The 57,671-nt window shown below is 45.0% G+C and carries 61 protein-coding genes and 3 riboswitches (2 of these 64 running past the window's edge); of the genes, 51 read left to right on the top strand and 10 right to left on the bottom strand.

Going from position 1 to position 57,671, the window contains the following annotated elements:
* The 6 genes from VQ00_RS08840 to VQ00_RS08815 form a co-directional block, all read left to right on the top strand.
* A protein-coding gene (locus VQ00_RS08840) for a malate synthase G (protein WP_046179781.1) crosses the window boundary here: on the top strand, nt 1-391 show its 3' portion. 1,766 nt of this gene lie to the left of the window's left edge; the window shows 391 of its 2,157 coding nt (coding positions 1,767-2,157); its start codon lies off the left edge, out of view; its stop codon occupies nt 389-391.
* A gap of 50 nt (nt 392-441) precedes the next feature.
* Nucleotides 442-1,209 (top strand): IclR family transcriptional regulator, encoded by a 768-nt coding sequence (locus VQ00_RS08835; RefSeq protein WP_046179780.1) that lies wholly within the window; start codon nt 442-444, stop codon nt 1,207-1,209.
* A gap of 354 nt (nt 1,210-1,563) precedes the next feature.
* Nucleotides 1,564-2,052, top strand: a complete 489-nt coding sequence (locus tag VQ00_RS08830; RefSeq protein ID WP_245618091.1) for an amidase domain-containing protein — start codon at nt 1,564-1,566, stop codon at nt 2,050-2,052.
* Nucleotides 2,053-2,285: 233 nt separating this feature from the next.
* A complete protein-coding gene (locus VQ00_RS08825) occupies nt 2,286-2,957 on the top strand; it encodes a CAP domain-containing protein (protein WP_046179778.1) in 672 nt (223 codons plus the stop codon).
* A 136-nt stretch (nt 2,958-3,093) separates the two neighbouring features.
* Nucleotides 3,094-3,510: an AAA-type ATPase lid domain-containing protein gene (locus VQ00_RS08820; RefSeq protein WP_052728429.1), complete on the top strand. Its 417-nt coding sequence runs from the start codon at nt 3,094-3,096 to the stop codon at nt 3,508-3,510.
* 38 nt (nt 3,511-3,548) lie between these two features.
* Nucleotides 3,549-4,007, top strand: a complete 459-nt coding sequence (locus tag VQ00_RS08815) for a DinB family protein (protein WP_046179777.1) — start codon at nt 3,549-3,551, stop codon at nt 4,005-4,007.
* Nucleotides 4,008-4,070: 63 nt separating this feature from the next.
* Here the strand turns inward: VQ00_RS08815 and VQ00_RS08810 are convergent, their stop codons facing one another.
* Nucleotides 4,071-5,522: a DHA2 family efflux MFS transporter permease subunit gene (locus tag VQ00_RS08810; RefSeq protein WP_046179938.1), complete on the bottom strand. Its 1,452-nt coding sequence runs from the start codon at nt 5,520-5,522 to the stop codon at nt 4,071-4,073.
* Between the two features lie 206 nt (nt 5,523-5,728).
* Here VQ00_RS08810 and VQ00_RS08805 point away from each other — a divergent pair, with 206 nt between their 5' ends.
* The 27 genes from VQ00_RS08805 to VQ00_RS17695 all read left to right on the top strand — a co-directional run bounded on the left by VQ00_RS08805 (nt 5,729) and on the right by VQ00_RS17695 (nt 30,731).
* A complete protein-coding gene (locus VQ00_RS08805) occupies nt 5,729-6,565 on the top strand; it encodes a TetR/AcrR family transcriptional regulator (RefSeq protein WP_046179776.1) in 837 nt (278 codons plus the stop codon).
* A gap of 84 nt (nt 6,566-6,649) precedes the next feature.
* Complete coding sequence (locus tag VQ00_RS08800; RefSeq protein ID WP_046179775.1) at nt 6,650-7,459, top strand: pirin family protein; 810 nt, start codon at nt 6,650-6,652, stop codon at nt 7,457-7,459.
* On the top strand, nt 7,460-8,131 hold the full coding sequence (locus VQ00_RS08795) for a response regulator transcription factor (protein ID WP_046179774.1): 672 nt from the start codon (nt 7,460-7,462) through the stop codon (nt 8,129-8,131).
* Complete coding sequence (locus VQ00_RS08790; protein ID WP_046179773.1) at nt 8,128-9,510, top strand: sensor histidine kinase; 1,383 nt, start codon at nt 8,128-8,130, stop codon at nt 9,508-9,510. Before VQ00_RS08795 ends, VQ00_RS08790 begins: the two co-directional genes overlap by 4 nt.
* Complete coding sequence (locus tag VQ00_RS17705; protein WP_052728427.1) at nt 9,507-10,007, top strand: PepSY domain-containing protein; 501 nt, start codon at nt 9,507-9,509, stop codon at nt 10,005-10,007. The genes VQ00_RS08790 and VQ00_RS17705 overlap by 4 nt, the downstream gene beginning before the upstream one ends.
* A gap of 89 nt (nt 10,008-10,096) precedes the next feature.
* Nucleotides 10,097-10,609 (top strand): PepSY domain-containing protein, encoded by a 513-nt coding sequence (locus VQ00_RS08780; RefSeq protein ID WP_082091514.1) that lies wholly within the window; start codon nt 10,097-10,099, stop codon nt 10,607-10,609.
* 635 nt (nt 10,610-11,244) lie between these two features.
* A riboswitch (cobalamin riboswitch) is annotated at nt 11,245-11,435 on the top strand.
* Between the two features lie 133 nt (nt 11,436-11,568).
* Nucleotides 11,569-11,940, top strand: a complete 372-nt coding sequence (locus tag VQ00_RS08770) for a (2Fe-2S) ferredoxin domain-containing protein (RefSeq protein ID WP_046179771.1) — start codon at nt 11,569-11,571, stop codon at nt 11,938-11,940.
* Nucleotides 11,937-13,502: a precorrin-3B C(17)-methyltransferase gene (gene cobJ, locus VQ00_RS08765; RefSeq protein ID WP_046179770.1), complete on the top strand. Its 1,566-nt coding sequence runs from the start codon at nt 11,937-11,939 to the stop codon at nt 13,500-13,502. The genes VQ00_RS08770 and cobJ overlap by 4 nt, the downstream gene beginning before the upstream one ends.
* Before the next feature lie 12 nt (nt 13,503-13,514).
* Nucleotides 13,515-14,375, top strand: a complete 861-nt coding sequence (locus VQ00_RS08760; protein ID WP_046179769.1) for a sirohydrochlorin chelatase — start codon at nt 13,515-13,517, stop codon at nt 14,373-14,375.
* Nucleotides 14,372-15,151 (top strand): precorrin-6A reductase, encoded by a 780-nt coding sequence (cobK, locus tag VQ00_RS08755; RefSeq protein WP_046179768.1) that lies wholly within the window; start codon nt 14,372-14,374, stop codon nt 15,149-15,151. The genes VQ00_RS08760 and cobK overlap by 4 nt, the downstream gene beginning before the upstream one ends.
* Nucleotides 15,141-15,785, top strand: a complete 645-nt coding sequence (locus VQ00_RS08750; RefSeq protein WP_046179767.1) for a precorrin-8X methylmutase — start codon at nt 15,141-15,143, stop codon at nt 15,783-15,785. The genes cobK and VQ00_RS08750 overlap by 11 nt, the downstream gene beginning before the upstream one ends.
* Nucleotides 15,782-16,870, top strand: coding sequence for a cobalt-precorrin-5B (C(1))-methyltransferase (locus VQ00_RS08745; protein ID WP_046179766.1), 1,089 nt, complete (start codon nt 15,782-15,784; stop codon nt 16,868-16,870). Before VQ00_RS08750 ends, VQ00_RS08745 begins: the two co-directional genes overlap by 4 nt.
* Complete coding sequence (locus VQ00_RS08740; RefSeq protein ID WP_046179765.1) at nt 16,863-18,071, top strand: bifunctional cobalt-precorrin-7 (C(5))-methyltransferase/cobalt-precorrin-6B (C(15))-methyltransferase; 1,209 nt, start codon at nt 16,863-16,865, stop codon at nt 18,069-18,071. The genes VQ00_RS08745 and VQ00_RS08740 overlap by 8 nt, the downstream gene beginning before the upstream one ends.
* Nucleotides 18,068-18,772 (top strand): precorrin-2 C(20)-methyltransferase, encoded by a 705-nt coding sequence (gene cobI / locus VQ00_RS08735; protein ID WP_046179764.1) that lies wholly within the window; start codon nt 18,068-18,070, stop codon nt 18,770-18,772. Before VQ00_RS08740 ends, cobI begins: the two co-directional genes overlap by 4 nt.
* Nucleotides 18,769-19,542 (top strand): precorrin-4 C(11)-methyltransferase, encoded by a 774-nt coding sequence (gene cobM / locus VQ00_RS08730; protein WP_046179763.1) that lies wholly within the window; start codon nt 18,769-18,771, stop codon nt 19,540-19,542. Before cobI ends, cobM begins: the two co-directional genes overlap by 4 nt.
* On the top strand, nt 19,539-20,639 hold the full coding sequence (locus VQ00_RS08725; protein ID WP_046179762.1) for a cobalt-precorrin 5A hydrolase: 1,101 nt from the start codon (nt 19,539-19,541) through the stop codon (nt 20,637-20,639). The genes cobM and VQ00_RS08725 overlap by 4 nt, the downstream gene beginning before the upstream one ends.
* 16 nt (nt 20,640-20,655) lie before the next feature.
* Nucleotides 20,656-22,029, top strand: coding sequence for a cobyrinic acid a,c-diamide synthase CobB (locus VQ00_RS08720; protein ID WP_046179761.1), 1,374 nt, complete (start codon nt 20,656-20,658; stop codon nt 22,027-22,029).
* Entirely contained in the window at nt 22,026-22,751 is a 726-nt protein-coding gene (locus VQ00_RS08715; protein ID WP_052728424.1) for an energy-coupling factor ABC transporter permease, read from the top strand. The genes VQ00_RS08720 and VQ00_RS08715 overlap by 4 nt, the downstream gene beginning before the upstream one ends.
* Nucleotides 22,748-23,023 carry an energy-coupling factor ABC transporter substrate-binding protein gene (locus tag VQ00_RS08710; RefSeq protein ID WP_046179760.1) on the top strand — a complete coding sequence of 92 codons (276 nt, stop codon included), beginning with the start codon at nt 22,748-22,750 and terminating at the stop codon, nt 23,021-23,023. Before VQ00_RS08715 ends, VQ00_RS08710 begins: the two co-directional genes overlap by 4 nt.
* Nucleotides 23,020-23,682, top strand: a complete 663-nt coding sequence (locus tag VQ00_RS08705) for an energy-coupling factor transporter transmembrane component T family protein (RefSeq protein ID WP_046179759.1) — start codon at nt 23,020-23,022, stop codon at nt 23,680-23,682. Before VQ00_RS08710 ends, VQ00_RS08705 begins: the two co-directional genes overlap by 4 nt.
* Nucleotides 23,679-24,482, top strand: coding sequence for an energy-coupling factor ABC transporter ATP-binding protein (locus VQ00_RS08700; RefSeq protein ID WP_052728422.1), 804 nt, complete (start codon nt 23,679-23,681; stop codon nt 24,480-24,482). Before VQ00_RS08705 ends, VQ00_RS08700 begins: the two co-directional genes overlap by 4 nt.
* A 97-nt stretch (nt 24,483-24,579) precedes the next feature.
* Nucleotides 24,580-25,824 (top strand): polysaccharide deacetylase family protein, encoded by a 1,245-nt coding sequence (locus VQ00_RS17700; protein ID WP_052728419.1) that lies wholly within the window; start codon nt 24,580-24,582, stop codon nt 25,822-25,824.
* A gap of 129 nt (nt 25,825-25,953) precedes the next feature.
* Nucleotides 25,954-27,252 carry a hemolysin family protein gene (locus VQ00_RS08690; protein ID WP_046179758.1) on the top strand — a complete coding sequence of 433 codons (1,299 nt, stop codon included), beginning with the start codon at nt 25,954-25,956 and terminating at the stop codon, nt 27,250-27,252.
* A 119-nt stretch (nt 27,253-27,371) separates the two neighbouring features.
* Entirely contained in the window at nt 27,372-28,829 is a 1,458-nt protein-coding gene (locus VQ00_RS08685; protein WP_046179757.1) for a nicotinate phosphoribosyltransferase, read from the top strand.
* A gap of 104 nt (nt 28,830-28,933) precedes the next feature.
* Nucleotides 28,934-29,503: an IMEF encapsulin system ferritin-like cargo protein gene (locus VQ00_RS08680; RefSeq protein WP_046179756.1), complete on the top strand. Its 570-nt coding sequence runs from the start codon at nt 28,934-28,936 to the stop codon at nt 29,501-29,503.
* A gap of 12 nt (nt 29,504-29,515) precedes the next feature.
* Entirely contained in the window at nt 29,516-30,370 is an 855-nt protein-coding gene (locus VQ00_RS08675) for a family 1 encapsulin nanocompartment shell protein (protein ID WP_046179755.1), read from the top strand.
* Nucleotides 30,363-30,731: a 2Fe-2S iron-sulfur cluster-binding protein gene (locus tag VQ00_RS17695; RefSeq protein ID WP_052728417.1), complete on the top strand. Its 369-nt coding sequence runs from the start codon at nt 30,363-30,365 to the stop codon at nt 30,729-30,731. The genes VQ00_RS08675 and VQ00_RS17695 overlap by 8 nt, the downstream gene beginning before the upstream one ends.
* 76 nt (nt 30,732-30,807) lie before the next feature.
* Here VQ00_RS17695 and VQ00_RS08665 read toward each other — a convergent pair whose 3' ends face one another.
* Nucleotides 30,808-31,287 carry a hypothetical protein gene (locus VQ00_RS08665; RefSeq protein ID WP_046179754.1) on the bottom strand — a complete coding sequence of 160 codons (480 nt, stop codon included), beginning with the start codon at nt 31,285-31,287 and terminating at the stop codon, nt 30,808-30,810.
* Between the two features lie 93 nt (nt 31,288-31,380).
* On the bottom strand, nt 31,381-31,653 hold the full coding sequence (locus tag VQ00_RS08660; RefSeq protein WP_245618090.1) for a carboxymuconolactone decarboxylase family protein: 273 nt from the start codon (nt 31,651-31,653) through the stop codon (nt 31,381-31,383).
* A gap of 312 nt (nt 31,654-31,965) precedes the next feature.
* Between VQ00_RS08660 and VQ00_RS08655 the strand changes: the two genes are divergently transcribed.
* From VQ00_RS08655 to VQ00_RS08645, 3 genes are all read left to right on the top strand, one after another.
* On the top strand, nt 31,966-32,784 hold the full coding sequence (locus VQ00_RS08655) for a basic amino acid ABC transporter substrate-binding protein (RefSeq protein ID WP_046179753.1): 819 nt from the start codon (nt 31,966-31,968) through the stop codon (nt 32,782-32,784).
* Nucleotides 32,785-32,848: 64 nt separating this feature from the next.
* A complete protein-coding gene (locus VQ00_RS08650; protein ID WP_046179752.1) occupies nt 32,849-33,514 on the top strand; it encodes an amino acid ABC transporter permease in 666 nt (221 codons plus the stop codon).
* The gene (locus VQ00_RS08645; protein WP_046179751.1) at nt 33,501-34,223 is read left to right on the top strand and encodes an amino acid ABC transporter ATP-binding protein; all 723 of its coding nucleotides are present in this window, start codon (nt 33,501-33,503) and stop codon (nt 34,221-34,223) included. The genes VQ00_RS08650 and VQ00_RS08645 overlap by 14 nt, the downstream gene beginning before the upstream one ends.
* A gap of 34 nt (nt 34,224-34,257) precedes the next feature.
* Here the strand turns inward: VQ00_RS08645 and VQ00_RS08640 are convergent, their stop codons facing one another.
* Entirely contained in the window at nt 34,258-35,955 is a 1,698-nt protein-coding gene (locus VQ00_RS08640; protein WP_046179750.1) for an AAA family ATPase, read from the bottom strand.
* A gap of 150 nt (nt 35,956-36,105) precedes the next feature.
* Here VQ00_RS08640 and VQ00_RS08635 point away from each other — a divergent pair, with 150 nt between their 5' ends.
* The 7 genes from VQ00_RS08635 (at nt 36,106) to VQ00_RS08610 (ending at nt 40,927) form a co-directional block, all read left to right on the top strand.
* Nucleotides 36,106-36,543, top strand: coding sequence for a peptidylprolyl isomerase (locus VQ00_RS08635; protein ID WP_046179749.1), 438 nt, complete (start codon nt 36,106-36,108; stop codon nt 36,541-36,543).
* Between the two features lie 118 nt (nt 36,544-36,661).
* Nucleotides 36,662-36,763: riboswitch (TPP riboswitch) on the top strand.
* A 133-nt stretch (nt 36,764-36,896) separates the two neighbouring features.
* Entirely contained in the window at nt 36,897-37,070 is a 174-nt protein-coding gene (locus tag VQ00_RS18080; protein WP_245618089.1) for an energy coupling factor transporter S component ThiW, read from the top strand.
* Complete coding sequence (thiM, locus tag VQ00_RS08630; RefSeq protein WP_046179748.1) at nt 37,063-37,863, top strand: hydroxyethylthiazole kinase; 801 nt, start codon at nt 37,063-37,065, stop codon at nt 37,861-37,863. Before VQ00_RS18080 ends, thiM begins: the two co-directional genes overlap by 8 nt.
* 1 nt (nt 37,864) lies before the next feature.
* Nucleotides 37,865-38,668, top strand: coding sequence for a bifunctional hydroxymethylpyrimidine kinase/phosphomethylpyrimidine kinase (gene thiD, locus VQ00_RS08625; protein ID WP_046179747.1), 804 nt, complete (start codon nt 37,865-37,867; stop codon nt 38,666-38,668).
* The gene (gene thiE, locus VQ00_RS08620; protein ID WP_046179746.1) at nt 38,668-39,297 is read left to right on the top strand and encodes a thiamine phosphate synthase; all 630 of its coding nucleotides are present in this window, start codon (nt 38,668-38,670) and stop codon (nt 39,295-39,297) included. Before thiD ends, thiE begins: the two co-directional genes overlap by 1 nt.
* A gap of 112 nt (nt 39,298-39,409) precedes the next feature.
* A complete protein-coding gene (locus tag VQ00_RS08615) occupies nt 39,410-40,312 on the top strand; it encodes a diacylglycerol/lipid kinase family protein (RefSeq protein WP_046179745.1) in 903 nt (300 codons plus the stop codon).
* 102 nt (nt 40,313-40,414) lie between these two features.
* Entirely contained in the window at nt 40,415-40,927 is a 513-nt protein-coding gene (locus VQ00_RS08610) for a divergent PAP2 family protein (RefSeq protein WP_046179744.1), read from the top strand.
* A 32-nt stretch (nt 40,928-40,959) separates the two neighbouring features.
* Here the strand turns inward: VQ00_RS08610 and VQ00_RS08605 are convergent, their stop codons facing one another.
* Together VQ00_RS08605 and VQ00_RS08600 are read right to left on the bottom strand one after the other, a co-directional pair.
* Nucleotides 40,960-41,235 carry a hypothetical protein gene (locus VQ00_RS08605; protein WP_046179743.1) on the bottom strand — a complete coding sequence of 92 codons (276 nt, stop codon included), beginning with the start codon at nt 41,233-41,235 and terminating at the stop codon, nt 40,960-40,962.
* 174 nt (nt 41,236-41,409) lie between these two features.
* Nucleotides 41,410-42,669: an NAD(P)-dependent malic enzyme gene (locus VQ00_RS08600; protein ID WP_046179742.1), complete on the bottom strand. Its 1,260-nt coding sequence runs from the start codon at nt 42,667-42,669 to the stop codon at nt 41,410-41,412.
* 232 nt (nt 42,670-42,901) lie between these two features.
* Nucleotides 42,902-43,007, top strand: a riboswitch (SAM riboswitch).
* Between the two features lie 202 nt (nt 43,008-43,209).
* Between VQ00_RS08600 and VQ00_RS08590 the strand changes: the two genes are divergently transcribed.
* Nucleotides 43,210-44,310 carry a methionine biosynthesis PLP-dependent protein gene (locus tag VQ00_RS08590; RefSeq protein ID WP_046179740.1) on the top strand — a complete coding sequence of 367 codons (1,101 nt, stop codon included), beginning with the start codon at nt 43,210-43,212 and terminating at the stop codon, nt 44,308-44,310.
* Between the two features lie 5 nt (nt 44,311-44,315).
* Nucleotides 44,316-45,461, top strand: a complete 1,146-nt coding sequence (metC, locus tag VQ00_RS08585; RefSeq protein WP_046179739.1) for a cystathionine beta-lyase — start codon at nt 44,316-44,318, stop codon at nt 45,459-45,461.
* A gap of 45 nt (nt 45,462-45,506) precedes the next feature.
* Here metC and VQ00_RS08580 read toward each other — a convergent pair whose 3' ends face one another.
* Together VQ00_RS08580 and VQ00_RS08575 are read right to left on the bottom strand one after the other, a co-directional pair.
* Nucleotides 45,507-45,758, bottom strand: coding sequence for a GlsB/YeaQ/YmgE family stress response membrane protein (locus VQ00_RS08580; protein ID WP_046179738.1), 252 nt, complete (start codon nt 45,756-45,758; stop codon nt 45,507-45,509).
* Between the two features lie 151 nt (nt 45,759-45,909).
* Entirely contained in the window at nt 45,910-46,338 is a 429-nt protein-coding gene (locus VQ00_RS08575; protein ID WP_046179737.1) for an OsmC family protein, read from the bottom strand.
* Between the two features lie 282 nt (nt 46,339-46,620).
* Between VQ00_RS08575 and VQ00_RS08570 the strand changes: the two genes are divergently transcribed.
* The 4 genes from VQ00_RS08570 (at nt 46,621) to VQ00_RS08555 (ending at nt 53,758) form a co-directional block, all read left to right on the top strand.
* On the top strand, nt 46,621-48,192 hold the full coding sequence (locus VQ00_RS08570) for a peptide chain release factor 3 (RefSeq protein WP_046179736.1): 1,572 nt from the start codon (nt 46,621-46,623) through the stop codon (nt 48,190-48,192).
* Between the two features lie 121 nt (nt 48,193-48,313).
* Complete coding sequence (locus tag VQ00_RS08565; RefSeq protein WP_046179735.1) at nt 48,314-51,394, top strand: efflux RND transporter permease subunit; 3,081 nt, start codon at nt 48,314-48,316, stop codon at nt 51,392-51,394.
* 246 nt (nt 51,395-51,640) lie between these two features.
* On the top strand, nt 51,641-52,429 hold the full coding sequence (locus tag VQ00_RS08560) for a TerC family protein (protein WP_046179734.1): 789 nt from the start codon (nt 51,641-51,643) through the stop codon (nt 52,427-52,429).
* A gap of 102 nt (nt 52,430-52,531) precedes the next feature.
* Entirely contained in the window at nt 52,532-53,758 is a 1,227-nt protein-coding gene (locus VQ00_RS08555; RefSeq protein ID WP_046179733.1) for an NAD(P)/FAD-dependent oxidoreductase, read from the top strand.
* A gap of 44 nt (nt 53,759-53,802) precedes the next feature.
* On the opposite strand, the gene VQ00_RS08550 is transcribed toward VQ00_RS08555, so the two are convergent.
* The gene (locus tag VQ00_RS08550) at nt 53,803-55,548 is read right to left on the bottom strand and encodes a B12-binding domain-containing radical SAM protein (RefSeq protein ID WP_046179732.1); all 1,746 of its coding nucleotides are present in this window, start codon (nt 55,546-55,548) and stop codon (nt 53,803-53,805) included.
* Nucleotides 55,545-56,543, bottom strand: a complete 999-nt coding sequence (locus VQ00_RS08545) for an acyltransferase family protein (protein ID WP_046179731.1) — start codon at nt 56,541-56,543, stop codon at nt 55,545-55,547. Before VQ00_RS08545 ends, VQ00_RS08550 begins: the two co-directional genes overlap by 4 nt.
* A gap of 176 nt (nt 56,544-56,719) precedes the next feature.
* On the opposite strand from VQ00_RS08545, the gene VQ00_RS08540 reads away from it, so the two are divergent.
* Together VQ00_RS08540 and VQ00_RS08535 are read left to right on the top strand one after the other, a co-directional pair.
* Entirely contained in the window at nt 56,720-57,157 is a 438-nt protein-coding gene (locus VQ00_RS08540; protein ID WP_046179730.1) for a MarR family winged helix-turn-helix transcriptional regulator, read from the top strand.
* A gap of 66 nt (nt 57,158-57,223) precedes the next feature.
* Nucleotides 57,224-57,671: the 5' portion of a CPBP family intramembrane glutamic endopeptidase gene (locus VQ00_RS08535; protein WP_046179729.1), read on the top strand. Its footprint extends 161 nt past the window's final position; only the first 448 of its 609 coding nucleotides appear in the window; its start codon is at nt 57,224-57,226; its stop codon lies beyond the right edge, outside the window.

Below are 57,671 nucleotides of genomic sequence, written 5' to 3'. Positions count from 1 at the left end.
TAACGCACAGGGCATTTTAGGCTATGTTGTCCGCTGGGTGGAGCAAGGTGTCGGCTGCTCGAAAGTGCCGGATATTAATGATGTCGGGCTGATGGAAGACCGGGCGACACTCCGTATTTCAAGCCAGCACGTAGCCAACTGGCTGCATCATGGCATTTGCACAGAAGAACAAGTAATGCAAACGATGAAGCGAATGGCGAAAGTTGTTGATGAGCAAAATGAGGGAGATCCCGGCTACCGGGCGATGGCGCCGAACTATGAGGATTCAGTCGCGTTTAGCGCCGCGTGTGATCTTGTCTTTAAAGGATACGAACAGCCAAATGGCTATACGGAACCGATTTTGCATAAAAAACGGCTCGAAGCAAAAGAAAAATACAGCATCAAATCTTAAGAAAGAGCTGGCTGCGGCCGGCTTTTCTTGTTCGAAAGAAGGTGAACTGGGTGGAAAGAGAAAATGTGGTAAAGTCCGTTGCGCGCGCGCTCGACATTGTCGCGCTTGTCAGTGCGTCCAGAACAGGGCTTGGCGTAACGGAAATTGCCAATCAGATGGATATTAATAAAAGTTCGGTATTCAGGACACTCGCCACGCTCGAGCAATATGGATATATTGAGCAGCAAAAAGAAACCGGCCGTTACCGGATCGGCTATGCGTTTTTGGACGTCAGCTCAAAGCTGCTCGATTCACTTGATGTAAGGGCGGAGGCACAGGACGTTCTGCAACAGCTTGAAACCGAAACGAATGAAGTTGTCCACCTCGTTGTGTATGACCGCGGGGAAGTTGTTTACATTGAGAAGCTTGATGGATACGAAGCGCTGCGGATGCATTCAAAAGTTGGCAAGCGGGCGCCGGTTCATTGCACATCTGTCGGCAAAGCCATTTTGGCTCATTTGCCTGTAACAGAAGTGATTGACATTTTAGACAGAAAAGGGCTGCCGATTCACACGGAGCATACGATTACAACGAAAGAATCTTTTTTAAAGGAGCTTGCACATGTGAAGAAAGATGGTTATGCCCTGGATCTTGAAGAAAACGAGCCAGGCATCCGCTGCATCGCCGCGCCCGTTTTTGATCATAATGGGGCGGTGGCCGCAGCTGTGTCCATTTCCGGACCGACACTGCGTATGACCGATGAGCGTCTCCTTCCACTGCAAAAACGCATGATTCAAGCAGGAAAGGACATCTCAAATCGTCTAGGTTTTAGAGAATAACTTTAGTGTTGACTTGTTTTGAAACAGGTGATATAATATAAATTCATTGAGAGATCGTAACTTAGAACGTTTTAATAAAATTCTGGCATTCTGCTAGTGTTGACTAGACTTATTCACACTGGAGCAGCTTCGGAGCTGCAAGGACTTAAGAGAAGGCAGGGCTTAGGTCGTTTAGGTACATCAAAAACAATAATGTGGAATTAATTATACCGCGGCGGTTTAAAGTGAGATGAATTGAGTTTTCATCTACTAAACGTTGTGAGTTACCCTATAAGTGAACAAAACCGGGCTGATTTAATCAGGCCGGTTTTTCTATGCTTTTTTTAGCATATGATGCTTTAAGGGGGGATGGCCATGTATAATCGCCAAGCAGCTGTCCATTATGCGCACAAGTGGTGGAACAGCCATAATCCAGCTTTTCCATCGTTCGCGGTGGACTGCACCAATTTTGTATCGCAATGTTTGTTAGCTGGCGGTGCTCCGATGAGAGAATATCCAGATAGAGCGAAAGGCTGGTGGCTTGGGGGCGGCACGTGGAGCTTCAGCTGGAGTGTTGCCCATTCACTCAGGTGGTATTTAGAAGGATCAAAGAGTGGATTAAAGGCAACAAGAAAATCGTCACCTGAAACACTTCTGCCGGGAGATGTTATTATTTATGATTTTGATGGAGACGGACGGATGGATCATGCAGCCATTGTTGTGAGCAATCATAAAGGTGTCCCGCTCGTCAACGCCCATACAGCCAACAGCCGAAATCGTCATTGGAGCTACACAACGTCGCCAGCCCACACATCCGGCATTCGTTATTATTTTTTTCGTATTGATGAAAATACTTCCTTGTAACAGTTATGTTGCTATAATTACGCTTTTATTTCGTTCGTTTGGCAGTCTCTTTTTCTGATATCTTGAAGCGCCTGCTGTGTATGGACTGAGTAGCATGGGCAAATAAGGAAACTACCATTATGAAATGAGTCTATCATTTTCCATCGTGAAATCTATTGCGGGTGCGGTTTGTTTCGGGATATAGTAATCACGCAGCCCGGGCAGAACTTAAAAACGCAGGAGGTTTTACTACTATGAAAGCAAATATCCGCATCGCCGCAATGGCCGGTTTAATTTCCGTTGGACTATTTACAGCAGGACAAGCGGAAGCAGCAGCGCCGACTTGCAACGTCGCAAACACAGTTCAGTATAAAACATATAAATACACTTATCAGGTGAAAAACCCAGTTGCTCAGCAACCGGTAGCAGCACAACAGCAACAGGAAGCCCCTGCACCAGCTAAGGCAGCGCCACAGCAACAGGAAACGCCTGCACCAGCTGAGGCAGCACCGCAACAGGCACAACCAGCCCAAACAGCAACTAATGCTAAATCAGTTAATGCTTTTGAACAAGAAGTTGCTAAACTTGTCAATGAAGAACGTGCAAAAGCGGGATTAAAAGCATTGGAGTTGGATACAAAGCTTAGTGAAGTGGCTCGTGCGAAATCTCAGGATATGAAAGATAAAGGCTACTTTTCTCACCAATCTCCAACATACGGATCTCCATTTGACATGATGAAGCAATTTGGCATCACGTACAAAGCAGCCGGTGAAAACATCGCTAAAGGCCAACAGACACCTGAAGAGGTTATGGAAGCATGGATGAACAGCGATGGACACCGGAAAAATATTTTAAGTGCTGACTTTACACACATTGGTGTCGGCTATGTCGATGGTCACTGGACACAAATGTTTATTGGAAAATAATACGATATTGAAAGCCGTTATAGGAGCCTGTCCGGATCCTATAACGGCTTTTTTTTTTCGGTTGAAGTGTAAAGGCTTAAATATCAGACAAATTGAAGAAGAGATTTGGAAGAAATGGTAAGACGGGGAGAATTTCGTGAAAATTTGTATTACCGGTGCAGCCATTCTATTAGAAAAGCTGTCAAAAAAATTTGACCGCCCGTCGATCACCCTTTCAAAAGAAGCGGAAAATAGGCTTATGCTTCATAGCTGGCCAGGCAATATTCGTGAACTGGAAAACGTTTTAGAGAGGGCTGTAAACGTAATGGAAGGTACGGCGATTCGGATTGACCATTTGCCGCTTTATTTGCAGGAAGAACTTTTATATAAAACAAACAGTCTTGCAGCCAGACAAACGATGGCCGTTTTGCCATTAAAACAAACGATTCAGGCAGCGGAAAAAAGAGCGATTGAAGCTGCACTTGAGCAATCGGCAAACAAAACCGAAGCGGTCCGGCTGCTCGGAATCGGCAAAACGAAGCTTTATGAAAAGTGCCGGGAGTATGTTTTGTGATAAGATAAAAAAGATTTGAAGTATTAGGAGGAGTTTTGATGGAGTCGATTAAACAATATATTTTTGCGAGAAATGCCGTGCTTGGCACGTTGGCTAAGGCGCCAGAAGAAAAATGGGATGAGATGCCGGGTTCGTCTCCAAACAACATTCGCTGGAATGCAGGCCATATTTTTGTATCTGCAGAAGGATTCTTACATCTGGCAGATGATGCGTATAAAGTGGCAAATCCAGAATGGGGCGCTTTATTTGCAACTGGGACACGTCCATCCGACTGGCCGGCGCAAGTGCCATCAGAAGAAGAAATTACAAGCGCTCTGCAAGAACAAATGGGGCGTATTGAACGGCATTTTTCCGCAAAACTCGGCGACAATGCATCTCAATCGGTCAAAATTGGGCCGCTTGAAATGACAACCGTCGAAGCTGTTCTTCAGTTTGTCACGTTCCATGAAGGCATGCATACCGGCATCATTAACAGCTTGTCAAAAGTTATACGATAAGAAAAATCGCCCTTGCCGTTAGCAGCAAAGGGCGATTTTTCGTCGTGACCAACCTTTTAACTTTTAACCCGTGGCTTGCTGCTGTTTGACTGGCTTCTCTGAAGGAGTCACTCGTTTCATAAAGAATGCGAGCACAAGCGCAACGATCGCGATAAATACAGAGACAGTAAACGAAAAATTGATTCCGTTCAGCATGGCTTCATTGGCAATATTGGCCATAGCAGAAGGATCTCCCGCTGCTGATTCGGCAAGCCGCTCAGCTTCGGATTCGGTCCGATTCTGCATAAGTGTCACAAGGAAAGCTGATCCGACTGCACCGGACACTTGCTGAAGTGTATTGTTCATCGCAGTGCCGTGCGGATTCATTGCTGGTGGGAGCTGATTCAAGCCGTTTGTCATAACCGGCATCATCACCATCGACATGCCAAACATACGCAGTGTGTAAATAAACATGATGTAGCCGTACGATGTATCCATCGTTAAGTTGCTGAACATAAACGTCGTTAAAATAGTAAGAGATAATCCGATGATGGCTAAAATACGCGCACCGATTTTATCAAATAAAATGCCTGTGATCGGTGACATAATTCCCATCACGATCGCACCCGGCAACATGAGAAGACCGGAATCAAACGGGGAAATGCCGCGAATCGTCTGCACATAAATCGGCATTAATAGCATCGCGGAAAACATAGCCATAGCGAGAACAACAGAAATTGCGGATGAAAGAGCGAACATTGGATATTTATAAATCCGGAATTCAAGCAGCGGTTCGTCTAACTTCATTTGGCGCAAAACGAACAAAACAAGGCCGATGACACCAGCGGCAATCGCTCCATAAACGTGAACCGAATCCCAGCCTTTTTCACCTGCAGAGCTGAACCCATACAAAATCCCGCCGAATCCGATACTGGATAAAATAAGCGAAAAAACATCAAGGGAAATATTTCGCTGTGGGGTAATGTTTTTCAGTTTAAAGAAAGCGAAAATCAGCGTAATCGCCGCAATTGGAATCACGACATCAAACAAAGTACGCCATGTATAATGCTCAATAAGCCAGCCGGAAAGTGTTGGTCCAATCGCGGGTGCTGTAATCATGACAAGCCCAAAAATCCCCATCGCTGCTCCGCGGCGTTCAACTGGAAAGCTTGCCAGCATGACGTTCATCAAGAGCGGCATCATAATCGCGGAGCCAGACGCTTGAATCATCCGAGCGGCCAACAACACACCAAATGTCGGTGAAAGTGTCGCGAGAACAGAGCCTGCCGTAAATAAAATCATCGCGGTAATAAACAAATTCCGGTTCGTGAATTTTTGAATGAAAAACGCACTGGCTGGAATCAAAATGCCATTGACGAGCATATAGCCGGTGGACAGCCACTGCACGGCTGACGCGGAAACATCGAAATCCTTCATAATAGACGGAAGTGCTACATTCAAAAGCGTTTCATTTAAAAGAGAAACAAACGCGCCGACAAATAAAATGGCAATCATTGCATACGGCGGTTTTTCCATCGTTCCTTGCGTATTCAAAATAAATCCTCCTCTTACATACTGTGAGTATAATTTTTATACTGTTATTCTAACAGGTGTTTATAATATACCGATAGTATAAAAAAATCAACAATTAAATGAAGATTTATTTTAGAGCCTTGAAATGAAAGGATTTTTACTTTATTCTCAAAATAGACCGATAGTTCAAAAAGAGGAAGTGCAATCCATTGAACGAACGAAAAAAGAACGTAATGAACGCTGCGCATGCCCTTTTTGTCGAAAAAGGGTATGCCGCAACATCTGTTCAGGATATTTTAGATCAAAGCGGTATTTCAAAAGGAACGTTTTATAATTACTTTCCGTCAAAAAATGAGCTGCTGATCAGTATTTTTGAGAAAATAAATTTTGAAGCGGACGAGCGCCGCGCCGAAGTGATTGCCGGGCGTCCCATTCATGATAAAAGTGTTTTTATTCAACAAGTAAAAGTGAAGATGGAAGTGAATAAAGAAAATAATTTGTTTGCTTTGTTTCAAGGTGTATTTGTATCAGAAGACGAGGATTTGAAAAAGTTTGTCAAACAGAACCATTTCAATGAGCTGCGCTGGATGCAAAGACGATTCGTTGAAGTGTACGGGGAACGGGTTCGTCCTTATTCGGTCGATATTGCCGTAATGGTGTTCGGAATTATTCAAAATACGATTCATTTCGTCATGGCAGTAGAAGGAAATGTGAAGGTGGACGACATTATCGCGTATGCGATGCGACGGGTGGATGCAGCTGTTGAGGAAATTGTGATAACAAACGACTCTCTTCTTGATCCGCAGCTGCTTGAAAAATGGCAGCCGGAAGAGACTCTTATCCGAGAACGAAAAAAAAGCCGGCTTATGCAAAAAATCGGCACGATGCAAAAAAAAACCGATGAGCGTACAGAAGAGCTCCTTGCATTTTTACAGGATGAAATAAGGGAACAGGCGCCTCGCCGGCTCATCATTGAAACAGTTGCCAAGACCATTCCGCATAACGAAGACCTCATGATGCTTATACATGATTTTTTTAGAGAGTAATGACGATCCCATACAGATCGTCTTTTTTTGGACAAAAAGTGGCAGCACAACGATAATAAAAAGAACGAAAGGGGCGATGTCAAAATGGCTGAGATCAAAAAGTCATGGACGATTCAATTTAATGAAAGAGGGTTTCCGCACGTTCAGCAGGCCTTTGTTCTGCCTCCGGACATGATAGAGGAAGCTGATCCATTTATTTTACTGGCGGAAGATTGGTTTAAACGGGGCACATTCGGTGATCATCCACATAAAGGTTTTCAAACGATCACATACGTTATTGACGGCCGTCTTGAGCATATTGACAATAAAGGGGGCCGAGGCATTCTTAGCGCGGGTGACGTTCAATACATGAATGCCGGTTCGGGCGCGCGCCATGCTGAAGAGCCCGTCGCAGAGGATATCGTTCATTCACTCCAGCTTTGGCTGAATTTGCCGGCGTCATTGAAACAGTCTGAACCGTTTTACCAGGATATTTACTCAGAAAATGTACCGGTAACAAAAATCGGTCCGGCGCAAGTTCGTGTTTTTGCAGGGAATGGAGGGCTGATGAAGCCGCTGGTTCCGTTCACGATGGCTGAAATCAGTCTGCCTGCCGGTGAACAGTATACACACAAACTCGAAGCGGATCATACTGCATTCTTTTATGTGCTTGGCGGCCGCTGTGCTTTTGGCGAAAATGAAACAGTGTTGGAAAAAGGTCAAGCCGCACTATTAACGAAAGGGCATGACATTCAAATCAAATCAGAAGCACGTTCTAAAGTGCTGATCTATTCCGGCAAACCGCATGGAGATCCAATCATCACACATGGTCCGTTTGTCATGAATACACAGCAAGAAATCCGGGAAGCGTTTCTTGACTATCAATCCGGCAAATTTGGTCCGGAGGCGAAATAAGTGGGCAGACAGCGTATTTTGATTGTAGAGGATGAAGAACGAATTGCCCGCGTGTTAGAACTTGAGCTTGAGCATGAAGGTTATGAGACGAAAAAAGTGCTGGATGGGCTGGATGCGCTTTCCGCATTTCGAGAAGAAACATTTGATCTTGTGCTGCTCGATGTCATGCTGCCAGGGCTGGATGGCATGGGGGTGCTGCGGCGAATCCGGCAAGGAAGCAGTGTGCCGGTTATTTTGCTGACGGCGAAAGACGATGTGGCCGATAAAGTGGACGGACTTGATCTTGGCGCCAGTGACTATGTAACAAAACCGTTCGATATGGATGAACTGTTAGCCAGAATTCGGGCAGCACTCCGCACAACAGTCCAAAGTGCTTCTTTATCAGCAGCGGACTTAGCCGTTAACGAAGAATCGCGGGAAGTAAAGCGTGCCGGCCAACTAATTGATTTGACGCCACGTGAATATGATTTGCTCGTTTATTTACTGAAAAACAAGCGGCACGTCTTATCGAGAGAGCAGCTTTTGGACGGAGTGTGGGGATATGATTACTATGGAGACACAAATGTTGTCGACGTTTACATCCGTTACGTGCGGAACAAAATTGACAAGCCGTTTGATGGACCGCTTATTCATACGGTGCGCGGCGTCGGCTACGTGCTGAAAGAATCATGAAGCTGAAAAATAAAATCCATCTTGGGACGAGCGTACTGCTCATCGCAATTGTTGTGCTGATGAATACAGCCATTTATGCGGCAGCATCCATTATGCTCAAAGAAGCGGATGTCGAGAGGACAGCGGCGGATGCGGCGCGGATCACCAGTGGCGTATCGAACCCGGCTGAATCGATTGTAAGCAGTGATTTGCTCAGGGCATACGCACCGGCAGATGGCATGGTGAGAGTTGTTTTGTCGGACGGCACAGTGGACGGAGTCTCCGTATCGCCAAATGCCGCGGCACTCCGTGAACGGGAAGCAGTTTTTGAAACGTCAGAGCAGCAAACGGTCGTTGAAGAACATTCATCACGTTATGCGCGTGTTTCCCTCCCTGTCATTTGGCGCGCTGGGGAAGTGGCATCACTTGAGCTGATGGAAAATTTGCAGGCGACTGACCGTATTTTAGATATTTTGCGGATTGTTCTCATCGTAGTGTCCTTTTTAGCGGTTATTCCCGCTGCTATCTCTGCACGTATGCTCAGCGCCATTATTTCAAATCCGGTTGAAGATATGACACAAACGATGCGCCGCATTCAAAAAAGCGGCACGTACGAACGGATTGAAACAAATGAAAAACGCCACGATGAATTTCAAGACATGGCGCGCACGTTTAATGACATGATGGACTTGCTGGGGGAAAATTACCAGAAGCAGGAATCGTTTGTTCAAAACGCCTCTCATGAATTGAAAACACCGCTGACAGTAATCGAATCATACGCGAATTTATTGAGGCGGCGCGGCAAAGACCGGCCGGATTTGTTTGATGAATCAGTCGAAGCGATTCATGAAGAAGCCATTCGCATGAAAGAGCTGACACAGCAGCTGCTTACACTCGCCAGACGCGGAGAAACATGGGACATGAACGTGGAAACAGTCGACATTCCTGGATTTGTTGAAGAAGCAGCGGGCTCTTTTGAAAAAGCGTATGGCCGGCACGTAGAGATCACTATTATTGATCCATTCAGCATGAAAACGGACAGGGCTAAATTGCGCCAGTTACTATATATTTTTCTCGATAACGCACGTAAATATTCTGAGGACGATATTCACATCGAAGTGAAAAGGATGAAAATTCGTATCATCGATTATGGGATTGGCATTCCTTCCTCTGATCTTGAAAAAGTCTTTGACCGGTTTTACCGGGTCGACAAAGCACGGTCACGCAAAACAGGCGGGTTTGGGCTCGGGCTGTCGTTTGCAAAAGAATTGGCTGCTGTCATTGACGCGGGTATCCGAATTGAAAGTGAGGAAGGAATGGGCACGACTGTGATCCTGACTCTTAGCGAATTCTCATTTTCCTCCCGTACACTAAAAGAAAAACAGGAGGAAAGAAAATGAAGAAAATGTTGATCGTATTGATCCTTGCTGTCGCGGCTGCTGCTGTTTTTTTTCTATATCAGTTATTCCGGCAGCCGGACGTTACAATGGCGGAAGCTGGTGAAAAACTCGCGCAGCAATATAACGGGACAGTGATCAAATCAACAGAAGAAAACGGTCAATTTGTTTATATGATTCAAGTCGCAGAAGGTGAATATAAAGTGGCCGTTGACAGCGAAACAGGTGAACTGAGTGGAATGACCCGCACGAATCAGGAAGCAGCACCTTCTAAAGAACCGAAACAAGGATCAGAAAACACAACACGACAGCTGACACCGGAGGAAGCTGGACAAATCGCTTTAAAGCAAGTACCGGGTGTGATTGATGAGGTGGAGCTGGGGGATGAAGAAGAAGCCGGCTCCTATATTGTTGATATTGACGCAGAAAATGGTGAAGAAGCGACCGTACAGGTCAATGCGGTTTCCGGTGACGTTATATCAATTTCGTGGGACGATTAACATTCTCATGAAACTCTCATTTTCTCCTCCCTTTTTTCTCATTTTGCCTGGCTATTATATAAGCAAGAAAGAAAAACAAGGAGGAAACAATGATGAAAAAAACAACGATTGCAGGCGGATTCTTAACAGCAGGGCTTTTAGGCGGCGGTGTTTTATGGGGCGTGCAAAACGACAAAATTCAAGCGGAAGTACCCGGTCTTGACGCGAAATTGACGATGGAAGAAGCAAAATCGATCGCTGAAAAAGAAACACAATCAGTTGTTGAAAGCATTGAATTGGAAAAGAATTTGACTGGTCCGGTATATGAAGTGGATACACAGGATTATGATGTGAAAATTGACGGAAACTCTGGCGACATTGTGAAAAAAGACCGGGATGACGATGATGATTTTGAAGACCAAAATGAAAATGCTGATGTAACGGTCACACAGGAAGAAGCAATTGCGGCCGCTCAAAAACAAGTGAAGGGCACAGTAAAAGATGTTGAGCTTGATGATGGCCATTACGAAATTGAAATCCGTGACGGCAATAAAGAAACGGATGTTTATGTGAACGGCTCAACGGGTGAAGTACATGTTGGCGAAACAGATTTAGACGATTAACCCGAGTTCTTTCAGGCTATTTTGTTTACATGGTGAACTGAAAAAATTTCAACACATAAAGGGGAAAAAGGACCTGAAAAAACATAAGGTTTTTGTGGTGCTTCTTGCTGTATCTTTCATTTTAATAGCAGGCTGTTCAGCCGAAGCCAAAAATAAAATGAAAAACGAAGAGACAAAAATAATAGTGGAAAAATGAGCCGGTGAAGAGGATCAATATGAACATGCACATGGAATTAACAATAACGGGGAAGTCTAGAAGGTAAAAGGCATACTCGCTAACACTGAATGGCAAAATGCAGAAGTGCTTAAGGCATATCTTCCTTATTATAAATTCCACTTTAAAGACGGGAACGATGAAAATAAATCAAATGGCCTGGTTTATGCTCTTTGGATTAGTCCAAATAAAGACAAAGTGGAACTTGTTACAGAGGGCGAAAGTAAATACGTTCAATTAAACAAAGAAAAGTCGGCAAAATTGTTTGATAGTCTCATAGGCAAAGAGTTGTCCAGCGAATAATGAGTTTTGTGCCAAATTGACCTCGTTTACGGGGTCTTTTTTATCTTTGTAAAACAAACTTTTTTATTTTTTGCTTGTCAAAAGAAGTCATTTCCTGCTAATGTTAATCACAACAAAACTAAATACGAACATTAAGAGTGCCCGGAGTTTGTACGTCCGGGATAATAGGGAAACCGGTGAAAGTCCGGTGCAGCCCCCGCTACTGTAAGCGTGATGAAATTGTCTGATTACCCACTGGATTTGTCCGGGAAGGGAGACGAAAGTAAAATGACCGCAAGCCAGGAGACCTGCTTTTAATGCTGATACATCATTCTTCGGTGGGAAGAACGGGATGAATGCGCATGGCTTTTTTTGACCAGCTCTCTTTTAATGCGATTTTCTGCCCCTGCTTCTGCCGTAGAAGCGGGGGCTTTTTGCGTTTCTAAAAAAGGAGTGGATCAAGATGGCGACATGGAATTTAACCAATATGAATAAACATGTGCTAATTTGCAATGGCTCGACATGTATGCGAAAAGGCGGCGAAGAAGTCACCCAGGTGATTCGTAATGAAATTACAAAGCATGAGTTAGATGCACATGTTCATACAACAAGAACAAGATGCAATGGGCGGTGCAAAGATGGCTGTGTCGTTGTCGTGTATCCGGAAGCCGACTGGTACTTTGAAATGGATGAACAGCGCGCCAAAGAAATGGTCGTCTCGCATTTGCAAAACGATCAGCCAGTAAAAGAATGGATAGCATATGAGAGATCAGGAGACAGGATGCAGCTGTTGAATGGACGATTTAAAGGAACGGAAAAAGGTGAGAAAAAATGACGGGAACATTATACGTTGTTGGCTTCGGCCCCGGCCACGAGGGTCATATTACTGATCGGGCAAAGCAGGCGCTGAAGGAAAGTGATTATGTTATTGGCTATAAAACATATATGGAACTCGTCGCTCCACTCATTGACGGAAAAGAAGTCATTTCGACCGGGATGAGCGAGGAGGTGAGCCGGGCGCAGGCGGCTGTCAAACAAGCGGAGCGAGGCAAAACAGTCTCGGTCATTTCAAGTGGGGACGCTGGGGTGTACGGCATGGCAGGGCTCGTTTACGAAGTGCTTGCTGAACAAGGATGGGATCGGAAAACCGGCATTACAGTCGAGATCATTCCAGGCATTTCTGCGATCAATTCATGCGCGTCGCTGCTTGGCGCTCCGATCATGCATGATGCATGCACGATTAGCTTAAGTGATCATTTAACGCCGTGGGAATTGATTGAAAAGCGAATTGATGCTGCCGGAGCTGCTGATTTTGTCATTGCGCTTTATAACCCAAAAAGCGGCCGGCGCACAAAACAGATCGAAGAAGCGCAGCGCATTTTGCTGAAATATCGTAAGCCGGAAACACCTGTCGGCCTTGTGAAAAGTGCCTATCGCGACCGGCAAGAAGTCGTTATGACAACGCTTGAAGAAATGCTTGAGCACGACATCGGCATGCTGACAACAGTCATTATCGGCAACTCGACGACCTTTTTTTATGACGGGCTCATGATCACACCGCGTGGTTATACACGCAAATACACATTGACCGAAGAAAAGCAGCCGCTCCGCGCGCATGAACGGCTTCGTCCGGAAAATGAACCATGGGCGCTTCATGGTGGAGAAGAAGAAAAAAAGCAGCCGCTGAAAGAGCTTGGCCTTCAGGCGCTCGCAGCGATGCAAAAGCAAAAACACGCGCCGCCGGAAGTAAAAGCGATTTTTGAAGCAGCTGTCAGCCCTGGAGTAGTTAATAAGCACTTTACACCGCAGCAGCTGATCGCATTGTCAGAAGCAGCCGGTGAAAAGGGGACGATTGAATATACGCCGCATCATTACGTTTTGCTGAAAACCGAAACAGCCGACCCGGCGCCGATCATTGACAAATTGCGCGCCGCTGGTCTTGAACTCGCACCTGTTGGCGATGTTGTCACAGTGAAAGCGTGCGATTTTTGTAACGGCGACAAAAGCGATGCAATTCCACAAGCCGAAAAGCTGCAAAGAGATCTTGGCGGGTTAAGCGTACCGAAAGAGCTTCGCATCGGCGTGAATGGATGTGGGATGGCCTGCTATGGTGCGGTTAATGAAGACATTGGAATTGTGTACCGAAAAGGAGCATTTGACTTATTTTTAGGCGCAAAAGTGGTCAGCCGTACAGCGCACCCAGGTGTGTATGTGGCAGAAGGCATCCCGCCTGAAAAAATCGTTCCGATGCTTACGCGGATCGTGGAAGGATATCGCGAGTCCGGTCATCCGAACGAGCGGTTCTTCAAATATTTTAAGCGGGTTGGGACAGTAGAAGGGTTTACACATCGAGATATGCCGGTGCCAGATGTTGAGCCGATGCCGTGCGGCGAATAAGGGGGAGAATATATGAAAGCAGTACTTTTTGTTGGACATGGAAGCCGTGATCCGCAAGGCAATGAGCAAATTCTTCAGTTTGTGGAAGGGTTTTTGCCGGACTTGAATCCTCTTGTTTTATATGAAACATGCTTTTTAGAATTTGCGCGTCCGGATATAGCGGAAGGCATCAAGCAGTGTGTCGCACGTGGGGCAACTGAGGTAGCGCTTATACCTCTTATGCTGCTGCCGGCGGGACATTCAAAGATTCATATTCCAGCCGCAATTGATGAAGCGAAAAAAGAGTATCCAAACGTGACGTTTACATATGGAAAACCGATCGGCATTCATTACGAAACATCGGCGATTTTAAAGGAACGGCTGGAGCAGGCAGGAATAGACCCGGACAGTGCTGGAGAACGAGATGCTGTCATTTTGCTTGGGCGCGGTGGCAGCGATGCCGATGCCAATAGTGATTTATGCAAAATTGCTCGTGTTTTATGGGAAAAAACGTCATTTGAAACAGTGGAACCGGCTTTTTATGGTGTAACAAAGCCATCACTTCCTGAAGCGGTCGAAAAAGTGAAAAAGCTTGGGGCGCAAAACGTCATCATCTTACCTTACTTTTTATTTACCGGCGTATTAATCAAACGAATTGAAAAAGACTTAGATCTGTTCCGCACACAATTCCCGGAGTTGTCATTTGCACTGGCCGATTATTTTGGTTTTCATCCAAAGCTGAAAACAATTATTGCGGACCGGATCGATGAAGCGCTCGGCGGCAAGCCATTAATGAACTGTGATACGTGCCAGTACCGGTTTGAAGCGGGCGTTCATCACCACCATCACCATGATCACGATCATCATCATGACCAAGAAGAGGCGGTTCGATGATTTTCTTTTTGGCTGGTACGAGTGATGCGAGGGAACTCGCTGTGAAGCTTCAAAAAACCGGGCGATTCGTGACGGCGTCGGTCGTGACCGAAAATGCGGCGTCGGAGCTCGAGTCAGCCCGAATTCCTGCACGCATCGGCAGACTGGCTGCGGATGATATGGCTCTCCTGCTACAAACGGGCTATACCGCTGTCATTGATGCAAGTCATCCTTTTGCAGAGGACGCATCACGGAATGCCATTCAAGCTGCCCAAAAAGCGGGGCTTCCCTACATCCGCTATGAACGGGCAGGCACACAGATTGAAGAGCACCCGCTTGTCACGCGAGTGGATACGTATGAAGAAGCAGCTGATGCGGCTTTGGATAAAGGTGGTGTTGTTCTGCTGACAACTGGCAGTAAAACGTTGCAAATATTCACGGAAAAGCTGCTGCCGCATAAAGATATTCGATTAATTGCCCGAATGCTTCCCCGTCTTGACAATATGGAAAAATGTGCGGAACTGGGTCTGCCGCAAAAAAATATTGTCGCCATGCAGGGACCGTTTACGAAAGAATTCGATCTGGCATTGTGCCGTCATTATGGCGTAACGACAACCGTCATGAAAGAGAGTGGTGCGATTGGCGCGGTGGCGGAGAAAATAGAAGCAGCAGTATCACTCGGGATTGAAACGATTGTTATTTCTCGTCCGCCGGTCAACTACCCGAATCAATGCGAAACATTTGATCAAGTAATCCACACATTAAATCGTCTGGAGGAATCCAAAAATGGACTTTAAAACAGCTTTTGTACCCGAAACGGTCAAACCGATGGAAATCGAATCACTCAGCTTTTCAATGATTGAAGAGGAATATGGCCAGCATGATTTGACGCCAGAAGAATTTGCGGTCGTTCAGCGTGTTATCCATGCATCGGCCGATTTTGAACTGGGCAAAAGTGTGCTGTTTCATCCGAATGCAATCGAATCAGGCATTCGGACGATCCAAAAGGGCACCCGTGTTATTTGTGATGTGCAAATGATCCAGTCCGGTGTTTCAAAGCCTCGTCTTGAACAGTTTGGCGGCTCCGTACATGTTTATATTTCTGATGAAGACGTGATGAAAGAAGCAAAAGAACTTGGATTAACACGGGCCATTATCTCAATGCGAAAAGCGGCGGCACTCGGTGACGGCGGCATTTACGCAATCGGTAATGCGCCAACCGCTCTTTTAGAAATTATCCGTCTGGCGAAAGAAGGAATTGCAAAACCCGATTTAATTATCGGAATGCCAGTTGGGTTCGTTTCAGCAGCGGAATCAAAAGAAGAACTGGCAAAGCTTGATATTCCGTTTATTACGAATATTGGACGTAAAGGCGGCAGCACGGTTACGGTCGCAGCGCTGAATGCATTGTCGCTTTTAGCTGTAAAATGAAGCCGGTTCCGGATAAGCCACTTCGGACTGGTTACACAACTGGGTCGTGCGCAACTGCGGCAGCAAAATTGGCTCTTCAAACACTTCTAATTGGACAGCCGCCTGAATCCGTTTCGATTTATTTGCCGGCGAAACAATGGGCACACTTTACCCCTGAATTTGTTGAAGTGAATGAGTTATCTGTAAAAGTCGGCATTAAAAAAGATGCAGGCGATGATCCTGACATTACGCATGGAGCAGTGATTTGCGCAGAGGTCAGCTGGACGGAAGAAGCAGGTGTTCAGCTTGATGGCGGAGAAGGTGTCGGACGTGCGACAAAACCTGGCCTTGATGTTGCGCCGGGTGAAGCCGCGATCAATCCGGTACCCCGCCGGATGATGACAGAAGTTGTTACTGAATTGCTTAATGAAAGCGGGGCTGGAAAAGGTGTCCGAGTCATTATTTCGATTCCAGGCGGCGAAGAACTGGCAAAGAAAACCTTAAATGCGAGGCTCGGAATTTTAGGCGGGCTGTCCATTCTAGGCACAAGCGGCATCGTTCGGCCATTTTCCACATCTGCTTACCGGGCGAGTATTGTTAAAGCGATTGAGGTGGCAGTTGCTTCAGGCTGTACACACGTGGCGGCAACGACAGGAGGCCGAAGTGAAAAGTATGCGATGACGCAGCTGCCGGATTTGCCGGAAGAAGCATTTATTGAAATGGGTGACTTTGTCGGGTTTACATTAAAGCATTGCAAGCGGCTGGGCATTCAAAAAGTAACGCTGGCAGGCATGCCGGGGAAGTTTTCAAAAGTCGCACAAGGCGTCATGATGGTGCATTCAAAAAGTGCACCGGTTGATATGGATTTTTTGGCCGGTATGGCTGAAGAAGCCGGGGCTGCGCCAGAAGAAATTGAAGAAGTGCGCGGGGCCAATACAGCGACGCATGCAGCGGAATTGATGGCGGACTATCCGGCGTTTTTTGCGCTTTTTTGCCGCAGCTGTTCGGTAAATGCCGTACGGGAAGTGCGAGGCGGAATGCATGTTGATACGTTGCTCTTTGCGATGAAAGGACAGCTTTTAGGAAAGGGGGAATACAGTGAATAACATACATATTATCGGCATCGGCGCGGATGGGGCAGACACTCTTCATCCCCGCCAGCTCGACCGTATATACCAAAGCAGCTTTTTGGCAGGCGGTGAACGGCAGTTGTCTTATTTTCCTGACTTCAAGGGAGAGACATTTGTCATACGAGGCAACTTGAAAGAGCTTAAAAAAAGGCTTCAGGATGAATCGCGCACGGCGGTTGTGCTTGCATCCGGTGACCCGCTTTTTTACGGCATCGGCGCTTATTTATCGGGAAGTGTTGAGGCAACGATTGACCCGCAGCCGTCCAGTATGCAGCTGGCTTTTGCACGAATGAACGAATCATGGCAAAACGCGAAAATCATTAGTGTGCACGGACGCGGCATAACCGGGCTCGCCCAGAAGATCGATGGGGAAGAAAAAGTCGCGCTGTTAACAGATAAAACAAATTCACCGGATGCCATTGCCCGTTATTTACTTTATTTTCACATGACGGAATACGATGCGTTTGTTGCGGAAAACATTGGCGCTGCGGATGAACGGTGCCGCCATTTCACTCTTGAACAAATGGCGGCAGCATCGTTTGCACCGCTAAATGTCGTTCTATTAAAGAAAAATCGTGCGGCTAAATCGTGGACAACTGGTATTCCAGACGCTGAATTCAGCCAGCGAAAGCCGGACAAAGGACTGATTACAAAACGGGATATCCGCATTCTAACAATTGGCCGGATGAACATTCACCGGAGCAGCATCGTGTGGGACATTGGCACGTGTACCGGTTCGATTGCGATTGAAGCAGCGAAAATCGCCAAGGATGGCGCCGTTTTTGCGATTGAAAAAAATGAGCCGGATCTCACAAATGCTAAGGCCAATTTTCAAAAATTCCGCACGGACGTAACGCTTGTGCACGGCAAAGCACCGGATGGGCTTGATGCTTTTCCTGACCCCGATTGCGTTTTTATGGGCGGCACGGCCGGAAATATGGACAAGCTGATCGACACATGCGCCGAACGGTTAAAGCCGGGCGGTACGATTGTGTTAAATGCAGTCACGATCGAAAGCATGTCAAAAGCCCATCAACTATTTAAAGAAGCCGGCTTTGACGTCGACATGGCGCTTGCGCAAGTATCGCTGTCAAAACCGATTTTAAATATGACGCGCTTTGAAGCGCAAAACCCCGTCTACATTATTTGTGCGACGAGAAAAGAGGAACAGTCATGACAGGTATTTTATATGGAATTGGCGCAGGGCCGGGCGACCCGGAACTATTGACGGTAAAAGCATTTCGTATTTTATCGGAAAGCAAGGTCATCGCATTTCCGAAAAAACGTTCCGGCGAAAAAAGCTACGCACGCCAAATTATTGACGCGTACATTGATCCAAAAGAGAAGGACATGCTCGGCCTCGTGTTTCCCATGACAAAAGATCCTTTCATTCTTGAACGCGAATGGAATAAGGCAGCTGACGCAGTGGCTGAAAAACTGGAATCAGGCCAAAATGTGGCGTTCGTTACAGAAGGGGATCCGATGCTGTATAGCACATTTATTCATATGAAAAACGTGCTGCTGAAAAAAATGCCCGATGTGAAAACAGAAGTGGTGCCGGGCATTTCATCAGTAAATGGAACAGCTGCCCGGTTAAATATTCCGCTGGCGGACGGGGATGAACAGGTGGCGATTATTCCGGCAACGGATGATCGGGATGCGTTAAAACGGGCGATTGAGCAGCACGACTGCGTGATCTTTCTAAAGGTGGCAAAAGTGGCTGCGCTTATCTCAAGTGTTATTCGGGAGCTTGGGCTTGAACAATACGCCCATGCCGTCACAAAAGTGACGTCTGAAGATGAAGTCATTTGGACACTCGACGAATTTGAACGGGCGGAACCGAACTATTTAACTTTAATGGTGGTGAAGAAAAAATGAAGCTGTATATCGTTGGGGCGGGACCAGGAGCCCCTGATTTAATTACGGTCCGCGGCTTGAAGCTTGTGCAGGAAGCGGATGTTATTTTATATGCGGATTCACTCGTCAATGAAGAGTTGATGAACGGCTGCAAGGAAGGTGCAGTGGTCCTCAAAACAGCCGGCATGCATTTGGAAGAAATGGTTGAGACGATGGTGAATCACTTAAAAAAAGGGAAAAAAGTTGTCCGGCTTCATACGGGTGATCCCGCTATATATGGTGCTATTATCGAGCAGATCGCCTTATTAAAAGAAGCAGGCGTTGAAACAGAAATTGTACCTGGAGTCAGTTCGGTTTTTGCAGCCGCCGCGGCAGCGGGTGCGGAGCTAACGATACCGGATGTAACGCAAACCGTGATTTTAACACGGGCGGAGGGACGGACGCCGGTGCCTGAAAAAGAACAGCTGAAAGACTTGGCGAAGCATGAATGCACGATCGCCTTTTTCTTAAGCGCTACGCTGACCAAAAAGGTAACCCGTGAACTTGTTGAAGCGGGCTGGCCGGAAGAAACGCCGGTGGCTGTCGTATACCGGGCAACATGGCCTGATGAAAAAATCGTTCGGTCAACCATTGGGAATCTTGATGCAGTGATGCGTGAAAATGGCATTCGCAAGCAGGCGATGATTTTAGCCGGAAAAGCACTGGACCCGGAGATTGGCAAGTCCGGTCACCGGTCAAAATTGTATGATAAAACCTTTACGCATGGATTCCGAAAGGGAATGAAAAAATGAAAATTGCGATTGTGTCGATTACAAAACATGGAACAGAAACCGCCCGCAAGCTCGCGGAAGACATGCAGGCAAATTTATATTACATGTCAAAATTTCGTCATGGCGATGAAGAAGAAAAAGGCATTACATTATTTGACGGCTCTGTCCGGCTGCAGCTGCCGATGATGTTTGAAAGATATGACGGCATCGTGCTCATTATTTCACTCGGTGCGGTTGTTCGGATGATTGCGCCGATTTTAAAAGACAAAAAAACCGATCCAGCTGTTGTGGTGCTTGATGACCGGGCGGAACATGCGATCAGTGTCCTATCGGGTCATATTGGTGGTGCCAATGAGCTGACGCACAAAGTCGCCCGATTAACAGGTGCACGGCCGGTCATTACAACCGCATCAGATGTACAAAAAACGATTCCCGTTGACATGTTTGGCCGTGAATTCGGCTGGACGTTTGAATACGATCAGTATTTAACACAGGCGGCAGCAGCGGTTGTGAATGAAGAGCCGGTGCTTGTTGTGCAGGAGTCAGGAGAAACGAGCTGGTGGAAGCATGCTCGTCCGATGCCGCAGCATATTCGAACTGTAACATCCGTAGAAGAAGCGGCTCAAACAGCCCATCATGCCGCTCTTGTTGTGACGCATCGGCTGCTGAGCGAAAAGGACCTTGCTTCTCTTCAGTATCCGGTTGTGTACCGTCCGAAGTCGATTGTAATCGGCATCGGCTGCAACCGCGGCACAGACGAGCGGGAGATTGAAGCAGTGGTGGATGAAACACTTCATGAGCTTTCGTTTTCCAAAAGGTGCATAAGAACGGTAGCGTCGATTAATTTAAAAAAAGACGAAGAGGGGATTTTATCACTCGCCGAAAAAAATAATTGGCCATTTACAACGTTTTCACCGGATGAATTAAATAAAGCGCCAATGAGTGAAAAATCAGAAACTGTTTTTAAATTTACCGGTGCATATGGTGTCAGTGAACCGGCTGCTTATCTGGCTTCAGGCGGAGGAAGAATTGTTCTGCCAAAGAAAAAAAGCGGCAATGTTACTATTTCCATAGCGGTAATGCAGGAGACCTCTTTATCTATTAGAGAACATACATAAAGGAGGAAGAATCAAAATGTCTCAACGATTGGTCATAGCAGGCACCGGAAGTGGTGCAGGTAAAACGACTGTAACGCTCGCCTTGCTCGGCGCCTTAATCCGGCGCGGTCTTTCTGTTCAGCCGTTTAAATGTGGTCCCGACTATATTGATCCGACGTACCATACAGCAATTTGCAAACGGCAGTCACGCAATCTAGACAGTTGGATGGGTGATAAGGAAACGGTGAAGAGTATTTTTTCACGTGCATCAAAAGAAGCGGATATTTCCATTATTGAAGGGGTTATGGGCATGTTTGATGGAAAAGATCCGCTTAAAAATGATGGTAGTACTGCGCATATTAGCTGTCTTTTAGATACGCCGGTACTGCTCGTCATTGATGCATCTGGAACAGCTCGAAGCGCGGCGGCTGTTGTGAAAGGATTTCAGGCAATGGCACCGGGACAAATAGTGGCGGTTATTGCGAATAAAACGGGCAGCGAAGGACATTTTCGGCTCATTGAACAGGCTGTCATGCAGGAATGCGGCATTCCGGTTGTTGGACATTTATTAAAAATGCCGGGGGTCAACGTGCCGGAGCGTCATCTCGGTCTCGTACCGGCGGTTGAACGCGGTGATTTAAACAGCTTTTTTGACGCATTGGCAGAAGCGGCAGAGAAAACCATTGATTTAGAGCAAGTAATAAAACTTTCTACAGCACAGGAACTGCCGGCTCTTCAACAAACTATTTTCGATAAAAAAGAAGAAACGCCCGTTACCATCGCAGTCGCAAAAGATGCGGCTTTTCATTTTTATTATGAAGAAAATCTTGAAATGCTGCAGGCGCAAGGTGCTGATCTTCACTTTTTTTCACCGCTTGCCGGTGATCCGGTACCGAGTGGTGCAGATGCACTCTATATAGGCGGTGGGTTTCCTGAAGAATTCGCTCCCGTTTTAGCAGCACAGTGTGAAACAAGAAAATCAGTTCGAAATGCCATTGAATCCGGCATGCCAACACTTGCGGAATGCGGTGGGTTCATGTATTTAACAAATGAACTTGTGACAGTGGACAGCCATGTATATCCAATGTGCGGTGTTGTGGAAGGGAGAACAAGGATGAAATCCACACGGGCAGCGCTCGGCTATCGTGAATTAATGTCTATGAGACGTTCATGGCTGCCGGAAGGAACAATAGTAAAAGGGCATGAATTTCACTACTCTGTTTTCGAACATACGGAAGAAATGCCTCCTGCTTTTCAGTCAAACAGCCGTTTTGGAAACAACTCGGACGGCTGTACGGTTTTTAACACGATTGCAGGGTATGCGCACTTGTACTTCCCGTCAAATCCAGATGTGCCGGCTGCATTCGTTAAGGCAGCACGAATTTATCAACAAAAGAAGGTGATAACATGAAAAAGGTATCTGTTGTATTGGCTCTAGCTGCTTTTTTTTGGCTGAACGCGTACACAGAGCCGGCAGCGATGCATATAATGGAAGGATTTTTGCCGGTTTGGTGGTCTGTTTTTTGGTGGATCGTGGTCATTCCGTTTATTGTTTGGGGATTAAAAACACTAAAAAAGGCGATTGATGAAAACCCGGAAGCAAAATTAATGATCGGGTTTGCAGGCGCATTTGCTTTTGTACTGTCCGCACTAAAAATCCCATCGGTAACAGGGAGCAGCTCCCATCCAGTCGGAACAGCGCTCGGTACGATGCTATTTGGCCCAGCTGCGATGACGGTGCTTGGAACAGTCGTTTTGTTGTTTCAGGCGCTCCTCTTAGCGCACGGTGGGATCACAACGCTTGGAGCTAATGCATTCTCAATGGCTGTGGCCGGTCCATTTGCGGCATATGCTGTTTACAAAGGACTAAAAAAGGCAGGTGTTAAGCCGGGCACAAATGCCTTTTTCACTGCTTTTTCCGCCAATATCATCACATACACCGTCACATCCTTGCAATTGGCACTCGCGTTTCCTTCTGAAGCCGGCGGTGTATATGGATCATTCCTTGAATTTGCGGGTATTTTTGCAGTAACTCAAATTTCCTTGGCTGTTTGCGAAGGGTTATTAACAGCGGCGGCTGTAAACTGGCTTGAAAAACATCGTACTTCCTTAAAAGGGGTGAATTTTTCATGAAGAATATAGCCTTAATTTTGTTTGCAGCCGCCATCGCCGTGATTCCGCTGTTTATGTGGGAAGACAGTGAATTTGGCGGTGCGGATAGATTGGCGGAAGAAAAAATCACAGCGATTAAGGCGGACTACACGCCGTGGGCAAATCCAATCTTTGAACCGCCCGGCGGTGAAACTGAGAGCTTGCTTTTTTCTCTTCAGGCTGCCATCGGAGCAGGGGTTATCGGGTACGTAATGGGAACGATCCGGGCACGTTCAAAGCGGGAAAAGCCATGAATCAGATTGACACTGTATCGCGCCAGACACGGTTTTCACTCGTTCATCCGATGGAAAAAGCAGCGCTGCTCCTTATTTGCTTATTAATTGTCGGATGCTGGCGGACGCCTATTGCAGGATTATTTGTTGCATGCGCCGCTCTTTTTTATTTGATAGTGGCCCAAGCGTCCATCCGATTTTATTTGACATTGCTCACTGCGCCGCTCCTGTTTATTACGATGGGGATTGTGCCAATTGCTTTTTCATTTGACGGATGGCTGAAGATTGCTTTCAGTGAGAAATCAATAAACGATGCTGTTTTAACGGCTTCGGCTGCTTTCGGTGGCGCTTGTGCCTTGTATGCATTTATTTTAACGACTCCGTTCAGCCAGACCGCCTGGCTGATGAAAAAAAGCCGCATTTCCCCCTTGTTTATTGACATTGCCGTTCTTGTTTATCGCTTTATTTTTCAGCTGTCAGAGCGAAAAACAGTTATTTGGCAGGCGCAGTTACTCCGCGGGGGATGTCCGGGTATTCAAATGGCGGCGCAGACAGCAGTCCACACATTTACATCAACTATGCTGGAAATGGAAACAAGGCAGCAGGCTGCTGAACTGCGCGGCGGACTTGACTACTTTGCGGTGGCAGACTGGAGTTCGTTTTGGAGAAAGAAAAAATGATCCAATTTCAAAATATATCTGCGTTGTATTCAGATGGAACAGTGGCATTAAAAAATATATCTTTTTCTATTAAGCCAGGCGTAAATGTTGCGGTTCTTGGAGAAAGCGGGTCAGGAAAGTCCACGCTTTTTCAAATTTTATCCGGATTGATGGTACCCGCAGAAGGCTCGATATCCCTAAATAACGAAGAACTGCAATATAAGAAAAAGTGTCTTCAATACTGGCGTACAAGGTTTGGATTTGTTCTGCAGAATCCAGATATGCAATTGTTTGCTCCTACCGTTGAAGAAGACGTGATGTATGGGCTGCTTCAGCAAGGGCAAACAACGGAAGAAGCAAAGAGAAAAGCACATATGGCAATGAACGCGTGCGGCGTTGCTCATCTTCGGCATAAGCCGCCTCATTCATTAAGTGCTGGAGAAAAGAAAAGAGCGGCGATTGCAGGGGTGGCCGCAATGAATCCAGACATCATTGTGATGGATGAACCAGAGGCGGGGCTTGATCCGGTTAATACAAGCAGACTGACTGCTCTTATTGACCAGTTTCATAGGGAAAACAAAACCGTGATCTGTGCTACACATAACATAGACTTTGCGTATGAATGGGCGGATGAATGGCTGATTTTGAATGAAGGACAGCTTTTATTTTATGGGGATTCAACACATTTTTTTGAAAAAGATACTCTTCGGTCAATAATCGAGTACCCGTGGGCTTATGAAATTGGACAGCTGACCGAGACCGCTCCGTTGACAAAAAAAGACGCTCTTCAACAATTAAGGAAAAGCATGACAAAAAAGTAACAAATTTTTCATAAAAGCATTGTATTATAGTATCTGTTTGTTTACAATAATAAATGGAAGGTAAATCCAAAAAAATGCATTATTGTAGGGGATACGTATGAAGAAGAAAACTGCCATAGCCGCCTTGCTTGCGAGCCTGTTTTTACTGCTTGCCATGGTGCTGGTCAACATGATTGTAACAGCAACACATCATAATAAAACAGCCTGGGCAACAAATGTGACAAAATTGCCCTATGAAAATATTTACATTAAAACAAAAGAAGCTAAAGAAAAACAATATCAACTTGCCTTTCAATATCCTGTTTTTAAAAACGCCTCATTAAATGATGCATTTGAAAAATATGTAAAGAGAAAAGAAGCCGATTTTTTAAAAGAAATAAAAAAAGTAGATGAGAAAAAATTAAAAAAGCAACCGGCTTCTTTGTCACTTACTTTTGAGCTTATTCCAGCCGGCAGCGGAATTTACTCCGTTTTATTTGATGAAAAAACGTATGTCACTGAAGAAAAAAGCCGCTCTTCCGCTGAGACATTTATTATCGATACAGCAGACGGTACACTTGCCAGGCCATCTGACTTGTTTATTGACCCGGACAAAGCCTCAAGTGCACTGCACACGCCGCTCGATTTAAAAAGTTCAAATTTATTTATTCAAAAAAATAATGTTGTTTTTTTAAATGAACACGACAAGCGGGAAGGAAGCCTGCCCGTTCAAAAGATTGCCCCTTTTTTAAAAAAGGAATGGCGGGAGCGTTTTTCTTTTGAAGAAGCCGAAGAAAAAACAGCAGGTGATGAAGAAGTGAAAAAAGTCGCCCTTACATTTGATGATGGCCCAAATCCGACGAGCACGGAAGCTATTTTGGCTACACTAAAAAAACATCATGCGAAAGCGACTTTTTTTATGCTTGGAAGCCGGGTTGAACATTATCCAGAGCTTGTGAACAAAATCGTACAGGAAGGGCATGAGGTCGGCAATCATTCCTGGAGCCATCATGATTTTACGAAGCTTGAAGCTGCTGATGTGAAAAGCGAAATCGACCGTACCTCTGCCGCAGTAGAAGCTGCTGCTGGAGTGTCACCGCTCGCTGTCCGCCCACCGTACGGGGCAACCAATGAAAATGTAAATGAGATTATTGGCGCGAAACCAGTGCTTTGGACAATTGACACCATGGATTGGAAATCGCATGACCCGAAAGTTATCTGTTCGATCGTGAAAAACGAAACGAAAGACGGTTCGATTGTTTTAATGCATGACATTCATCAAACGACGGCTGAAGCCCTCGATGAAATGATTTCATCCCTGAAAAAACAAGGCTATGAATTTGTAACCATCAGTGAGATGTAACGCGCATCCGGTTTGGCAAAAGCCAAGCCGGATTTTGTGTTAAAGAAAGGCCGAACGTGATATGATAAGAAAAATAACTGTGATTTTTGAAAACAGGAGGTGGATGCTCCGACTCATCGGAGCTTGTCATTGGAGATTGTGAATTTACTCGGCATTGCGCTATTAATCGCCTTAACCGCTTTTTTTGTAGCGGCGGAATTTGCCATTGTTAAAATGAGATCATCGCGTGTCGATCAGCTTGTGGCGGAAGGAAAACCAGGTGCTTTAGCGGTCGAACGCGTTACCACACACTTAGATGCATATTTATCCGCCTGCCAGCTTGGTATTACGATTACGGCACTTGGGCTTGGCTGGATCGGGGAGCCGACCGTTGAAAAGCTGCTGCATCCACTATTTGAGCATTTTGAACTTGCTTCTTCTGTTGCGTCAATCCTGTCGTTTGTGATCGCGTTTTCCATCGTGACGTTTCTTCACGTCGTTGTAGGAGAACTGGCACCCAAAACGGTGGCGATTCAAAAAGCGGAGGAGGTTACGCTTGCTTTGGCTGTTCCTCTTATTTGGTTTTACCGGATTATGTATCCGTTTATCTGGATATTAAATGGATCCGCTCGGTTTATTACCGGCTTATTCGGACTGAAGATGGCTTCTGAAAATGATGATGTCCATACGGAGGAAGAGTGGCGGCTGCTGCTTTCAGAAAGCTACAAAAGCGGTGAAATTAATCAAAACGAACTAAAGTATGTAAATAACATTTTTGAATTTGATGAGCGGCTGGCCAAAGAAATAATGGTGCCGCGGACAGAAATGGTCAGCTTATCCATTGACGATACGCTCGAAGACGTATTAGCTGTCATTAAAGAAGAAAAATATACACGCTATCCGGTCATTGACGGCGATAAAGATAACGTCATCGGCATGGTCAACTTTAAAGAAATCTTAAGTGTCGCGGTAAAAGGAAAGCCGTTGTCGAAAGTAGAACCGCTGCGTCAATTTGTAAAACCGGTTATCCGGGTATTTGAAAACATGCTTATTCATAACCTGCTTGTTAAAATGCAAAAAGAGCGGACGCATATGGCCGTATTAATTGATGAGTATGGGGGCACGTCCGGTCTCGTCACTGTCGAAGATATTTTGGAAGAAATTGTAGGGGAAATCCGGGATGAATACGATACGGATGAAATTGCGGAAGTTCGGAAAGTAAAAGATGGCCACTACATTTTCAGCGCGAAGGTACTGATTGGCGAAGTGAATGTTCTCCTCGGAACGGATTTGAATGATGAAGATGTTGACACTTTAGGCGGCTGGTTTTTAACAGAGAAAATTGATACCGCTCTTCATGACATACTTGAGAGAGACGATTGGGTGTTTACGATTACTGAAATGGAAGACCATCACATTTTATATATTGAAGCAAAAAAGCGGCCGTAATGGCCGCTTTTTTTATTTGGTTAAGGTGGAATTTGTCACGAGTGTGTTGCCGGAACGATCAAAAAGGTGTAGGATGATAGGAATGAAGCACGATGGAAAAGCAAAGGGAGTAAAAAACAATGTCACGATACGAAGACGACAGCCTTGCCTTGCACACCGACCTTTATCAGATTAATATGGCCGAAACGTATTGGCATGATGGCATCCATACAAAAAAAGCCGTGTTTGAATTATATTTTCGCAAACTTCCATTTGGGAATGGGTACGGTATTTTTGCCGGCCTTGAAAAAATTATTGATTACCTGGAAAATTTTCGTTTCTCGCAAAGCGATATCGACTATTTGCGAGACATTGGATACAAAGAAGATTTTTTAGCTTATTTAAAAGATCTGACATTTACCGGCACATTAAAAAGCATGCAGGAAGGCGAGCTTGTGTTTGCGAATGAGCCGATTTTGCGAATCGAAGCATCCCTTGCGGAAGCGCAAATTGTTGAAACGGCACTGCTTAACATTGTGAACTATCAAACATTAATTGCGACAAAAGCGTCACGCATTAAACAGGTGCTTGGCGGGGAAACAGCAATGGAATTTGGTTCACGCCGCGCTCACGAAATGGATGCGGCCGTCTGGGGAACACGTGCCGCCTACATCGGCGGATTTAATGCGACGAGCAACGTCCGGGCAGGCAAGCTGTTTGGCATTCCAGTTTCCGGAACACATGCGCACGCACTCGTACAAACATATAAAGATGAATATACAGCTTTTCATAAATATGCAGAGCGCCACCGGGACTGTGTTTTTTTAGTAGATACGTATGATACGCTCAAATCCGGTATGCCGGCTGCTATTCGGGTAGCGAAAGAGCTTGGGGAGCAAATTAACTTTATCGGCATCCGGCTCGACAGCGGGGATATGGCGTATTTGTCAAAGGAAGCGCGAAAAATGCTCGATGAAGCGGGCTTTCCAGAGGCACATATTGTTGCGTCTAATGATTTAGATGAATATACAATTATGAACTTAAAAGCACAAAACGCAAAGATTGACGTATGGGGCATCGGGACGAAAGTCATTACAGCTTATGATCAGGCGGCGCTCGGAGCGGTGTATAAACTTGTGTCGATTGAAGACGACGATGGTGAGATGACAGATACGATTAAGCTGTCTGGCAATCCGGAAAAAGTAACAACTCCAGGATTGAAGCGTGTCTACCGCATTGTTAATAGGCTGAACGGAAAAGCAGAAGGTGATTATATCGCGATGGAACATGAAGACCTGCAGCATGCGAAGCGGCTGAAGATGTTTCATCCAGTTCATACGTTTGTCAGCAAGTTCGTGACCGATTTTGAAGCACGTGAGCTGCACGAACTGATTTTCCTTAATGGAGTGCGCTTATATAAATTACCGGACATTGAATCAATCCGAGAGCGGACAAGCGACAACTTGTCACTGCTGTGGAATGAATATAAGCGGGCGCTCAATCCAGAAGAGTATCCAGTTGATTTAAGCCAAGCCTGCTGGGACAATAAAATGAAAAATATAGAATCCGCTAAAGCACAGCCGCAAGGGCAGGCATAGGGAGAAAACACGGCGCCAAAATTGGTGTCGTGTTTTCGTGTATTCTTTGCCCCGATGGAATGCAACGATTATAATAAAAGAAGTTAAACTAGGAGGTGCGTCTCGTGAAAGAAGAATTAAGTGAATTTTACAATATCTTTACCGGCACGAAAAAAGATATTGAAAGCTTTATGTCCATACTTGATCCTGTCATCAACAATGCGGAAGATGATCATGAGCGGCTGTATTATCACCATATTTATGAGGAAGAAGAACAACGGCTGTCCCGGCTCGCGGAATTAATTCCGTTAATCGAAACATTTCAGGCTGGAAAAGGCGGCGATTTTTCGCCATCCAATAATACATTCAACCGCTTGTTGCAGGAGTTGAATTTAGAAAAGTTCGGTCTGCATAATTTTGTTGAACATTTGGATCTTGCGCTGTTTCAATTTAAAGACGCCGAACGTCAGGCGAAATTGTCTGAGATGCGCGGGGCGAGCCATACAAGCTATCAGTTTGTAAAAGAGAAACTTGCTGGTATAAACGAACGGTTCGAGACGGGCTATTCGGACCCGCATGCGCATCATGATGCGCATGGCGACCATTTAGATCATCATGCAGCAACACCAGCACAGCCGGCAAAGCCAGCAGGACAAAAGCGGTCGTTTACTGTAGGATCACTTATTTCAAAGTAGGAGGAATCATCAATGAGCAAAGTACATTTATATCCGGACGCGCCGCTGTCAGCGGGTGATTTTGATGAATTGGATCAAATTATTATTGAAGCAGCAAAAAAGCAATTAACCGGACGTCGGTTTATTGAATTATATGGTCCGCTTGGACGGGGTGTTCAAAGCATTCATACCGATATTTTTGCTGAAAAAAGCGCCGCCCACATGGATCTGCAAGGGTCATTTGATACGGAAATTGAATCGGCGAAGCGTGTAAATTACACCATTCCAATGCTGTACAAAGATTTTGTTCTGTACTGGCGCGACATTGAGCAGGCAAAAGCACTTGATATTCCAATGGATTTCTCAGCAGCCGCAAATGCAGCTCGCGACGTAGCACTTCTGGAAGACGAAATGATTTTTCACGGTGCTAAGCAGTTTGATATTCCCGGACTGATGAATGTAAAAGGGCGCCAGACGCATTTAATCAGTAATTGGTATGAATCCGGCACGGCGTTTCAAGATGTTGTCGAAGCACGTGGAAAGCTGATGGAAATGAATCATAACGGCCCATATGCGCTCGTGCTGTCACCTGAATTATACGCGCTGCTGCATCGGGTTCACCGCGATACGAATGTACTCGAAATTGAGCACGTTCGCGAGCTCGTAACAGACGGAGTATTCCAGTCACCGGTGTTAAAAGGAAAAACAGGTATTCTCGTGAATACAGGACGAAACAATCTCGACTTGGCGATTTCTGAAGACTTTGAAACAGCGTATCTCGGCGAAGAAGGGATGAATCATCCATTCCGTGTGTTTGAAACGGCTGTACTCCGCATTAAGCGCCCATCTGCCATCTGCACATTTGCCGATCCAAGAGACGATGAATAAAAAATGGACGGTCGGCTCGCTTATTCCAGGCAAAGAAACACGGTTTATCCCGGAAAAGCCGCCGGTTCGTTCAGTGGAAGAAAAATCAAAAAAAACAGTGATGCCAAAACAGGCCATCGTTGAACTGAGACAGGGAAACACGTCCTGTTCCGTTCCTGCATTATCTGGCACCATCTTGCTGGATGCTGCACTTAAACAAGGGTGCAGCATCCAGTACAAATGCCGTAAAGGAACATGCGGCCAGTGTGCAGTCGACATTGTTTCAGGAGCATCTTATTTATCGGCTAGAAATGAAGCTGAGCAAAAAAAGCTCGGCTCATCACCGCGCCGGCTTGCCTGTCAGGCTATAATTAACGTTTAATCAAAAAGGAACTGTCACTTTTTCGGACAGTTCCTTTTTTATAAAAAAAAGGCCTTTTAACAAGGCCTTTTGTGCATTAAGCAAATTTTTTCGCATTCATTGAAACAACGTTTGATTCTATCGTAAATGGCAAATCAACGTGCCGTTTTTCAAGTTCGTCCACACTGACGTCGCGCACGAGTTTCAGTGCTTCTTTTTTAAATGAGTTTGTGACAAATCCCTCATTTACTTCACATAGCTTCCTTAAGTAGCGAAGGGTTTCCTCTGTCATCATTTCCCGGACAGATCCATTGTTCAATTGGCAGATCAATTTATGGCGAAGGCCTCTCATTATGCCAATTTGATCAACGTGTGCTGTAACGTTTTCATCGTTTTCCGCAACAAAGCTAAATGAAATATATTTTCCCTGTGACAAATCGACATTCGTAAAGACCGGATTCGCATATGTTTCACCGGATGAAAGTGTAATAGACTCAGCTTCCGCAGCACCGCCCAGCTTACGGCTGTTGGCAATAACCATGTGAATATCTTTGAGCCCATGAAGCATTCCATTCATGAATTGTCCCTCTTTCCATTGTCGTTCTTAATTTCATTCTAAAGGGAATGATAATCATTGTCAATAAGATATTAAAACGGACAGAAGATTATGTTATTCTTCAATAATCTCTTTTAAAATGGTTAAAGCTTGCTGAACACGGGGAAAACCGTTGTAGGGGAGACATTGAATGATGCATTCTTCTACTTGCTCTTTCGTCAGTCCCGCATTCATCCCGCGTTTAATATGTGTGGCAAGCTGCGTATGGGCACCTTGCGTAACGAGTGATAAAATGACAATTAAAGCCTGTTCTTTTTTATCAAGGTGGGGCCTTCCGTAAATTTCACCGTAGGCTTCAATAATCCATCGCCGAAAATCTGGTGCCACTCAGTCAAGTAGGTCGCTCATCTGGCCATCGACTGGTTTTTTCCCATCCTTCATCCATATATTCCGCAAAAACATTTACCCCTTTTTCAAATCTATTCATTTTTCCATCCCCCTATGACACACTTATTCAGGATTAATCTGAAAATTCCTTCTTTATGCAAAATGTATTCACTTTCATGCATTATTTAAGCAAATAATGGCAATATTAGTGAATAACCATGCATAAAAATTAACTTTTTCTTTAAAATGATTGATATTTATGCAGGAGCGAGTTATTATTTTACTATACAAAAAAGATAAGGGGTTATTACCATGACATATTTATTTAAAAAAGCAGCGGTTGCAATGGCCGCGAGTTGTGCATTGTTTTTAGCAGCATGCGGCGGCGGTGAAGAAGAAAATGGCGGTTCAGGATCAGAAGACAAAAAAGTATTGAATGTCGGAACGGAAGCAACCTTTGCACCGTTTGAATTTATGGATAAAGGAGAATTATCAGGTTTTGACGTTGATCTTCTCAACGCTGCAGCTGAAGAAGCAGGCTATGAAGTCGACATTAAAAACACAGGATGGGATGCGATGCTAGCAGGTCTTCAAAGCGGCCAGCTTGATATTGGCATGTCCGGTATTACCATTACAGACGAGCGGAAAGAAACATATGACTTTTCAGTACCATATTTTGAATCTGTCACAATGATTGCTTATAAGGAAGGGGCAAGCATTGCATCGGCTGAAGATTTGAAAGGCAAAAAAGTAGGTGTTCAAAACGCGACGACCGGCCAGTTTGCGGCTGAATCAATTATTGGGAAAAATGACAGCTCGATTTCAAAATACAAATCAGCGGCTTTAATGTTCCAGGCACTTCAAAGCGGAGATGTTGAAGCCGTTGTAACAGATATCGCTGTAGCGGTTGAATATGCAAAATCAAATCCGGATGCCGGTGTTGAAACAATTACGGATGAGCAGTTTGTGCCGGAATATTACGGCATCGCCTTCCCGAAAGGCAGCGAATATAAAGCGGAATTTGATAAGGCATTAAATACGCTATATGAAAATGGAACATATGCTGAAATTTATGAAAAATGGTTTGAAGAAGCGCCAGATATGGAAACATTAAAACAAGCAGCACAATAAAGGGAAAATGGCTGTCCACTTTTTGCCGGGCAGCCGTTTTTTATGAAAGAAAGGAGAGAAAAAAATGGATTTTCGTTTTGACATTGTAACTGATTATATGCCTTTCTTCTTAAGGGGGATGGGTATTACCATTGGCGTTTCTCTTGCCGGTGTTTTGATGGGCCTTATTCTAGGTCTTATAATAGCTCTTGGTAAAATGTCGTCTAATAAATGGATTCGTCTTCCGTTTAACATTTATATCAACATTTTTAGAGGTACGCCTCTGCTCGTGCAATTATTAATTATACACTTTGGAATTGTGCCGATGTTTATGTCGCCATCCAATCCCCTCGTATCGCTCGTCATTGGCCTTTCGCTAAATTCTGCTGCATATATTGCGGAAATTTTCCGGGCAGGTATACAGTCGATTGATAAAGGACAGATGGAAGCAGCGAGATCGCTTGGCATGACACGTGTACAGGCAATGAAGCTTGTTATTTTGCCGCAAGCGGTTAAACGGGTCATTCCGCCGCTTGGCAATGAATTTATTGTTTTATTAAAAGAATCGTCGCTTGGCTCAGTAGTAGCTGCGCCAGAGCTTATGTATTGGGGACAAGCTGCTGCAGGAGAATATATCCGTGTTTGGGAACCGTACATTGCGGTAGCGTTCATTTATTTAATTCTGACGCTGTCATTGACTTATTTGATGAATTATGTTGAAAGGAGATTGAGTACCGATGATCAACGTTAAAAATTTAAAAAAATCCTTTGGCGATAATGAAGTGCTCAAAGATATTTCGGTTGATGTTGCTCCACAGGAAGTGGTTGTTGTGATCGGTCCGTCTGGATCAGGAAAATCAACCTTAATTCGTTGCATAAATATGCTTGAATCGATTAATGGCGGTCATGTTATGATCGACGGTAGAGATTTAACAGACAAAAAGACGAATATTAATGAAGTCCGTACCGATGTCGGCATGGTGTTTCAGCATTTTAATTTATTTCCGCATAAAACCATTTTAGAAAATATTACGCTTGCGCCGATCAACGTACGCGGCATGAAAAAAGCAGAAGCGGAAGAAAAAGCAAGCGTGCTGCTCGCAAAAGTTGGTTTAGCCGAAAAAGCGTCCGCTTATCCGGAGTCATTATCAGGCGGGCAAAAGCAGCGTGTAGCGATTGCACGCGCGCTTGCGATGGAGCCGAAAATCATGCTGTTTGATGAACCAACGTCCGCACTTGATCCAGAAATGGTCGGCGAAGTACTTGAAGTCATGAAGCAGCTGGCGAGAGACGGCATGACGATGATTGTAGTAACGCATGAGATGGGCTTCGCGCGTGAAGTCGGCGATCGGGTTATCTTTATGGATAACGGCTATATTGTGGAACAAAACGAACCGAAATCATTGTTTGACGCCCCGCAGCATGAACGAACGAAAGCATTTTTAAGTAAAGTATTATAAAAAAAGGATGTCTCCAAAAATGGAGACATCCTTTTTATTGCTGATGAATGAGCATTTCAATTTCTTCGCCGTCGAGTGTTTCTTTTATCATTAAGTCTTCAACGAGACGGTCAAACGCATCGCGGTGTTCTTCAATTAATGTTTCCGACCGTTCAAGCGCGACTTCAAATAACTCATTCATTTTCGTTTCTTTGTCTGACTGGCGGAACGTAAGGGAGAAACGGTCTTGAAAAATACCGGTGTCGACCATGCGCTCCAAAATTTGTTTTGCCTGCTGCACGTCACCGCTTACCCCAATGGAATGCTCACCGAGGTAAAGACGTTCTGCGACACCCCCGGACAAAATCATGGCAACCTGATCGATCAGTTCACTCGCTGTCGATAAATGGAGCTCTTTCGGAACCGGGGCCACGTAACCGAGTGCCTGCCCACGGGGAATAATCGTTGCTTTTCGGACTGATCCTGGCTTTGTCAGGGCGGCCACAAGTGCATGGCCGGCTTCATGAATCGCCACACGCCGTTTTGTGGCAGGGTCTGCCAGCGGGCGTGTTGTTGTACCAAGAATCGTCCGGTCAAGTGCGTAATCAAAATCTTTTTTCTCAATCGTATCGCGGCCGCTCCGAATCGCACTGCGGCTCGCTGTTTCAAATAAAGCGGACAATTCAGCGCCGGAGAAACCGACTGTCGATTCAGCCAAGTCAGGAAGCATGGCTGCCGCATTATCGGTTAAATTCCTTCCTTTGGCGTGAATATCGATAATTTCTTTGCGCCCTTTTGCATCTGGCAAGGTGACATGAAACGAGAAATCAATGCGGCCGGGACGAAGAAATGCTTCGTCGAGCATATCGCGCCGGTTTGTGGCAGCGATAAACAAAAGGCCGTTATTATCGTGGCCGCCATCAAGCTGCACAAGCAGCTCGGTCAGCGTTTTTTCCCCTTCTTCACCGCCATGCGCTTTTCGGCGTCCGGCCAAAGCATCTACTTCGTCAATAAAAATAACTGCCGGTTTTTGTTTGCGTGCTTCAGTAAACAAGCTGCGTACACGTGACGCACCGACACCTACAAACAATTCGGTAAAAGCGGAACCGCTTGAGGAGAAAAAAGATGCGCCAATTTCACGGGCAATCGCTTGGGCGAGCAATGTTTTACCTGTCCCGGGCGGACCGTATAACAGGATGCCACGCGGTGGTTCGATACCAAGGCGGGTAGAAAGATCTTTTTCTTTTAAAATCGACAATGTCTGTAAAATGTCTTCTTTCATTTCATCAGACAAGCCTCCGACATCTTCAAGCGTAATATCCGGAAGCGGACGTGCCTGTGAAAGACTGTTTTTCATGGAGTGGGCCACCCCAATGCCACCTTTTTTTCGATAAAAATAAAAACCAATTCCAGCCGCTGCCAAAAGAATTCCGATTAAAATCCAGTTTTCATACGCTTCCGCTTTTACATATTCATAGCGGATATTGTATGTTTCATTTAAACGGTCAACCGCATTGCTTCCCGGGGAAATATAAGAAGTAAATTCGCCATTTTGTGTGGAAATATGCAGCGTGCCGTCAGGGTGTTCCTCAAGTCCGACCACCTGACCATTTTCTTCTTGAATAATTGTTTCAACTGATGAAAACGGAATGACGGTTGTTTTATTAGCGTCCTGTACGTACCAGAAAACGCCAGCTGCCAGCAGCAAAAAGAGAATAGCCGCTTTCCACCACACTCCGGGACGTGTCAACATAAACATCACACTCCCTTTACTAGTCTTCCTCTATTATAGAAGAAAACGAGAATAGATGAAAGCGGAAAACATTTCTACAAGGCACTCTTGTTTTAAAATCCGATACTGCGTGGTATGATAGGGAAGATTAAAATTAAAGGAGCGATTATTTTGACAAAAAAAGGATATATCCAATTAAAAGACGGCGCGAAAATTGAATTTGACCTGTTTCCGGAAGCTGCACCGGGTACAGTTGAAAACTTCGAAAAACTTGCAAATGAAGGTTTTTATAACGGTGTAGTATTCCACCGTGTTATTCCTGGATTTGTTAGTCAAGGAGGCGACCCGACAGGAACTGGAATGGGTGGACCTGGCTACACAATTAAATGTGAAACAGAAGGAAATCCACATACACATCAAGAAGGATCTCTGTCAATGGCGCATGCAGGCAAAGATACGGGCGGCAGCCAATTTTTTCTCGTTCATGAGCCACAGCCTCACTTAAATGGTGTTCATACTGTTTTCGGTCAAGTGACATCAGGCATTGAAGCGGTAAAATCAATGAAAAATGGCGACGTCATGGAAAAAGTTGAAGTATTTGATGCATAATGTATCGCGGCCGACGATGAGTCGGCCTTTTTTACTGCAAGAAGACCGTATTTATTCTTATTATGCATAGTTGACGAGCCTGATGGGACTGTGCAAAAATAAAACAGACAAATCAATAAAAGCCTACTGGGGGTGCCTTCGGGCTGAGAGAGGATTCGTTCCTTAACCCCAACGACCTGATCCGGATCATGCCGGCGGAGGGAAGTAGCAATCACTGACGAAAAACCGGCTCAGCGCATTGCTGAGCCGGTTTTTTACGTTAAGGGCCTATTATTTCATTTGTTTACACCTGAAAAGATGGAAGTTATGTCTTTAATGGCTGCACTTGGCGTGACATTTATGGTGTTATTGCATTGCTCGCGTCAGTACCAATCGCAAATCTATTTCTTGGTATGGAAGCAGCGGCTCTTGCGTTTATGCCGACATTTCTGATCAGCAGTGTGACCGGGTCCATTTTAGGGCTGTTGCTTGCGGTCCGCTTAAAAAAACAAGGATGTTTAATAGAAAGGACGGATTCAAATGAATAACGAACATACAGCACAGCTTCTTGAAAAAGTAAGAAACGAAAAACCGCTTGTTCATAATTTAACGAATACAGTTGTCACCAACTTTACTGCAAACGGTCTGCTTGCGCTCGGAGCGTCTCCCGTTATGGCGGATGCGGTCGAAGAAGCGGCAGATATGGCACGTATTGCTGGAGCAGTCGTTTTAAATATTGGCACACTCACCGCAGACAAAGTAGAGGCAATGATTTTGGCGGGGAAAGCAGCCAATGAAAAAGGAATTCCGGTTTTGTTTGATCCGGTCGGCGCGGGTGCCACACCATACCGGACAGAAAGCGCCAAGCGTATATTATCTGAAGTGAATGTCGATATTTTAAGAGGAAATGCAGGTGAAATTGCGGTGTTGTGCGGCCGGGCGATTCAGGTGAAAGGTGTCGATGGCGGCGGAAATGAAGATGTGCGGAAACTCGCAAAAGAAGCGGCAGATATGCTTAGTACCACGTGCGTCATTACGGGCAAAGAGGATATCGTTTTCGGCCAGGAAGCGTACGCCATTCAAAACGGCGACCCAATTTTAACGCGCGTAACGGGTACGGGCTGCTTGCTTGGGTCCGTCATTGCTTCTTTTTGTGCTGTTGAAAGAAATTATGCGAGAGCCGCAGCCGCAGCATTATCGTTTTATGGCGTTGCAGCCGAACGGGCAGCTGAGGTGTCCGGGGCAGACCAGCCTGGTACATTTGCGGTCCAGTTTTTAAATGAATTGCATAAAACCGGCCGGGAAGAAATTAGCCAAAACGGCAAAGTGGAGGTGCTATAACATGAGCATTCGTAAAGCGCTAACCATTGCGGGATCGGACAGTGGCGGTGGTGCCGGCATTCAAGCTGATTTAAAAACATTTCAAGAGCTTGGTGTGTTTGGCATGTCCGCTTTGACGGCTGTAACCGCTCAAAATACGCTCGGTGTCCATGGAGTGTATCCAATGACCGCTGAAGCAGTGGAAAAACAAATCGATGCAGTCATGTCGGATATCGGCGTGGATGCTCTGAAAACGGGCATGCTTTTTTCAGCTGAGATTATTGAAGCGGCTGCTCGAAAATTACGAGAGTATAAACATCAAAATGTTATTGTCGATCCGGTCATGATTGCTAAAGGCGGTGCTTCTCTTTTGCAGGAAGAAGCAACCGAAGCATTGAAAAAAGTCCTGCTTCCTTGCGCACTTGTCGTAACACCAAATATTCCGGAAGCGGAAGTAATCGCCGGCATGAAGATTACGTCAGAAGCAGATAAAAAAGAAGCGGCGAAGATCATTGCGTCACTTGGCGTCAAAAACGTGTTGATTAAAGGCGGCCATGACGAAGGAGCTAAAACGATTGATTTATTATACGATGGAGAAAGCTTTCACACGTTTATCGGCAAACGAATCGACACAAAAGACACGCATGGAACCGGGTGTACGTTTTCTGCAGCCATGACAGCCGCAATCGCCAAGGGCGCTTCCGTCCGTGCAGCAGCGGAAACCGCCAAGCAATTTATCCAGGCGGCTATTGAAGACGGTCTTCACATCGGTGAGGGGCACGGGCCGACAAATCATTGGGCGTATCGTCAGCGGGGTGGAAATTGATGAAAAATGAACAGTTGGCGGTCTATTTTATTGCCGGAACCCCGAATTGTCCTAAATCAATTGAACAAACGCTGGAAGAAGCAATTAAAGGCGGCATCACGATGTTTCAGTTTCGTGAAAAAGGGGAAGGCGCGCTGACGGGAGAAGCGAAAAAAGCGACAGCTCTTCGACTTCAATTGACATGCCGGCAAGCAGGCATTCCATTTATTGTGAATGATGATATCGAGCTTGCAGTCGAAATCGGTGCGGATGGTGTACATATCGGACAGGAAGATGAAGCGGCATCAATCGTTCGGGACAAACTAAAAGGCGGCATTGTCGGCGTATCCGTTCATACAATGGAAGAGTTTGAAGGAGCGATTAAAGACGGTGCCGATTATGTTGGCACAGGTCCCATCTATGCGACAGCAACGAAAACTGATACGCGTCCCGTTGCAGGCATATCTTTAATCTGTCGCATGAAAGAGCGTTACCCTGAATTTCCAGTTGTCGGAATTGGCGGCATTACACTGGAAAACGCCGGTGCCGTTATAAAAGCGGGAGCGGACGGGGTATCAATTATTACAGCCATCAGCATGGCAGATGATCCCGCCGCCGCCGCCGCTTTCTTAAAAAAAGAAGCGCAGTAAAGAAAAAATGTCTTCGCAGAAGAAGAAATATTTTTTAGGAAAGAAAAAGAAACAGGCCTTTTTTCATGCTATGATGTAGAAAATCTTATTTTGGATAAGGCCGGGTGAAGCAATGTACCTATTTATTGTCAACCCGTCTGCCGGAAACGGACAGGCGGGTTCATTGTGGAAAAAAGTTGAAGCGATTGTGAAAAAGAAAAAAATTCAATATGCTGTACTCATCGGCGGATCCGAAGCATCAGCCCGCGATTTTATCTGGAACCAAATGAAAGCAGGAAATGTGAAAGCTGTTGCCGTCATTGGAGGCGATGGGACCCTCAATGCTGCCCTCCAGGATCTTGTGCATTCCAACACGGCAATCGCCTTGCTTCCGGCAGGCTCTGGAAATGATATCGCCCGTATGTTCAGATTGACGAGAAATCCCCGTCTTTTTGTGGAAAAGCTTTTAGCGGAGAAGCCGAAAACGCTTGACGTGCTAAAAGTAAACAATAGCTTTGGCTTAACGGTTTCTGGTATTGGACTCGATGCCTATATCGCAGGACGGGCAGCCAAGGCGTTTTATAAAAAACCGCTAAACAAAGTGGGCGCTGGAGGACTTTCGTACAAACTGAGCGCACTTGAGACTATTCTTCGCTATAAGCCGTTTAAAAGTACGGTGACCATCGATAAAGAAAAGTATGTATCTGATCGCACATGGATGATTGCCTGTGGAAATACATCATTGTATGGCGGCGGGCTTGTCATCTGTCCATATGCACACCCGATTGATGGGGTTGTGGATGTGACAATCGTTCATTCCGTCAAACGAAGCAGTCTGCTTTTTCGGTTGTTTCCCCTTCTGATAAAAGGGGAGCCTGTTTTGCGAACAGGGGTCACATATAAAAAAGGGAAGAACATGACCATTCAAACGAACCGTCCTGTCCCAGTGATGATTGATGGTGAAGCAATCGGCATGACACCTGCAGCCGTTTCGATTCATGAAAAAGCGATTAAAATGATTATGACCACGCAATAAATTATCTTTACCTGCATATAAAAATCTTTTTTTGGGTATCAAAAGAAAAGAAGGTGGATTCATGGGCTTTTACAAAATAGTCCGTGGAGTGGAGGGGTATGAATGGAAAAAATGAATCGTGGCATTTTAACGGCAGTATCAGCAATTGGTATTGCACAAGGATTAAAAATTATTACTCATAAAAAATTGAGTGGGGAGTGGGACTGGAAGCAGGCATTCACAACGGGCGGCATGCCAAGCTCCCACTCAGCAGGTGTAGCGGCATTAGCTTCTTACGTAGCAGCAAATAAAGGCTGGCGCCATACGGAAACGTCACTCGCCACCGTATTTGGTGTCATTGTTATGTATGATGCACAAGGCATCCGCCGCCATACGGGCGAAATTGCGCAGCTTGTGAATGACCTTGAAGACAACCTTGTTAAATTTTCCGGCGAGTTTCCAAGTTTTGAATATGTACAACGCGAAAAAGAACTGAAAGAGCTTCTTGGCCATCAGCCGGTGGAAGTGGGAGCAGGCGCCCTATTAGGGGTATTGCTAGGTTTTGTCTCTGCAAAAATTGAGGACGGCATCCGAAAATCAGAACGACGCCTAGTGTTAAGAGAACATCAAGAATAAATAAAAATAAAAAGCACCCGGCGGGGTGCTTTTTATTTTAATAGTTGGAATACGATATGACGGTTCATGACCGGTTTCAGCTTAAAAAGAACGTGGCTCATCACTTCTTTTTTCATAACGGCTGAAACGGCCGGCGAGAGGGTCAAAGATTGGATGAAAAGTGTTGCGCGGCGTTCAATATAGTGGATAATTTGATCTTTGTAAAACAAGTCGCGCTTAGCGATTTTCTCCTCAATTTCGTTTGTAAGCTGTACAGCAAATTGCGTGACAGAATACTCGACTCCACCGTAAAATTCAGCTACTGTCATAGCTCATTCACTCCTTCCTCCGTTTCCTATTTGTCAATACTTACTCTTATATCTTAACATAAAATTTACAAAACTTTAATACTTGGATGATATTTATTTACAATTCCTTTTATTTATATGTTGAAAACATCTTTTTATACATAAAAAAACCCTGAATGTCAGGGTTTTTTATGTTCAAGATATTGTTAAAGCAGTTGGGCGAACTTGAAGAGAAGAAAGCTGGTACGTTTTATGGCGGATTGCTTCAACTGACACATGTTTTCTTGCCACCCCAGAATCTATTGCTGATTGTGCAACAGCAGCAGCTACTTCCGGTGCGACACGCGGGTCGAATGCAGAAGGAATAATGTAATCTTCCGAACGCTCATGGTCGTCTACAAGAGAAGCAATAGCATATGCGGCAGCTATTTTCATTTCTTCATTAATATCAGAAGAACGTGTATCAAGCGCTCCGCGGAAAATGCCTGGGAAGGCGAGAACATTGTTTACCTGATTCGGAAAATCAGACCGCCCAGTGCCGATAATGCGGACACCTGCTTCTTTTGCTTCTGCCGGCAGTATTTCCGGATTTGGATTAGCCATTGCAAACACGATCGCATCACTGTTCATTGTTTGTATCATGGCAGGTGTCAGTGCTCCCGCTACAGATACACCAATAAACACATCGCTGTTTTTCACTGCTTCTTCAAGCGGTCCGTTCACTTTATCTGGGTTTGTAAACGAAGCGATTTCTTCTTTTACTGGATTCATACCGACAGCCCGTCCTTCATAAATAGAGCCTTTCGTGTCGCACATAATGATGTTCTTCACCTCAAATTGATGAAGGAGTTTTGCGATAGCGATACCGGCTGAGCCGGCGCCATTTATGACGATCTTTAATTCGTGAAAAGACTTATTCACAATTTTCAATGCGTTTATTAAACCCGCAACAGTGACAATAGCAGTTCCATGCTGATCATCGTGAAAAACAGGGATGTCCATTTCTCGTTTCAAGCGCTCCTCAATAATAAAGCAGTTTGGTGCTTTAATATCTTCTAAATTAATTCCTCCGAAAGAAGAAGCGGTCAATTTGACCGTTTTAATAATATCTTCAATATCATTAGTGTTAATGCAGATTGGAAAGGCATCAACCCCACCGAAATTTTTAAATAAAATAGCTTTTCCTTCCATGACGGGCAGCGAGGCATCAGCTCCGATATCTCCAAGTCCAAGAACAGCGGAACCGTCTGATACGACCGCAACTGTATTTGCTTTCATCGTATAATCATAAATTTTTTCCGCGCTTGCATGAATGTCAAGGCAAGGCTCAGCCACACCGGGTGAATAGACAAGGCTCAGATCTTTTAAACTCGTAACTGACATTTTTGCGGTTGTTTCCAGCTTTCCCTGGTAATGACGGTGAAGATCAAGTGCGTCCTGTCGAAAATTTTTCAATGAATTCCCTCTTCTCTCTGTTATAGTACAGTTTTGATATTGAGATTTATTTTATAACACAGAATCAACAATATCAACAATATCAACAAAATTTTCTGAAAATTTATTTTTGTATTGTATCGTCTTTTTAAATGATTGTAAATAGAATTGGGCAAAAAACGTCCCGGAAACAAAAAGGTTGTCAGCTTTCTCTTTTTCCTGTACATTATAAAAAATAAGACTAACTAAACAAACCTTATCAAGAGAAGCGGAGGGACTGGCCCGACGATGCTTCAGCAACCGGCCCGAGTGGCAAAGGTGCTAAATCCAGCGGACCGACACCGTCCGGAAGATGAGAAGAAGTGTAAAAACAAGCCTTCTTCCAGGGAGGCTTGTTTTTTTTATCCCGCATTAGCGGGCAGTAAGACTCCCTTTCAAGATTCTCAGAATAAGATAGGTGAGAGATTCAACTGCCCGTAAAAGCCCGATTGGTTCACCTAACCATCAGTGGGGCATGCCCCCACCGATGGAAGTTTCACTTTATAAAAAGGAGCGATTTTGATGACAAATATTGAAACAAAGCTTGCACAAATTGGAAACCGGACGAATAATCCGACTGGAACGGTTAATCCGCCTGTTTATTTTTCTACAGCGTATCGTCATGAAGGAATTGGCATGTCAACAGGCTACGATTACGTCCGGACCGGCAATCCGACCCGGGAAGTCGTTGAAAAAGCAATTGCAGACCTTGAAGGAGCAGACGCAGGTTTTGCATTTTCATCCGGCATGGCCGCGATTCATACATTGCTGTCGTTGTTTGAACCGGGTGACCATTTTTTAGTATCAGCTGACTTGTACGGCGGAACATACCGCTTGTTTGAAAAAGGCTGGAAAAAGTTTGGGTTGGATTTTACATACGAAAGCTTCGAAGATTTAACAGAAACGAAAAAGCGTGTAACAGATAAAACAAAAGTGATTTTTCTAGAGACGCCGACAAATCCGCTCATGAAAGAAACAGACATTGCAGCTGTAGCTAAATTTGCAAAAGAGCTCAATCTCATTTTAATTGTGGACAATACGTTTTATACACCCGTGCTGCAGCGTCCGATTGAGCAAGGCGCGGATATTGTCCTTCATAGCGCAACAAAATATCTCGGCGGACACAATGATGTATTGGCAGGCTTAATCGCTGTAAAAGGGGAAGAACTGTCAGCAAAAGTGTTTGAATTCCAAAATGCGATTGGCGCTGTTTTGTCACCGTTTGATTCGTGGCTGCTCGCCCGTGGCATGAAAACATTAAGCCTTCGCATGAAACAGCATAGCGAGAATGGCCAAAGAATTGCTTCGTTCCTGGAATCACATGATGACATTTTAGATGTGTTATACCCTGGGCAGGGTGGAATGCTTTCGTTTCGTTTAAAGTCGGAAGAATGGGTAAACGGTTTTCTGCAAAATATGCAGCTTGTTTCTTTTGCGGAAAGCCTCGGCGGAGTGGAAAGCTTTATTACATATCCCGCAACACAGACACATATGGACATTCCGGAAGAGATCCGTATCGCAAATGGTGTCTGTAACCGGCTGCTGCGTTTCTCGATTGGCATTGAGCATGCGGATGATTTAATTGCCGATCTTGCGCAGGCATTTGAAAAAATGAAAGGGTGAATAAATTGAGCGATTATACATTTCAAACAAAATTATTGCACAACGACCATAAATTTGATCCGAATACGGGAGCTGTCAGTGTACCAATTCAGCATGCTTCCACGTTTCATCAGCCAGATTTTGATTCATTTGGCCAGTACGATTACAGCCGGTCTGGGAATCCAACACGCGAGACGCTTGAGGCGGCAATTGCAGAATTAGAAGGAGGTGTTCGCGGATTTGCGTTTGCTTCCGGAATGGCGGCCATCTCTACAGCTTTTCTATTATTGTCAAAAGGTGATCACGTTGTCGTTACAGAAGATGTATATGGCGGCACGTTCCGCATGGTTACATCCGTATTAACGCGTTTTGGCATTGATCATACATTTGTTGATATGACAAATCTTGATGCGGTAGCAAAAGCGATTCAGCCGAACACGAAAGTCATCTACATGGAAACTCCATCAAACCCTTTGCTAAAAGTGACGGACGTTGATGGTATTGTAAAATTAGCGAAAGCGAACGGCTGTCTGACGTTTTTAGACAATACGTTTTTAACTCCATATTTGCAGCGTCCAATTGAGCTTGGCGTAGATCTCGTTTTACATAGCGCAACGAAATTTTTATCCGGACATAGTGATGTGCTGGCAGGTCTTGCTGTTGCGAAGGATGAAGAATTAGCGTCTAAGCTATATGCACTTCAAAATTCGTTCGGGGCTGTGCTCGGCGTGCAGGATTGCTGGCTTGTGCTTCGTGGCTTAAAAACATTGGCGGTGCGAATGGAACAGTCGCAAAAAGGTGCGGCTGAAATTGCTCATTACTTAGCTTCTCATCCGAAAGTGAAAAATGTCTATTATCCGGGGCTTGTCTCTCATCCTGGACACGCTGTTCATTTCCGGCAGGCTGCAGGAGCAGGCGCTGTATTATCATTTGAACTTGAAAACGAAGATGCAGTACGCCAATTCAGTGCCCAAGTAAAAATCCCGGTGTTTGCTGTGAGTCTAGGGGCAGTCGAATCTATTTTGTCTTATCCGCCGAAAATGTCGCATGCGGCAATGCCGGATGAAGAACGGAATAAACGAGGCATTACAGATGGTTTATTGCGCTTGTCCGTTGGGCTGGAGTCGCCCAACGATTTAATTCGCGATTTTGAACAAGCGTTTGACCAATAATAAAAAAACGTCATCCCGGACAGGGATGACGTTTTTTGCTGGACATTATGCGTGACGCATTTTTTTAAGGATAAAGCTGACAATGGCAACGAGAATTACCGCACCGATTAATGCTGGAATAATCGCCATGCCGCCAATGTCTGGTCCCATGTCGCCTAGAAGAGCACCGCCGACCCATGCACCAATAATACCGGCAATAATGTTGCCAATGATTCCGCCTGGAATATCCTTACCTAAAATAAGTCCTGCTAACCAGCCGATGATCCCACCGACAATCAAGAAAATAATGAATTCCATGATGTGTTTCCTCCTAATAAAATAATTTGTAATGCCTTGATGGTTTATATATTCCCGATATCTAAAATATAAAACCAAAAAAGCCAATAAAAATTAATTCGAAATATTTTGATAATTTTATACATAAAAAAAGAAAGAGCGAGGCCCTTTCTTAATATTTCCGGATTGAAAAATCGCATTCACCTTCAAGTGCTTTAATAAGCGGGCATAATCCACTTGCTTCATCAATGACACGCTGGTCAAGAAGTTCATTAAACCGGCCGCCATAAAACTTTACATGGAGCATGATGCTAAGACGATGGCCGCCCCGTTCAGGATCTTTTAAAACATCAACTTGTGCAGCAACATCGGCGAATGCTTCTTCTGCGTGATCGTCGATACCTGCCGCCTGTTGTACCGCGTTTTGGTAGCATGCAGCGATTGAGGCTCCGAATAACTCAAGGTAGTTCGTCCGCAGCTGTCCTTTGCCGCCTAAAATAGCTGGTGTTGTTATATCAAGATTCAGCGGGCCTTCTTCTGTATAAATGTTTCCTTCCCGCCCGCCTTTTGCGTTAACGGTTACACTGTAAACAGGTTCCATTCTTAATCACTCCTTATCAGGTCAAGTTTACTCTCTTCTCTACTTCCCTTGATATCTTTGCATCAAACAAATTAAATGACTATCTTTTGACCGAGAAAGTTTCCGGCAATTTAACCCACTCCTTTAATTTTCATTACACATCCACATCTGACTAGTTTATAATTAACACCGTCGGTTCTTTAACTGTTTGAAAAAAGACGTAAAATTAAACTAATACTTACCTAATATATGTTATTTGAATCAACAGAATATAAACGCGTAAGGAAAGAAAGGAAGAATAGCATGACATCATTTAAAGAAGATGTATTATCAAGACGAACATTTGCGATTATCTCCCACCCGGATGCCGGGAAAACAACCATGACAGAAAAATTGCTTCTATTTGGAGGCGCGATCCGCGATGCTGGAACGGTAAAAGGAAAAAAATCCGGCAAATTTGCCACATCAGACTGGATGGAAATTGAAAAGCAGCGGGGGATTTCTGTCACTTCCTCTGTGATGCAGTTTGCCTATAGCGGCTATAACGTAAACATCCTTGATACACCGGGTCACCAGGACTTCTCGGAAGATACGTACCGGACATTAATGGCGGTTGACAGCGCGGTAATGATTGTCGATGCCGCAAAAGGAATTGAAGCGCAGACGCTCAAGCTCTTTAAAGTATGCCGGATGCGCGGTATTCCCATTTTTACATTTATCAATAAATTAGACCGTCAAGGAAAAATGCCGCTTGAACTGCTTGAAGAATTAGAAGAAGTGCTTGGCATTCAATCATATCCGATGAACTGGCCGATTGGCATGGGGAAAGAATTTTTTGGTATTTACGATCGGTACAACAAACGTGTTGAACAATTCCGGACAGAAGAAGCGGACCGTTTTTTACCGATTGATGAAGAGGGTCATATTGCCGTCGACCACCCGATTAAAGAATCGTCACTTTACACAGAAGCGATGGATGATATTATGCTGCTCAATGAAGCGGGCAATGACTTCTCACGTGAAAAAATTAACTCAGGTGAATTGTCACCGGTCTTTTTTGGCAGTGCATTGACGAACTTCGGTGTACAGACGTTTTTAGAAACATATTTGCAGTTCGCACCGGCACCGCAGCCGCGCGTTGCTGACGCTGGCGAAATTGACCCGCTAAATGAACAGTTTTCTGGGTTTATTTTTAAAATTCAAGCGAACATGAATCCGGCTCACCGTGACCGCATTGCATTTTTGCGTATTTGCTCGGGTAAATTCGAGCGGGGCATGGCTGTGACGCTTGCCCGGACCGGGAAATCGACAAAAGTATCACAGTCAACGCAATTTCTTGCGGATGACCGGAGCACTGTCAATGAAGCCGTCAGTGGGGACATTATTGGCTTATACGATACCGGGACGTATCAAATTGGCGACACCCTTACAGGCGGCAAGCCGATCTTCCAATACGAAAAACTGCCGCAGTTTACACCAGAACTGTTCGTGAAAGTGGCGGCCAAAAACGTTATGAAGCAAAAAAGTTTCCATAAAGGAATTGATCAGCTTGTGCAGGAAGGTGCGATTCAGATGTATAAAACGGTCCGCACAGAAGAATACATTCTCGGCGCGGTTGGACAGCTTCAATTTGAAGTGTTTGAGCACCGGATGATCGGCGAATACAATTCAGATGTGCGTATGGAGCCAATCGGGCAAAAGATTGCCCGCTGGATTGAAAATGAAGAGGATATCACTGATTCTATGTCTTCATCACGCAGTACCCTTGTTCGCGACCGCCATGGGAAGCTCGTTTTCTTGTTTGAAAATGATTTTGCGCTCCGCTGGTTCCAAGACAAGCACGAAAACATCCGACTCTATAACTTAATGGGTTAAAATGTAAGGAGTCTCTTCAGGAGGCTTCTTTTTTGTGGAAAAAAGTGTTCAATTTGGTCAGTCGGCCCCTCATTCGGTATAGTAAAAGAATAAAGATTCGGGATAAAGAGGAGGAACAAGGTTGAAGTTAAGCAAGTTTTCCATTGACCGGCCCGTTTTTACAACGGTTATCATGTTTTTAGTTATTATCCTTGGCGTCGTTTCGCTCATGCGCATTCCGCTGAAATTAATTCCGGATTTGAATCCGCCAATTGCGGTTGTTGTTACAACGTATGAAGGTGCAGGGCCGGCGGAAGTGTCGGAAAAAGTGACCAGGCCGCTCGAAACAAGCTTGTCGACACTTCCGGGCATTGAAAATATATCGTCGACGTCGCAGGAAGGATCAAATTTTATTTTGCTTGAATTTTCCTGGAGCACCAATATTGACGATGTTCAAAATGATGTGCTGCAGCGAATCGGTCAAACGCCGATGCCGGAAGGAGCCGGGGAACCACAGTTTTTAAAATTTGATCCATCGCAGTTTCCGATCATTCAGCTGTCTCTTCAGGCCGACGAAAGCGCGGATCTGGAAAGCTTAACCGAAACGCTTCAAACGGACTTGTCAGCCGTTGAGGGCGTAGCGAATGTGTCGGTGACAGGCATTACTGCGGACGAAATCGTCGTAGAGCTTGATGAAGCAAAACTGGAGCAGTACGGTATTGGCCAGTCTGATGTGGTACAGCTTATTCAAGCGAACAACGTATCACTTCCGGGCAGCACAGTCCAAGCGGGCGAAAAAACATTAACAACCCGAGTTATCAGCCAGCTGACGTCTTTGTCAGACATTCAGGATCTGACCATATCGGTAAACCCGCTAACGGGAGAAAACGTGACGGTCGCGGACGTAGCAACGGTGGAGAAAAAACCGCTGAACGATATTACTATCACACGCGCCAATGAAAAGCCGGCCGTTTTGTTAAACGTTCTTCAGGAATCAAATGCCAACACGGCAGACGTTTCGGAAGGCTTTCAGGAAAAGTTGGACGAACTGCTGGAGAGGGACGAGTATAAAGGCATCCAAGCGGATATTTTGTCGGACCAGGGAGACTATATCCAGCTGGCTATCGGCAATATTGCCAATTCCCTTGTGGTTGGCGGCGTGCTTGCCATGGCGGCCTTGTTTTTCTTTTTACGCAATATTCGAAGCCCGCTTATTATTGGGGTGGCCATTCCATATTCGGTTATCGTAACGTTTGTACTTATGTTTGTGGCTGGGTTTAATTTAAATATTATGACACTCGGTGCGCTTGCGCTCGGCATCGGCATGCTTGTTGATAACGCCATCGTCGTCATTGAAAACATTTACCGTCACCTCTCTATGGGAAAAGATCCGAAAACGGCTGCTTATGATGGAACAAAGGAAGTGAGCATCGCCATTACCGCATCCACTTTAACAACCGTCGCCGTTTTTTTGCCGATTATCTTTATCTCGGGGATTCTCGGACAGATTTTAAAAGAATTCGCATGGACCATTTCGTTCAGTTTACTGGCCTCGCTCGTCGTGGCGGTGACCGTGATTCCGATGATGGCCAGCCGCTTTTTAACAGCGCTGCCGTCCGATGTCGAATTAAAACGCCAGCAGTCACGGCCGCTCGTTTTGCTGGAAAAAGGGGTTAGGTGGTCGCTCACACACCGGGGTGCTGTTTTAGCCATTGCTTTTGTGCTGTTTGTCGGCGGTGTATTCAGCTTGACAAAAGTTGGCACGCAATTTTTGCCGCCAACCGATGAAGGCTTTGTAACCGTCCAGGTTGAGACGGAAAACGGCACATCGTTTGAGGAAACCGACAAAGTGGTTCAGGCGGTTGAAGAAGTCATGATGGAAAAAGAAAACATTCAAGTATATGTCAGCTTGATCGGGTCCACACAGGAAAACTCATTCGGTGGAACAAATACGTCAAACGAAGCGGAAATGTATGTGAAGATGACGGAAAACCGCGGCCAATCTATTTTTGATTTTGTCGATGAAGTCAAACCGGAGGCAGAACAAGCCGCGAAGCGTGTAAATGAAACAGCGGAAGTAAGATTCAATCTGCAGTCGGCATCCGGAACTGCTCCACAGACACTGACGTTTAATGTACGGGATGTGGATCCAAACCGATTGAATGAAGCGATTGGGCCGATTCAAGATGAAATTGAACACATCCAAGGTGTGACAGATGTCCGCACAGACCGTGATGAAACGGTACAGGAAATTCAAATGACGGTCAATCGCGAAAAAGCGCTCGCTGCCGGGTTTGTGCCGGCACAAGTGGCCCAAATTGTGAACAATGCAACCCGAGGGGTGTTTGCTACACAGGTAATCCAAGAAGAATCATCCGAAGTGAAAACCGTGTACGTACGGTATGATGAAGAAGTAACCGAAAACCTGGATGCCCTAAAACAAATGCTTGTAAAAACACCATCGGGAAATTTTGTTTCTCTGGAGACGATTGCAGACATCAATGTGCAAGATGGACCGGTAACGATCCGCCGTATTAAAAGCCAGGATGCGGTCCAGTTTACCGTCATGTATGCGGCGTCTGAAAACCTGGGCGGCATGTCCTCGGCTGTCGATGAAAAAATCGACGAATTGAACTTGTCGGAGAGTACGATTGTCTCGTACAGCGGCGACCAGGAGCTGCTCGATAATTCAAAAGATGACATAGTGATGGCAATGATTTTGGCGATCATTCTCGTTTATATAGTCATGGCTGCGCAGTACGAATCGTTTAAATATCCGTTCGTTATTATGTTTACTGTCCCGCTGGCGGTTATCGGTGTGGCTCTGTCCCTTATTTTGACGAATCTTCCGATCAGTGTGCCGGCGGTTATCGGGGTTTTGATTCTGGTCGGTATCGTGGTGACCAATGCGATTTTGCTCGTAGACTACATTTTGCAGCGGAAGCAGGAAGGGTATTCGGGAACGGAAGCGATTGTCCAGGCAGTCAAGGACCGGGTCCGCCCGATTTTAATGACAGCGCTGACGGCTATTCTCGGCCTGATTCCACTTGCATCCGGCATTGGCGATGGAACGGAAATCAACCAGCCGATGAGTGTCGTCGTCATTGGCGGCTTAATTTCCAGCACCTTTTTGACGCTGTTTGTCATTCCGGTTATCTTTAGCTTATTTGATCGGCAGACGCGAAGACAAAAAGGTTTACAGGACGACGATAATCGATTATAATAAACATTGTAGAAAAAAATGAATTTTCTTTTGACGAATAGTTGAAGGGGAGTAGCGTTAGGTGTAAACCTAAAACAGTGTCGTCAATTCATGGATATTGCATCCATCGGCGCTGTTGGCATGAAGACGAGACATGCTCAGCGAGACCTTTGCCTGAACGATAGGCAAAGGTCTCGCTTTTTTTTGTTTCTTTATTTATGTCGGTTTGTGAAAAATAAATAGAAGAAGTGGAAAGGGGAATAATCAATGGATACAGCATTATTACTTGAGTATGCCTGGGTACTCGGCGTTCTCATCATTCTTGAAGGGATTTTAGCGGCAGATAACGCAGTCGTAATGGCTGTCATGGTAAAACATTTACCGAAAGAAGAACAGAAAAAAGCGTTGTTTTACGGACTAGTAGGGGCGTTTGTCTTCCGAATTGCTGCACTGTTTCTTATTTCGTTTCTTGTGCAGGTTTGGCAGGTGCAGGCAATCGGAGCACTTTACTTGTTTTTCATCTGTTTCAGCCATCTGTATAAAAAGTGGAAAGAACGAGATGAGGATCTGGAGGGGCATGGTGTAGAGAAAGAATTGAAGGGTTCTTCTTTCTGGATGACGGTGCTGAAAATTGAAATAGCGGACATTGCCTTTGCGATTGACTCGATGCTTGCAGCTGTGGCGCTTGCAGTGACTCTTCCAGAAACCGGCTGGGGACAAATCGGCGGAATTGACTCCGGCCAGTTCCTTGTTATGTTCCTCGGTGGTTTTACTGGTGTCATCATTATGCGTTTTGCGGCAACATGGTTCGTTCGTTTGCTGCAAAAGTATCCGACGCTTGAAACAGCTGCCTTTTTAATTGTCGGCTGGGTAGGTGTGAAATTGGCTGTCTTTACATTATCCCATCCGTCACTTGCCATTCTCGATCAGCATTTCCCTGAATCAAAACTGTGGAAGCTCACATTCTGGATAGTCCTCGTTGGCATTGCGGTGGGCGCATATCTCGTCGCCCGAGCAAAAGGCCCGGAAAAAGATATTGAAGATCTAGGCGCATAAAAAGAAACGCTTCGAACGTCACAGTTCGAGGCGTTTTTTTGGTTTAAAAAAGAAAGTTTAGGCGTATAGAAAGGTATGAACGAGTGAAAAGAGGATACCGTCATGGATTTGAAATCAGGAAATTTGTACTGGCCGGATACATTGAAAGAAAAACCTTCGTACCCGATTGTAGAAGAAAATATGGAATGTGATGTTGTGATTATTGGTGCAGGTGTATCAGGCGCCTGTACAGCTTATGAATTAAAAGATTCCGGTCTTGATATCATCCTTATTGATAAACGAACAGTTGCTGCCGGGAGTTCCAGTGCGAACACAGGGTTACTGCAATTTTCCAACGATCAGCTTCTGCATGATGCGATTCGATCGTTTGGCCAAAAAGCCGCTGTTGATCACTATTGGCGCTGCTTCAACGCAATCAGCCGTCTGCATGAGGAAATCGTTCCGTCTCTTTCTATTGACCCTGAACTGATCCTGCGTGAAAGCTTATTTTTTGCCAGTAATGAAGACGAAATTGAAACGGTTCAAGAAGAATATAAGGCGTTAAAAGAGGCAGGATTCGATGTGGAATATGTCGAAAAAGATGAAATGAAAAAGTGGGTCCCGTTCAGCCGGCGGGCAGCGATCATCACAAAAGGGGACGCAGAAGTAAACCCGTATAAACTAACACACGGGCTGGTTAAAGCGGCGTCTGACGCAGGCGTCCGTATTTTTGAACAAACGGAAGTCTTTTTGAAAAAAGCAGACGAGAACGGTGTGTTGTTTCGGACATCAGGCGGTTATCTTATTAAAGCGAAAAAAGCTATTTTTGCCCAGGGCTATGAAACGCAGGAAACGGTTAAAGAGAAAAATGCCGTTATTGAAAGCAGTTATGCTATCGTAACGAATCCGATTCAGGACTTATCTTTTTGGAAAGACCGTGTCATGCTCTGGGAGTCTGCCCGTCCCTACTTTTATGCGCGAACCACGGCCGATAATCGAATTATTATAGGCGGATTGGATGAGCGGACCAAGGACCCGGACGAGCGGGATCAGAAAATGATTGCCAAGAGGGACAAATTGATAAAAGAAGTCGAAAGCTGGTTTCCACAGCTGCGAGGTACTGTAAAAGCAGAATACAATTGGAGCGGATTTTTTGCTCACACACACGATGGGCAGCCGATGATAGGTCAATATGATCGCGTTCCGAACAGTTATTTTTTGCTTGGGTACGGTGGAAATGGCATCGTCTACAGTTTGTTTTTGTCAAAACTCGTCGCGCGGCACATAATGGGCAAAAAAGATCCCGCTTTTTCATTTTATTCAAAGGAACGAGTATATGAGCCTGAGTGATAGTAAAAAAACAGTAAATCCTGGATGGATTCACTGTTTTTTTACTAAATGGTTTTGGTTAAACTGCGTGAGAAGAAATACAGTGATGATCCGGCGCCAGTTGGACTAAAATAAGCAAGCAGCCATCCATCCTCCTGTACCCATCCATCCTCCTGTTTCCGCATCGTCACAGGTTCCAAAATAGTATGCTTATGCAGATCCTTTTCACGAAGCTGAAGGGATGCGAACGATTCTCCCACAATGAGCGGGTGATCAGCAAGCTGTTTGTACACCGCAGACCGGTCATCCGCTTCTTCTGAGCGCCACCATGGCTTGCGCGGCTTAAAACGCTGATTTCTCAAATAATCATACTTCATGATACTTTCGACCTGGGCGGCTGCATCGGGATGTGCTGCCTGTAAAAAGGAAGAGAGACGCTTAAATAAATCTTCAAGCTGGTGGCCAATGCGCCCCCAGCCCTCCGCTTCCCAAAACGCACCGAAATCCTGAAAAAAGTCAAAAGGCGTCAAAGCGAGATGCCGGGTAATGTACTCAATCGTTTCATCGGTCCGGTGGTCATTCCAATACTTTTCAAGTACATCTTCCGTTTGCTTAATGCGAATGACATCTTCAAACGGAAGCACACGGTTCGACAGCATTTCATACGGTGCCTGGTCCATGTATTCATAGCCGTACTGCGGGGCGCTCAGGCGAAGCCCAGTGCCGCGGAGAAGCTTTAAAAATCCCAGCTGCAATTCTTCAGGGCGAAGCGCAAATACATCATTAAATGTACGCCGGAATGAGTCATAGTTTTCTTCAGGGAGACCGGCAATTAAATCAAGATGCTGATCAATTTTGCCGCCGTCTTTCACCATCGTGACCGTGCGGACAAGCTTCTCCCAGTTTTGTTTGCGCTGAACAAGTTCATTGACGCCGTCGTTTGTCGACTGCACACCAATTTCAAAACGAAACAAGCCGGCTGGCGCGTGTTCATTTAAAAACTGAATCACTTCCGGCCGCATGATGTCGCCGGTAATTTCAAATTGGAAAACTGTGCCTGGTATATGTTCGTCTATTAAAAATTGAAACATTTCCATCGCGTAGCTGCGGCTTATATTAAACGTACGATCAACGAATTTAATCGTTTTTGCACCATTGTTCATTAAAAAACGGATATCGTCTTTTACTTTTTCACGGTCAAAGTAGCGGACGCCTGTTTCAATGGATGACAGGCAAAATTGGCAGCGGAACGGGCATCCTCGGCTCGTCTCAATGTACGTAATTCGCTTCGATAAGGAGTCTCGGTCTTCTTCAAATCGAAATGGAGAAGGCAGCTCCCGCAGATCGAGTTTATTCGTTTGCGGGTGAATGTGATGTGTTCCGTCTTGTTTATATGCAATCCCGGCTATATTCGAAAAATCCCGGGCGCCGGATAATTGATCCAGCAGCATCCGGAAGGTTTTTTCTCCTTCGCCAATGACAATAAAATCAATATCGTTAAGCCGGTCGAGCCAGTACGGGACATCATATGTCACTTCCGGTCCGCCAAATACAATCGTGCAGTCCGGCAGCACTTTTTTGATCATGCCGGCAATTCGGATCGTTTCTTCAATGTTCCAAATGTAGCAGCTGAAGCCAATGACATCTGGTTTCTGGCTGTATAAATCCGACACAATATTCATCGCCGGATCTTTAATCGTATACTCCGCAATCCGAATGTTATAAGCATCTTCACAATACGATTTCAAATAACGGATCGCAAGGTTTGTATGGATGTATTTTGCATTTAATGTGCAAACAGTAATATTCACGTTTTTTTCTCCTTTTTTGTTAAAAACCCAGGCCGTTTTTGTTCAAGAAACGGCCGGAATAAAGCAGCGGTTAATGGGGAAGACAGAGCCAATGTCAATACGACAGCTGTCATGAACAAAATGAGCATTGACGGTGGCAGTTCAAGCGTATCGACGCGCCGCGATGATTGGACGAAAAATCCATGCAGCAGATAAACGTATAATGTGTTGCGTCCCCACGATGTAAAGAAAAAGGTTTTTTTGGTAACAATCGATAGAAAAAATGCAATCATCACCAGATTGATCATATAAACCAGAATACGGAAAATCATTCCGGTTAACGGTTCTGCTTCAAGTGTCGTATACGATGTGGAACCAAACAGCCATTCAATTTGAATGTGTATATTGAAAAAGAAAAAAACAAACAGCATGGCGGCGAAAAGCATTAGCGGAATTCGCACAGAAAGTCGAAACAATGGCTGAAACCATTCTTTTTTTATGTAGTAACCGGCTAAAAAGAACGGAAAAAATACAAATGTTCGTCCGATACTAAGCACAGTTGAGGATTCAGTCACCAGTCCGATTAACAATCCTGCCCCAATTGAAATAACAAGAGCCGGCAGTGGCTTTGCCCATTTTACTGTTGCAAGAAGCAGGACGTGCCAAAAAAACAAGCTGATTAAAAACCAAAGCGACCATTCTGGAATAAGCAAGCTGACAGACAGCGCTTCTTCATGCTCGAGCCAAAAGTAAAATATCGAATAGACAATTTGAAAAAAGACGAGTGGAATAAGCAGTTTTCCCGCAACCTTTTTAAGATAACCAGGACGCATAATGCCTTTAGCAAAAAAACCGGATATAAAAATAAATGCCGGCATATGAAACGAATAGATCGTCATATAAAACGCGTAAATGAGCGGACTGTCATATACATACGGGCGCAACAAATGGCCGAATACGACTAAAAAAATAAGAAAAAATCGTACATTATCAAAGTAGTCATCACGTTTTTTCAATGAAATCACCTGTATAATAAGATAAACACATGACGCTATTATACACGACCGAGAAAAGAAATCGACAAAAAACAATAGTTGAAAAATATGAAATAATCGGTTTAATACTTTTAATATAAAGCAAAAATGTGTAACGTATAAAGAATAAGATGAAATAGACAGGCAGGGGAGTAGCCATGAAAGACAGCAAAGCGTCATTAAAGTTATTTATCGTACTATCACGCGCATATAAAGTCGTTAATGAACAAGTGAACGAATATATTCAAACATCCGGGCTGAACCCGACAGAATTTGCGGTGCTTGAACTTTTGTATCATAAAGGGCCGCAGCCGCTTCAGCAGATTGGCGGGAAAATCCTGCTGGCAAGTGGAAGTATAACGTACGTCGTAGATAAACTAGAAAAAAAGCAGCTGCTCAAGCGGATCGCCTGCTCGCAGGATCGCCGTATTACCCATGCGACGATTACAGAAAATGGAATACAACTAATCGAACGCATTTTTCCGGAGCACGAACAAAATATTCATGAGCTGCTCAGCGTTTTATCAGAAGAAGAAATGGAACAGGCAACAGCCATTTTGAAAAAACTAGGCTTATCGATCAAAAATTTGTCATAATCCGTTTTGATCAACCCGCGTTATTTGTGGTAAAATGACTCGGATTGATGAAAGGGGCTTTACGCAATGGCATTATTGAAAGACTGGCGTTTTATTATCGGGGTCATTGCTGCATATATCCTTTTGTATGTAGCATTTTTTGATCGAGATATTTTTTGGTACATTTATACAGCAGCTGCTTTATTCTTTATTAGTATTTCAATTATAAGCGAGCCAATTGATGATCAGCAAAATACAAACAGGTTTATGCTCTACGGAATCGTATCAGGTATTATTTTATATGGATTATTTGCAGTCGGTTATTCTTTATTAAAAGTCATGCCTTTATCAGCTGAAGAGCATGTATCTTCTATATATGCGCTGTTTAGTCCTGTGTTTATTTGGCATTATATTGTCCTCGTACTTATTATCATCCCGGGTGAGGAACTCTTTTTTCGGGGGTTTATCCAAAAAAGGCTTGGCCATTATATGAACGAGTGGGGAGCTATGGTCATTGCTGCACTTTTTTACGCAT

It is taken from the genome of Domibacillus tundrae, assembly GCF_000970675.1.
GTDB classification, from domain to species: Bacteria; Bacillota; Bacilli; order Bacillales; family Domibacillaceae; genus Domibacillus; species Domibacillus tundrae.
This window is presented reverse-complemented; position numbering and strand designations above follow the sequence as displayed.

Coding starts and splice junctions, on each gene's coding strand:
- VQ00_RS17695 (WP_052728417.1), top strand. CDS start 30,363: ATGAATAAAAAATGGACGGTCGGCTCGCTTATTCCAGGCAAAGAAACA.
- thiE (WP_046179746.1), top strand. CDS start 38,668: ATGAAAAATGAACAGTTGGCGGTCTATTTTATTGCCGGAACCCCGAAT.
- VQ00_RS17705 (WP_052728427.1), top strand. CDS start 9,507: ATGAAGAAAATGTTGATCGTATTGATCCTTGCTGTCGCGGCTGCTGCT.
- VQ00_RS08570 (WP_046179736.1), top strand. CDS start 46,621: ATGACATCATTTAAAGAAGATGTATTATCAAGACGAACATTTGCGATT.
- VQ00_RS08605 (WP_046179743.1), bottom strand. CDS start 41,235: ATGACAGTAGCTGAATTTTACGGTGGAGTCGAGTATTCTGTCACGCAA.
- VQ00_RS08710 (WP_046179760.1), top strand. CDS start 22,748: ATGAAGAATATAGCCTTAATTTTGTTTGCAGCCGCCATCGCCGTGATT.
- VQ00_RS08780 (WP_082091514.1), top strand. CDS start 10,097: ATGATGAAAAAAACAACGATTGCAGGCGGATTCTTAACAGCAGGGCTT.
- VQ00_RS08700 (WP_052728422.1), top strand. CDS start 23,679: ATGATCCAATTTCAAAATATATCTGCGTTGTATTCAGATGGAACAGTG.
- VQ00_RS08615 (WP_046179745.1), top strand. CDS start 39,410: ATGTACCTATTTATTGTCAACCCGTCTGCCGGAAACGGACAGGCGGGT.
- VQ00_RS08580 (WP_046179738.1), bottom strand. CDS start 45,758: ATGGAATTCATTATTTTCTTGATTGTCGGTGGGATCATCGGCTGGTTA.
- VQ00_RS08540 (WP_046179730.1), top strand. CDS start 56,720: ATGAAAGACAGCAAAGCGTCATTAAAGTTATTTATCGTACTATCACGC.
- cobM (WP_046179763.1), top strand. CDS start 18,769: ATGAAGCTGTATATCGTTGGGGCGGGACCAGGAGCCCCTGATTTAATT.
- VQ00_RS08825 (WP_046179778.1), top strand. CDS start 2,286: ATGAAAGCAAATATCCGCATCGCCGCAATGGCCGGTTTAATTTCCGTT.
- VQ00_RS08555 (WP_046179733.1), top strand. CDS start 52,532: ATGGATTTGAAATCAGGAAATTTGTACTGGCCGGATACATTGAAAGAA.
- VQ00_RS08720 (WP_046179761.1), top strand. CDS start 20,656: ATGTCTCAACGATTGGTCATAGCAGGCACCGGAAGTGGTGCAGGTAAA.
- VQ00_RS08650 (WP_046179752.1), top strand. CDS start 32,849: ATGGATTTTCGTTTTGACATTGTAACTGATTATATGCCTTTCTTCTTA.
- VQ00_RS08760 (WP_046179769.1), top strand. CDS start 13,515: ATGAAAGCAGTACTTTTTGTTGGACATGGAAGCCGTGATCCGCAAGGC.
- VQ00_RS08575 (WP_046179737.1), bottom strand. CDS start 46,338: ATGGAACCTGTTTACAGTGTAACCGTTAACGCAAAAGGCGGGCGGGAA.
- thiD (WP_046179747.1), top strand. CDS start 37,865: ATGAGCATTCGTAAAGCGCTAACCATTGCGGGATCGGACAGTGGCGGT.
- VQ00_RS08675 (WP_046179755.1), top strand. CDS start 29,516: ATGAGCAAAGTACATTTATATCCGGACGCGCCGCTGTCAGCGGGTGAT.
- cobJ (WP_046179770.1), top strand. CDS start 11,937: ATGACGGGAACATTATACGTTGTTGGCTTCGGCCCCGGCCACGAGGGT.
- VQ00_RS08810 (WP_046179938.1), bottom strand. CDS start 5,522: ATGGAAAAACCGCCGTATGCAATGATTGCCATTTTATTTGTCGGCGCG.
- VQ00_RS08745 (WP_046179766.1), top strand. CDS start 15,782: ATGAAGCCGGTTCCGGATAAGCCACTTCGGACTGGTTACACAACTGGG.
- cobK (WP_046179768.1), top strand. CDS start 14,372: ATGATTTTCTTTTTGGCTGGTACGAGTGATGCGAGGGAACTCGCTGTG.
- VQ00_RS08815 (WP_046179777.1), top strand. CDS start 3,549: ATGGAGTCGATTAAACAATATATTTTTGCGAGAAATGCCGTGCTTGGC.
- VQ00_RS08830 (WP_245618091.1), top strand. CDS start 1,564: ATGTATAATCGCCAAGCAGCTGTCCATTATGCGCACAAGTGGTGGAAC.
- VQ00_RS08610 (WP_046179744.1), top strand. CDS start 40,415: ATGGAAAAAATGAATCGTGGCATTTTAACGGCAGTATCAGCAATTGGT.
- VQ00_RS08560 (WP_046179734.1), top strand. CDS start 51,641: ATGGATACAGCATTATTACTTGAGTATGCCTGGGTACTCGGCGTTCTC.
- VQ00_RS08665 (WP_046179754.1), bottom strand. CDS start 31,287: ATGAATGGAATGCTTCATGGGCTCAAAGATATTCACATGGTTATTGCC.
- VQ00_RS08645 (WP_046179751.1), top strand. CDS start 33,501: ATGATCAACGTTAAAAATTTAAAAAAATCCTTTGGCGATAATGAAGTG.
- thiM (WP_046179748.1), top strand. CDS start 37,063: ATGAATAACGAACATACAGCACAGCTTCTTGAAAAAGTAAGAAACGAA.
- VQ00_RS08655 (WP_046179753.1), top strand. CDS start 31,966: ATGACATATTTATTTAAAAAAGCAGCGGTTGCAATGGCCGCGAGTTGT.
- VQ00_RS08800 (WP_046179775.1), top strand. CDS start 6,650: ATGGCTGAGATCAAAAAGTCATGGACGATTCAATTTAATGAAAGAGGG.
- VQ00_RS08750 (WP_046179767.1), top strand. CDS start 15,141: ATGGACTTTAAAACAGCTTTTGTACCCGAAACGGTCAAACCGATGGAA.
- VQ00_RS08590 (WP_046179740.1), top strand. CDS start 43,210: ATGACAAATATTGAAACAAAGCTTGCACAAATTGGAAACCGGACGAAT.
- cobI (WP_046179764.1), top strand. CDS start 18,068: ATGACAGGTATTTTATATGGAATTGGCGCAGGGCCGGGCGACCCGGAA.
- VQ00_RS17700 (WP_052728419.1), top strand. CDS start 24,580: ATGAAGAAGAAAACTGCCATAGCCGCCTTGCTTGCGAGCCTGTTTTTA.
- VQ00_RS08640 (WP_046179750.1), bottom strand. CDS start 35,955: ATGTTGACACGTCCCGGAGTGTGGTGGAAAGCGGCTATTCTCTTTTTG.
- VQ00_RS08790 (WP_046179773.1), top strand. CDS start 8,128: ATGAAGCTGAAAAATAAAATCCATCTTGGGACGAGCGTACTGCTCATC.
- VQ00_RS08770 (WP_046179771.1), top strand. CDS start 11,569: ATGGCGACATGGAATTTAACCAATATGAATAAACATGTGCTAATTTGC.
- VQ00_RS08685 (WP_046179757.1), top strand. CDS start 27,372: ATGTCACGATACGAAGACGACAGCCTTGCCTTGCACACCGACCTTTAT.
- VQ00_RS08725 (WP_046179762.1), top strand. CDS start 19,539: ATGAAAATTGCGATTGTGTCGATTACAAAACATGGAACAGAAACCGCC.
- VQ00_RS08705 (WP_046179759.1), top strand. CDS start 23,020: ATGAATCAGATTGACACTGTATCGCGCCAGACACGGTTTTCACTCGTT.
- VQ00_RS08715 (WP_052728424.1), top strand. CDS start 22,026: ATGAAAAAGGTATCTGTTGTATTGGCTCTAGCTGCTTTTTTTTGGCTG.